Here is a 41,708-nt window from a genome sequence, read left to right on the forward strand (position 1 = left end):
CTCAGTCCCAGTGTGGCTGGTCGTCCTCTCAGACCAGCTACTGATCGTCGCCTTGGTAGGCCTTTACCCCACCAACTAGCTAATCAGCCATCGGCCAACCCTATAGCGCGAGGTCCGAAGATCCCCCGCTTTCATCCGTAGATCGTATGCGGTATTAATCCGGCTTTCGCCGGGCTATCCCCCACTACAGGACATGTTCCGATGTATTACTCACCCGTTCGCCACTCGCCACCAGGTGCAAGCACCCGTGCTGCCGTTCGACTTGCATGTGTAAGGCATGCCGCCAGCGTTCAATCTGAGCCAGGATCAAACTCTTCAGTTTAAACCTGTTACTGTTTTCGGTTCAGTTAAGAACCGGTCGCTCACTCAAAGCTGACAGGAANCAGCGCTGCGTTTTCAGCAGCAGAGAAGCGAGATTATGAACCGTGTTTCGCAGTTCGTCAACAACTTTTTAACTGCTTCGTTGCGACTGCGGGGTTCAACTTCGAGTGCTGCCAGGGCTCGTTACCACCACGCCCCAACCGCACCGCTTCCCTCTCCCGCGCCGCGTTTCCGTTAGCGCGAAAGAGGCGTGATTCTATGCACCCCGCCCCGTTCGCGCAAGGGGTTTGAAGCAACTTTTTTACAAAAGCCGTCATTCGGCCGTCCGGCCATGCCTGGGCACGAGACCGCTTATGGTGCAAAGAACGGACTAGAATGTGAGGTTCTTCGCCTCTTTCTATATACGTCTTTAATATGCGCCAGCGAATCGCCAAACGCCTCCCCCCCGATGCCGACAAACTGGTTGGTCTGTCGCTTGCGCTCTTCGCCTCGGGCAGCCGCATCGAGGATCGCTTCTGGGAAGCGAAGCTCGATGCGCTGCTTGCCAAGATTGTCCGCAACGGCAACCAGACCACGCTCGACGCAGCGCTCGACCATCTTCAGCAGAATCATCCCGATGCCTACGGCGCGCTCGCCGACATGGCCGAGACCCATAGCGAGTCGATGGTGATCGAGCACGACGGCCAGCCGTACGACGCGCTGCTGGTCGCCGTCCCGGTGCTCGCCTGGACGCGGTACATGATTCCGTCGGGCCCGCTCAAGAGCGACGTTGCCGACGCACTGCGAACGCACCTGCAGGCCCATGTCCTCGCGAACGGCACGCTCGTCGGGCTTGCGCCGTTCCTCTACAGCATCGACCAGCTGCCGCGGCACCACGTCGAAACCTACCGGCTTGCCCAGCAGCTCGCGCATTCGGCGATCACCCAGCACACGCCCAAGCTCAGCTTCGGCGACCTGCCCGAAACCTCGCCGATCCTCGCCGACCCGCGCTTCCTGCTCGCCGTCGTCGCCGCGCCCGTCGGCGCGTCGCTGTTCCGCTGGCAGGAAGAAGAAAGCGGCAGTCGGATCGAACGTGGCCAGTGCCTCGAGCAATGGACGGCCCAGGGCGGCCCGAACCTGTCGATCGCACTGCCCGGCTGCGAGTTCGAATGCCTGCTTCCGGACGCGTACTATTCGGCGTGCCGGGATGCGGACGAACGCATTCGTCCGCACACGGTGCGAACCGCCATTCGTTATCTTTTCGACACACTTGGTGTGGCACCGCAGGAGCTGCGTGCGGTGGTCGCCGGCTTCGGCGAACGCCGTATCGACGAATATCGTGTCGGCTTCACGCGGCGCGCCAGCAACGATGTGATCTACGGTGTCGTGTGGCCGCTCTACGGTCGCGAAAACGGCGACGTGTCGACCGACAGCGCGACGCTCGAAGGCGAGGCGCCGATCGAAGGGCCGCTCGAGGAAATCGTGAGCCTACTGAAGGAATGCGGCGTAACCGACGTCCGCAGGCACGCCGGCCGCTTCGAACCCGAATACTGCGACGACTGCGGCGTGCCGCTCTACGCAGATCCGCTCGGCGAAATCGTCCACGCGGAAATGCCGGAAGACGCGTCGCCCGCCCAACCGCACTTCCACTGACCGCGCGCCGCAGGCCCACCCGGCCTGCCCGCCCGAAGCCGCTTCCGGTTCCGCCGGAGCGGCTTTTTTCTTGTCCGCTATTCCGCCGCCCGAAATTTCAGACTTTTCCTAAGCCTTTCAGCCAAGCAGACATCGTGTAAGGTCTTTGTCATTATCGGACCAGCGGCATGACCAACGGCAAATCAATGACTCACCTTAGGAGGTTGAATATGCGGTTCCTGGTGCTCAATTCAGACGCCGAGCGGCGCGACGGACTGAAGGCCCTGTTGCGGCAGATCGACCGTCACGCCAGCATCAACGATGCGCCCGACGGCTTCCAGGCGCGCCGGCTGCTGCGCACCCAGCGTTTCGACCTCGTCGCGATCGACTGGCTGGACGTCGGCCGGCTCAGCGAGCTTCAGGCGCTGTGCAGCGCGTGCTCGCCGACACCCGCCGCCGTACTGGTCGACGAAGCGTCGCCGGAATCCATCCAGCGCTTCTTCAACTACGGTGTCGCGGGCGTGATCCCGCATTCCACGCGGCCGCACCTGATCGTACGCGCGCTTGAGATGGTGCTGCTGGGTGGCCACTACATCCCGCCGATCGCGCTCAGCCTGCTGCCTTCCGCGGCCGCGGTCCGCCACGATGCCCATTTCCAGACGCTTGCCGGATCGCTGCCCCGCCGCCCGCCGAGTGGCCTCTTGTCGCCGCGACAAGCGCAGATCATGCGCTTCGTCCACATGGGCAGCACGAACAAGATGATCGCCCGTACGCTCGGTATCAGCGAAGGTACCGTGAAGATCCATCTCGCCAGCATCTTCCAGCAGCTTGGCGCCGCGAACCGCGCCGCCGCGGTCGCGATCTACAACGGCTGGCTGTCGCCCCACCTCGAGGTGCTGCTGGCGAACCGCAGCCGCGCGTGCAAGCCGGCCATCGGCGAACACGGTCCGGCTCCACATCGGACGCAACGGAACGACCATCCGTACCCGTTGCCGGCCGCGAATGCCGGTACGCAAGACCTGCCGCTCGCCGCAGAGCCGCCGGCGCGGTTCCGGCGCGAACGCTAGGCCAACAGTCTCGATATTGCGACGGTCGGTATGTGCGGATTCCCACCTTTGATGCTCAACGAGTAATATGAACGCATGGGTTTTCTTTTCACACCGCTTCCGCTCTGGATTGGCATCGGTGGCTGGATCGCCGCCGCGGCCCTGCTCGCACTCGCGATCTGGAATCGCCCCTTCGTGCGCCTGCAGGACGCCACGCTCCAGCACGTGTGGCTCGCGCTCGTCACCGCGATCGCGGTCCTCTGGGCCTCGAATGCCTGGCTCGAAGACGGCATCGTCATGCATCTGCTTGGCGCAACGCTGCTCGTCACGCTGTTCGACTGGACACTCGCGCTGATCGCAATGGGCGCCGTCACGGCGGTTGCCGCGATCATCTTCGACGCGCCGTGGCAAGGCATTGGCCTGACCTATCTGATCTACGGTGCGCTGCCTGTCGCCGTGTCGGCGTTGCTGCAGCGCGCCGCACTCGCATGGCTGCCGCACAATCTCGCATCGTTCATCACCGGCCAGGGATTCCTGTCGCCGGCCATCGCGATCATCGCGGTCGCGGCTGCCGCGGCCGGTGTCCAGCTCGCGCTTGCGGATGGCGTGCCCGTCGTGATTCCGGCCGGCTATCTGCTGAACACGGCGCTGCTCGCGCTCGGCGAAGCATGGTTCACGGGCATGGCGACAGCACTCATCGCCGTCTATCGCCCCGCGTGGGTCACGACCTTCGACGTCCGGCGCTATCGCCTCGGCGGCCCGCGCGCCTGAATTCCCTTCCGATCACGGCACCATCAACACGTGCCGGCGGCCTCTTCCGCGGCGCGGGAGAATATGCCGTCTACTGCCGCACAACTTTTTTACGCTAAGATTGAACTCCTGTTCTTCATCGGGCATCTATACGTGCCCGATGTCTCATTCGCTCCTCACCAATAACCAGATGGACAGCTCACCTGCCTCGCTCCGGATTTTCCGGGCGCTCGGCAAGCTGGCAGCCTGTATCGCGGGCCTGTCGCTTGCGCTTCCGACACCGGTGTTCGCCGACCTGCTCGACCAGCGCTCCGAACTGATCAACAAATTCGTCAACGAAATGCATGCCGATCCGCTCGCCGCCGATTGTGCGGCGCACGGCAGCTTCATCGCCAGCACGTCGTCGGCCTTCGACCGTGTCGACTTCGCACCGAACGCATTCGACAGCGGCAACGCGACGATCACGCCGTGGAACGACTCGTTCGACCAGGGCAAGCAGCGCGTGAAGGTCGACAACATCGTCACGGTCGACGGACTCGGCATCCACAATGACGGCAGCGACGCGACGCCGCTGAAATTCCGTTGCGGCTATGTCGGCCAGCAGATGCTCGCGTTCAGCTGGAACGATCCCGTTCCGCCGCTGAAGCCGCGCGCCGAACGCTCCACGTCTTCGACGAAGAAGTTCAAGGGCAAGTCGCACCGAGGCAAGGCCAAGGCATCGGGCCGCACCGGCAAGAAGGCCGTCGCAACGAAAAAGTCGAGCGGCCAGAAGAAGGTCGTGAAGAAGAAAACCGCGAAGAAGTCCTGATACGACGACGCGGCAACGACAGAAAAAAAGCCGGGGCATCGCAGGATGCCCCGGCTTTTTTCTTACGACGACGGTACGCTTACGCGAACGCGTCGACGTGCACCAGGATCGCGGCCAGCATCGCCGCACCGAGCGCCGCACTGCGCTCGCTGTTCCAGCCGACCCGCTCGTCGGGCAGGTTCGCGTTGTCCTTGAACGGCATCTCGAGCGTCAGCGACAGGCAGCCGAACTGGTGGCCGATGTACTTCGACGCGAGCTTGAGCGCGTCTTCCTTGTACTTGCTCGCCGCGTAGCCATGCTCGGTCTGGAAGTCGGGGCTCGCCACCTTGAACGCGTCGATGAACGCGGTCTGCTCCTTGCCCTGCTGCTCGGTGAAGCTCGGCAGCATCTCCGAACCGGCAACGAACACGTACGGCAGATCCTCGTCGCCGTGAATGTCGAAGAACATGTCGCAGCCGATCGCGTGGATCGCGTCGCGCACGGCCAGCACTTCGGGGCTGCGCTCGGCGTCCGGCGCCATCCACTCGCGGTTCAGGTTCGCGCCTGCCGCATTGGTGCGCAGGTTGCCATGCATGCTGCCGTCCGGGTTCATGTTCGGGACGATGTGGAACGTCACGCGATCGTAGAGCTTGCGCGCGACCGGATCGCCGGCCCAGTCGCCCCATCCGGCCAGACGCTTGACGAGGCCCTCGACGAACCACTCGGCCATCGTCTCGCCGGGATGCTGGCGCGCGATGATCCACACCTTCTTCTTCGGCTCACCGTCGGTTTCCGGCGTGCCGAGCGTCAGCAGCGACATCGGGCGACCTTCGACCGTACGGCCGAGCTCGACGACGCTCGCCTGCGGCAACTGCTGGACCGCGCCGAGAAATGCCGCGTGACGTTCTTCCGAGTACGGTTCGAAATACGCGTAGTAGATGCTGTCGAACTCGGGCGTATGGTCGATGGTCATCGTCTTGCCGTCGAACGTCGTCGGCACGCGGAACCAGTCGACCCGGTCGTAGCTCGCCACCGCGTTGTAGTTGCGCCAGCCCGACGGATACGCGCATTCGGCCGCATTCTCGAACGTCATCACGCAGCGCTCGCCGCGTGCACCCGTCAAGCGGTAGTAAAACCATTGCGCGAATTCCGAGCGACTGTCGCCGCGTACGCGCAGCCGAATCGCATCGGGGCTGTCGCATGACACGACGTCGATTGCGCCTGCGTCGAAATTGCTGGTGATCGAAAGGGTCATCTGTCTCTCCTCTGTCGACCAGAGTTAGTGCTTCAGCACTTACTCTGGTCCCATGCAAAGCTGTCGACCAGAGTTAGTGCTTCAGCACTTACTCTGGTCCCATGCAAAGCAGTCGGCCGAAACCGGCGGTGTGTCGCCTGCCCGGCCTCATGCATGCGCCGGCCATCTCGTGAACGGCCGGCATGGTTACTCGCCGACTCGCCGGCGATATACGTAAGTCGAATCGTTCGACGCAGCCGCGTCGAACGCATAGCCTTCCGTCGCGAAATCCTGCAGCGCCTTCGGCTCGGTAATACGGTTCTCGACGATGAAACGCGCCATCAGGCCGCGCGCGCGCTTCGCATGGAAGCTGATGATCTTGTAGCGGCCGCCCTTCCAGTCCTCGAACACCGGCGTGATGACGGGCGCGGCCAGCAGTTTCGGCTTGACCGACTTGAAGTACTCGGTCGACGCGCAGTTGACCAGCACGCGCGCCGCGCCGCTGCGCGTCTCGAGCTGTTCGTTCAGCGCGCGCGTGATGCGGTCGCCCCAGAACGCGTACAGGTCCTTGCCGCGCGCGTTCGCGAAGCGCGTACCCATCTCGAGCCGGTACGGCTGCAGCAGGTCGAGCGGACGCAGCAGCCCGTACAGGCCCGACAGCACGCGCACGTGCTGCTGCGCATAGTCGAGATCGGCGGACGACAGCGATTTCGCGTCGAATCCTTCATATACATCGCCGTTGAACGCGAGCACGGCCTGCTTCGCATTGGCCGGCGTAAAGGTCGGCGACCAGTCCGCGTAGCGCTGGAAGTTCAGGCGCGCGAGCGGATCGGAAATATCCATCAGCGTCGCGATGTCCTGTGGCGAGAGCTTGCGCAGGCCGTCGATCAGTTCCGACGCGTCGTCGACGAATGCAGGCTTCGTGTAAGACTGGACGTGCGCAGGCGTATCGTAGTCGAGGGATTTGGCTGGAGAGAGAACGATTATCATAGAGGCTCGCTGGCACGCCGTGCCTTGCGGTCAGACGAAAACCACCGATTGTAACGAATGACCCGCTCTCTCGCCCCGCACACCGCGCACCGCGTCGTGCTCGACTCGAACGTCTGGATCGACATTCTCGTATTCGACGACCCCGCTACGCGCCCGATCCGGGCCGCGCTGGAACGCGGCACGCTTGCCGCCGTGATCGACGGCCGCTGCCTGACGGAGCTCGAGTATGTGCTCGATTATCCGCAGTTCCAGGCGCGCGCGGTCGACAAGGCCGCTGCGCTCGCGACCGTCGCCCGCCTGGCGAGCCTCGTCGAGCCGCCGCCCGTCGACGCCGACGCGCCGCCGCTACCGAAATGCAAGGACCGCGACGACCAGAAGTTTCTCGAACTCGCCCGCGCCGCGCAGGCCGAATGGCTCGTCTCGAAAGACCGTGCGCTGCTGAAGCTCGCGAAGCGCACCGCACGCGACTTTGGCTTCCGGATCGCGCAACCGGCGCCGTTCGCCGAGGCCTGCGCGCTCGACGCCGCGCCGATCGCCACGGCCACGCCTGCCTGACGCACCAGACTCCACCCGATTTCGACCGTATCGATGAACGCTCCTTCAGACATGCCCACGACGCCCGTTTTCCCCTCGCGCCTGCCGAACGTCGGCACGACGATCTTCACGGTCATGAGCGCGCTTGCCGCCGAAAAAGGCGCCGTGAACCTCGGCCAGGGATTCCCCGATTTCGATTGCGATCCGCGCATCGTCGACGCCGTCGCGGCTGCGATGCGCAACGGGCACAACCAGTATCCGCCGATGGCCGGTGTCGCGCCGTTGCGCGATGCGATCGCCGACAAGATCGCGCAGGTCTACGGCCGGCGCTACGATCCAGCCACCGAAATCACGGTGACGGCCGGCGCGACGCAGGCGCTGCTGACGGCGATCCTGTGCGCGGTGCATCCGGGCGATGAAGTGATCGTCGTCGAACCGACTTACGACAGCTACCTGCCGTCGATCGAACTCGCGGGCGGCACGCCCGTGTTCGTCACGCTGGAAGCGCCGGACTACGCGATCCCGTTCGACCGTCTCGCGGCCGCGATCACGCCGAAAACACGCATGATCCTGATCAACACGCCGCATAACCCGACGGGTACCGTGTGGCGCGAGGCGGACATGCGCAGGCTCGAGGACATCGTGCGCGGCACCAACGTGCTGATCGTGTCCGACGAGGTCTACGAGCACATGGTCTATGACGGCGCGCGCCACGAGAGCGTTGCACGCTATCCGGAACTCGCGTCGCGCAGCTTCATCGTGTCGAGCTTCGGCAAGACCTATCACGTGACGGGCTGGAAAGTCGGCTACGTCGCGGCGCCCGCAGCGCTGACCGCGGAATTCCGCAAGGTCCACCAGTTCAACGTCTTCACGGTGAACACGCCGATGCAGATCGGGCTCGCCGACTACCTGCGCGACCCGGCCCCGTACCTGACGCTCGCCGGCTTCTATCAGAAGAAGCGCGACTTCTTCCGTGCCGGCCTCGAGCGCACGCGCTTCAAGCTGCTGCCGTGCACGGGCACATACTTCCAGTGCGTCGACTACTCGGCGATCAGCGACCTGCCCGAAGCGGAATTCTCGAAATGGCTCACGTCGGAGATCGGCGTAGCCGCGATTCCGGTGTCGGCGTTCTATCACGAGCCGCACGAATCGGGCGTCGTGCGCTTCTGCTTCGCGAAGCAGGAACGCACGCTCGCGTCCGCGCTCGAGCGGCTCGCCAGCCTGTAAGTCCCGCACGGGGCGGCCGGCGCCGCCCCGCCGGAATCGCGCTTATGAGCGCACGCCGCTCGTCGCTTCGACGTAAGCCTTGCGATCGGCGGCCACGCGCTGCGCAGCCGCGCGCTCGCCGACCTTCTTCGAGTGCGCCTTCCAGTCGATGCCTGCGTCGAGCAGGAAGTCACGCCCGTACACGGCCTTCGTCGCCATCCCGATGACCGGCAGATGGATCGTTGCGGCGATGTCGGCGAGGCTGAACGACTCGCCGAGCACATAAGGTGAAAACTGCGTCATCTGCTTGAACGCATCGATCGCACGCGGCAGGCGCTTCTCGACGTGCGCCTTCATTCCGTCGCTGACCTTGCCGCCGAAAAACGCTTCCGTATAGATCTCGCGCGCCATCCATTCGAGATACAGCTCGAGCGTCTCGACCAGTTCGCGCACCTTCGCGGCCGCGAACGGCCCTGCCGGGAAAATGGCTTTCTCGGGATAACGCGCCGCCAGGTATTCGACGATCACCTGCGACTCGAACAGCGCGCCCTCTTCGGTCCTCAGGAACGGAATCTTGCCGAGCGGCGAATCGGCGAGCTGGGCCGGATCGCTGATCGGCAAACCGCACACCGACTCCTCGAACGGGATGTCGTGCTCGAGCAGGACGAACTTCACCTTGTTGTAATAGTTGGACAACGGGATACCGCACAGCTGTAGCATCGGAGTCTCCTTCCTTGCTGGAGCGCGGCCGCAACGATGCCGGCCGCATCGGGATACGTCGTGCTGAAAAGCACGTTCGTGCTAGTCTAAAGCAAGTTTTGCGTCCGTCACGACAACAATACATCCGCTGCAACAACAGCCGCGCCTGTCCGCACGACACGCGCGGCGTCGCAGCCCCGCTATCCGATGGAGACACGCTCGCATGAGTGCTGAACTGCTGGCCTCGCGTCCGCCCGAGAGCGATTCGACGCTCGTCCTCACGCTATCCAATCCCGGCGCGCGCAACGCGCTGCATCCCGACATGTACGCGGCCGGCGTCGAAGCGCTCGCCACCGCCGAGCGCGACCCCGCGATTCGCGCGGTGGTGCTGACGGGCGCCGATCGCTTCTTCTGCGCAGGCGGCAACCTGAACCGGCTGCTCGACAACCGCTCGAAGGATCCGTCCTACCAGGCCGACAGCATCGATCAGCTCGGCGCATGGGTGACGGCGATCCGCGCATCGACGAAGCCGGTGATCGCGGCGGTCGAAGGCGCCGCGGCCGGCGCCGGCTTCTCGCTCGCGCTTGCGTGCGACCTGATCGTCGCCGCACACGATGCGAAGTTCGTGATGTCGTACGCGCGCGTCGGCCTGACACCCGACGGCGGCGGTTCGTGGTTCCTCGCCCGCGCGCTGCCGCGTGCGATCGCGGCCGAGATCCTGTTCGAAGGCAAGCCGGTCGCGGCCGAACGCCTCCATGCGCTCGGCGTCGTCAACCGGCTCGCCGTGCCCGGCTCGGCACTGACCGACGCACTGGCATGGGCCGATGCCCTCGCCGGCATCTCGCCGAATGCGCTCACGCGTATCAAATCGTTGCTCGACGACGCGACGATGCAGCCGCTCGAACCGCATCTCGGCACCGAGCGTGATCATTTCGTCGCGTCGCTGCATCATGCGGACGGGCTCGAAGGCATCACCGCATTTCTCGAGAAACGCCAGCCCCGCTACAAGCGCTGATTCGCCACGTCCGCGACACGACGATGGAAGTGCCGTACCACCCGTACCTGCAATCGGCGCAACCCCGAGCCGCGCATCGGCATCGAGACGGCACCACGACGCAAGCGAATGAGCCTGCGCAACACGGTACCGACTACGCGGCATTCGAAGGCGCAGCCTCCGTCGGCGAACAGCAGCGCTTCGACGTCGAGGCGAGATCGCACCCGCTCGCCGCACCGATCGACGGGTTCGCGGGCTCGCTGATCGTCGAGCGATTCAGAGGCGAACTGGCGCGGCAATACGCACGGAAAGTGCGTTAGCGAAAGCCGCGCGCAACCTCGGCGACGGTCTCCCGCTCGCCCGCGCGTATGCCTCCGCAGGCACGTTTCCGTCGCCAGCAGCCCGTGTCGATCCATGCTCTAATGACCGCCTGCCGCGGCGCGCTGCCGGCGCCGCTTTCGCGCATGCAACCAAGGAGTTGACGATGATCGACGTCTATAGCTGGGCGACCCCGAACGGCCACAAGGTGCACATCATGCTCGAGGAAACCGGCCTCGCTTATCGTGCCCATCCGGTCGATATCGGTGCGGGCGACCAGTTCAAGCCCGAATTCCTGAAGATCAGCCCGAACAACAAGATCCCCGCGATCGTCGATCCGGACGGCCCCGGCGGCAAACCGATCTCGCTGTTCGAATCGGGCGCGATCCTGATCTACCTCGCGGAGAAAACCGGCAAGTTCCTGCCGACCGATCCGGCCGCGCGTTATGCGACGCTCGAGTGGCTGATGTTCCAGATGGGTGGTATCGGCCCGATGCTCGGGCAGGCGCACCACTTCCGCCTGTATGCGCCGGAGAAGATCGAGTACGCGGTCAACCGCTACACGAACGAAGCGAAGCGCCTCTACAACGTGATGGACAAGCGCCTCGGCGAATCCGAATATCTCGCAGGCGACGCGTACACGATCGCAGACATTGCGACGTTCCCGTGGACGCGCTCCTGGCAAAACCAGGGCATCGTGCTCGACGAGTTGCCGAACGTGAAACGCTGGCACGAGGCGATCGCCGCACGACCGGCCGTGCAGCGCGGCGTCGAAGTCCTCGCGTCGATGCGCAAGGCGCTGCAGGACGACAAGGCGCGCGAGGTGCTGTTCGGCGCGACGCAATACGCGAAGCACTGACCCGCGCGTGACGGGCGGAGCGGCATCCGTGCATGCCGCCCCGCGTTTCAGAAGTAATGCAGCGTGATGAATTCAGCTGCGCAAACCAGCAACTGCGTGTCGGGACGCTCGACCTGCATCGACACCGACCAGGTCACCTGCATGCCGCCCTGCGCGGCCTCGGCGGTTTCCTTCACCGCAAACAGCGCACGCACGCGCGCACCGACCGGCACCGGCTTCAGGAACCGCACACGGTTCAGTCCGTAGTTCACGCCCATCTTCTGCTCGAAGCGCATCGCGTCAGTCATCAACGCAGGAATCAGCGACAGCGTCAGGAACCCGTGCGCGATCGGCCCGCCGAACGGCGACTCACGCCGCGCGCGTTCGGGGTCGACGTGTATCCATTGATGATCGCCGGTCGCGTCGGCGAACCCGTCGACGCGATGCTGGTCGATCGCGATCCAGCCGCTCGCGAGCGGCTCCGCGCCGACACGTGCCTGCAGCGCCTGCGCCGATGCGATCAGCGGCAATGTCACATCGGTCATGCGTTCGTGCCTCCCGGATGGCGCAGCCCGAAGATCACCTTGCTGTGCACGCTGATCACCGTCTCGCCGCCGGCATTGACGCCGATCCACTCCGTCGACACGATGCCGCGATCGGGCTTGCTCTCCGAAACGCGCTTGTCGTGGACCTTCTGGTACATCGTGATCGTGTCGCCGGAGCGCACCGGCTTGAGCCAGCGAATCGAGTCGATGCCCGGCGAGCCCATGCTGGTCGAGTCCGGCCCGAGCTTCTTGATCAGCAGGCTCATGAACACCGAGCACGTATGCCAGCCGCTCGCGACGAGCCCGCCGAACGGCGACGACTTCGCGGCCTCCTCGTCGAGGTGGAACGGCTGCGGATCGTAGCGTTGCGCGAATGCCTTGATATCGTCGGGCTCGAACGTGTAGCGGCCCACTTCGATGGTGCTGCCGACCACCAGATCTTCGTAACTGATACCCACTTGTGTGTCTCCTTGTCTGACGCGCTCGCGCGCCGCCGTCATGCCGCGTCGGCCTGCGCGAAATCGGGCAGTGCCGCGATGCGGGCAAGATGATGATCGGTGTCGCCGAGCGTCGTCTCGATGATCGACAGCCGCTTGAACAGGTGCGCGGCGGCCACCTCGTTGGTCACGCCCATGCCGCCGTGCAACTGGACGGCCTGCTGGCCGACGAAGCGCGCGGCCGCGCCGACGCGCGCTTTCGCGGCCGACACGGCCTTGCGCCGCGCATCGGCATCGCCGCTCGCGTAGCGCACCGCCGCCAGGTAGGTCAGCGAACGCGCCTGCTCGGCATGGATCAGCATGTCGACCATCCGGTGCTGCAGCGCCTGGAAACGCGCGATCGGCACACCGAACTGCTCGCGCGTCTTCGTGTATTCGACCGTGGCGCGATTCAGTTCGTCGAGCGCGCCGACCGCTTCCGCGCACAGCAGGAACGTCGCGTAATCGGCAACCTGTTCGAGCGCGGCCGCGTCGCGTGCACCGCCCGTCAGCAGTCGTGCAGGCGTCTCGCTGAACTCGATCGTCGCGGCACGCTGGCCGTCGATGGTCCGGTAATCGACTACCTTCGTGTTCGCTGCATCCCGTTCGACGACAAAGAGGCCGATGCCGCCGCCGTCGACACGCGCAGGCACGATCCACACGTGCGCCTGTGCGCCATGCTGAACGACCGATTTGATGCCGGTCAGCCGATACGTGCCGCCCTGCTCGTGTGCGCGCGTGTCGAGCTCGAACAGGTCGTAGCGCGCATGCGGTTCGTGGAACGCAACCGCCAGGCGCTTTTGCCCCTGCGCGACCGCCTCCAGCAGCGCGGCATCCTCGCCTGCGCCGGAGCCTGCGATGCGCAGCGCCTCGACGCCGACCGCCGTTGCCCAGTACGGCTCAATCACGAGCGCGCGGCCGAGCGCCTGCATCACGACCAGCATGTCGACCGGGCCGCCGCCGAAGCCGCCCTGTGCGTCCGGCACCGGCAGTGCGGTCAGCCCCAGTTCCGCGAACGCGCTCCATTGCGTGTCCGACACGCCCGTGTCGCTGCGCACGATTGCCTGACGTGCATCGAAGCCATATTGCTCGCCGAGATAACGGTGCAGCGCGTCGGCGAACTGCTGCTGCTCATCGGTAAAGCTGAAATCCATGGTTGTCTCCGCTCCCGTTCCGTGATCACAGACCCAGAATCATCTGCGCGATGATGTTCTTCTGGATCTCGTTCGAACCGCCGTAGATCGACGTCTTCCGGTAATTGAAGTAATACGCGGCAAGCGGCGCTGCATCGTCGTCGCCCGCGATGCTGTGCTCGCGCTCGCCGTCGAGGAAGGGCACGTCGAACGGCGCGGCGAGCGGACCGATCGCATCGACCATCAACTCGGTGAGCGCCTGCTGCACTTCGGTACCCTTGATCTTCAGCATCGACGCCTCGGGGCCCGGCCCCTTGCCGCTCGTCTCGCGGCTGACCACACGCAGCACCGTCACCTCGAGCGCCATCAGTTCGACTTCGAGCGCCGCGACCTTCGCCGCGAACACGGGATCGGCAAGCAACGGCTTGCCGTTCTTGCGCTGGTTCGACGCCACGCGCTTCAGGAACGCGAGTTCGCGCTTCGACGCGCCGACGCGCGCGATGCCGGTGCGCTCATGGCCAAGCAGGTATTTCGCATAGGTCCAGCCGCGGTTCTCGTCGCCGACGAGATTCTCGACCGGCACCTTGACGTCCTCGAAGAACACCTCGTTGACCTCGTGGTCCTCGTCGAGCATGACGATCGGGCGCACCGTAATGCCGGGTGTCTTCATGTCGATCAGCAGGAACGAGATACCCTCCTGCTTCTTCGCGTCCGGATCGGTGCGCACGAGGCAGAACATCATGTCGGCGTACTGGCCGAGCGTCGTCCAGGTCTTCTGGCCATTGACGACGTAGTGGTCGCCTTGGCGTTCGGCGCGCGTGCGCAGCGACGCGAGGTCGGACCCGGAACCCGGCTCCGAGTAGCCCTGGCACCACCAGTCCGAGCCGTCGAGAATGCGTGGCAGATAGTGACGCTTCTGCGCTTCGCTGCCGTATTTCATCAGTACCGGTGCGACCATCGACACGCCGAACGGCAGCACGGTCGGCGCACCGATCCGCGCACACTCCTCATCCCAGATGTGTCGCTGCGTCGCGTCCCAGCCCGGGCCGCCGTATTCGACCGGCCAGGCAGGCGCGGACCAGCCGCGCTGGCCGAGAATCCGGTGCCAGCTCGCGAAATCCTCGCGGTCGAGTCGTTTGTGATCGAGTACCTTGGCGCGCAGTGCATGAGGCAGGTTGGCCTCGAGCCAGGCACGAACGTCGACGCGGAACGCGTCGTCGGCGGGGGAATAATCCAGATCCATGCGCAGTGTCTCCTGTCGACCGGAGTTAGCGCTTTAGCGGTTACTCCGGTCCCATGCAGACGCTCGCCACGGCCGTCCAGCCGGGCAAGGATCCACTGCGTACGTCATTGCAGCGGTTCTTTCAGCGCGGCGGGAATCGGCAGCGGCATCACGTCGATGCCTTCTTCGACCAAGGATTGCGCATCTTCCGGCGTCGTGACGCCACGGATGCTGCGTGCCGGCGCCTCGTTGTAATGGATGCGCCGCGCTTCCTCGGCGAAGCGCTCGCCCACGTTCTCGGTCTTCTCCAGCACCTCGCGCAGCGCGCGCATCACCTGCGCCTGCAGCGCACGCGGATCGGCCGGCTGTGCCTGCGTCGCGCCCGACAGGTTCAGGCGCGGCGCCGACGGCAGACGGTTGACCTCTGTCGTCCCGCACACCGGACATTCGACCAGCTTGCGGGACAACTGCGCTTCGAATTCATCGGCGGAAGCGAACCAGCCTTCGAACCGATGACCGTGCGGGCACTGTAAATCGAGGACCTTCATGCTGAATCAGGGCGTGTGGCGAGTGTAGCGCAAAAACAGGTTTTGTGAACGATCGTGCTAAATCCCGATCGCGCGACGCGGAAGCGCCGCGTCACCGGATTGTAACGCGGCGCCCCACCCGCCGCTGACGCTGCGCTCAGGGCGTCAGGACCGGGCCGAGCGGCCAGGTGCCGGACAGCACCTTGTCGAGCCACATCGTGCCGATGATCGTCTTCACGTCGGAGATCTGCCCGGTGCGCACCCATTCCTGCAGGTCGGCTTGCGTCGCGGTGAAGGTCTCGAGGAATTCGCCTTCGTCGAGCTTGCGCTCGCCCGCGGTCAGCCCGCGCGCAAGGTACAGGTCGATGAATTCGGTCGAATAGGAAATGATCGGGTGAATGCGGGCCAGGAACACGTATTCGCGTGCCGTGTAACCCGTTTCCTCGCGCAGTTCGCGCACCGCGCACGCGAGCGCGCCTTCGTTCGGGTCGAGCTTGCCGGCCGGAAATTCGGCCATCACCTTGCCGATCGGGTAGCGAAACTGGCTTTCCATCAGCACGCGGCCGTCGTCGAACAGCGGGATCACCATCACCGCGCCCGGGTGCTGCACGTATTCGCGCAGGGCCTTTTTGCCGTCCGGCAGGCGGACGGTGTCGCGCTTCAGCTTGAGGAACGCGCCGTCGAAGATCGCCTCGCTCTCGAGGCAGGTTTCGGTCAGTGCGGCGTCGTGATTGGGTAGTTCGGCCATCGGCGGCTCCAAGATTGAGCGCGACGGCCGGAGCCGTCAGCGTCGTTTGACGAGATACTGGAACGTGAAGCCGGGAAACGCGAACACGATGAAAAGACTGAACGTGATCGCGTAAAACTGCCAGCCCTGTTCGAAGCGGTTGCCGGCGCGCGACTCGAGCCAGAAGCCGAGCGCACCGACGACGAAATACAGCACGATCAGCTCGCCGATCCGCACCCACGCACTCTTCTTCGCCGCGCCGAACGGCACGACGGCGAAGAGGCGTTGGTTCAGGAACGGCACGTTGGCGCACACGAGCGCCAACAGCACGATAAACCAGCCGGCTGCCGACATTACAGCGGCAGCGTGTGACGGATTGCCTGCAGGCAGGCCGTCAGCAGCGGGCTCGGGATCAGGCCGAGCACGACGACCGCAAGGCCGTTCAGCACGAGGATCGTGCGCTTGCAGAAATCGCCCGAGATCGGCGTCGAATCCTGCGGCGCATCGAAGTACATCAGCTTCACGATACGCAGGTAGTAGAACGCGCCGAACAGCGACGTGATCACGGCCAGCACGGCCAGCCACGTGAGACCCGCGTTGACGGTCGCCTCGAGCACGGCGAGCTTCGCGTAGAAGCCGACGGTCGGCGGGATGCCTGCCAGCGAGAACATCATGACCATCATCACGAACGCGAACACCGGGCTGCGCTTGTTGAGGCCCTTGAAGTCGTCGATCGTTTCGGCTTCGAAATCGCGGCGCGCGAGCAGCATCACCACGCCGAACGAGCCGAGCGTCGTGATCAGGTAGACGATCGCGTAGAACATCGCCGAGCTGTATGCGTTCGCCGGTGCCGCCGCGTCGCCCTTCACGATGCCCGCGAGCAGGCCGAGCAGCACGAAGCCCATGTTCGAGATCGCCGAATACGCGAGCATCCGCTTGATGTTGCGCTGGACGATACCCGTGATGTTACCGACGATCAGCGACAGCGCGGCGAGGATCACGAGCGCGGTCTGCCAGTTCTGTGCGAGCGGCAGCAGGCCCATCACCAGGAAGCGCAGGCCCCACGCGAACGCGGCAACCTTCGGGCCGCCGCCGACGAACAGCGTCATCGCGGTCGGTGCGCCCTGATAGACGTCCGGCACCCACATGTGGAACGGCACGGCGCCGAGCTTGAACGCGATACCGGCGACGATAAAGATCACGCCGAACATCAGCACGGCTGCGTCGGTGTTGCCGCCGACCGCCTTGTACACCTCGCCCAGCTCGAGCGAGCCGGTCGCGCCGTAGAGCATCGAGATGCCGTACAGCACGAAGCCCGACGCAAGCGCGCCCAGCACGTAGTACTTCATCGCGGCTTCGCTCGACTGCGCGGCGTCGCGGCGCAGCGCGATGACCGCGTACAGCGACAGCGACATCAGTTCGAGACCGAGGTACAGCGTCAGGAAGTTGTTGCCCGACACCATGACCAGCTGCCCGAGCAGCGAGAACATGCCGAGCAGGAACACGTCGCCGCGGAACATGTCGCGATCTTCGAGGTACTTGCGCGAATAAACGAGCGAGACCGCAAAACCGAACGACACGACCGCCTTCATCATGCTCGCGAACGAGTCGACGACGATCATCTTCGAGAAGAAGTAGTACTGCTGCGGGTCGAGCGCCTGCACGGCGAACCACACGCCGGCGACGACCGACGATACGACCGCGATCAGATAGGTCAGGCGGCGGCCTGAGGCACCGGTAAAGGTGTCGTTCAGCCATGCGACGACGATGGCAGCCATCACCAGCGCGTCAGGCAACAGGACATTCATAGGAGCGTTCATGATCTTGAGTTCCTCCGCTCGCGATTACTGCGCCAGCGGCAGCTTGGACTGCGCGACATGGGAGAGGAGGTTTTCCACGGAAACGTGCATCACGTCGGTGAAAGGCTTCGGATACAGGCCCATCAGCAGCGTGAACGCGGCAAGCACGGCCAGCATCACGAATTCGCGACGGCCGATATCCTTCAGCTTGGCGACGTGATCGTTCGCGACCGCGCCGAAGTACACGCGCTTGTACATCCACAGCGTGTAGGCCGCGCCGAGGATCAGCGTGAACGCCGCGCCGAAGGCGATCCAGAAGTTGTACTGGACGGCCGCGAGAATCACCATGAACTCGCCGACGAAACCCGACGTACCCGGCAGGCCGCAGTTAGCCATCGAGAACAGCATCGCGAACGCCGCGAACTTCGGCATCACGTTGACGACGCCGCCGTAGTCGGCGATCTGGCGCGAGTGCACGCGGTCGTACAGCACGCCGATGCAAAGGAACATCGCGCCCGACACGAAGCCGTGCGAGATCATCTGGATGATCGCGCCTTCGACGCCGAGCTGGTTGAAGATGAAGAAGCCGAGCGTGACGAAGCCCATGTGCGCGATCGACGAATACGCGACCAGCTTCTTCATGTCGGCCTGCACCATCGCGACGAGGCCGATGTAGATCACCGCGATCAGCGACAGCGTGATCACGACGGGGGCCAGGAAGTGGCTCGCGTCAGGCGTGATCGGCAGCGAGAAGCGCAGGAAACCGTACGCGCCGAGCTTCAGCATGATCGCGGCCAGCACGACCGAGCCGCCCGTCGGCGCTTCCACGTGCGCGTCCGGCAGCCAGGTGTGCACCGGCCACATCGGCACCTTCACCGCGAACGCAAGGAAGAACGCTATAAACAGCAGGATCTGCGGCGTCATCGCGATCTTCGCGTTCTGCCACGTCGCCAGGTCGAACGAGTGCGTTTCCGTGTACAGGTAGATCAGCGCGACCAGCATCAGCAGCGAGCCGGCCAGCGTGTACAGGAAGAACTTGAATGCCGCATACACGCGGTTCGGGCCGCCCCACACGCCGATGATGATGTACATCGGGATCAGGGTCGCCTCGAAGAACACGTAGAACAGCAGGCCATCGGCCGCCGAGAACACGCCGATCATGATCCCGGACAGGATCAGGAAGGCCGCGAGGTACTGCGCGACGTTCTCGGTGATCACTTCCCACGCGGAGATCACGACGATCACCGTGATCAGCGCAGTCAGCACGACGAACCACATCGAGATGCCGTCGACCCCGAGGTGATACGAGATGTCGAAGCGTTCGATCCAGGTCGACTTCTCGACGAACTGCAGCGCGGCCGTGCTCGAATCGAAGCCCGTGATCAGCGGAATCGTGACCGCGAGGCCGAGCAGCGAACCGATCAGCGCGACCCAGCGGGCCGTCCCCGGATTTTTGTCGTTACCCACCGCAAGCACGAGGAGGCCGAAAACGATCGGCAGCCAGATCGCGGTACTCAGAATCGGAAAAGCGTGCATTAAGTTGTCCCCCCGCCTTATTTGCCGCCGAGCGTTACAAACAGGGTCAGGAGCCCCAGCATGCCGATGATCATGGCGAACGCGTAGTGATAGATGTAACCGGATTGGAGGAAGCGGATCACGCTGGCGAACCAGCCGATGAACCGCGCGCTGCCGTTGACGAGGCCGTCGATCACCACGACGTCACCCTCCTTCCACAGGCCGCGGCCGATCGCCACCGAACCGCGGGCGAACACCACCTCGTTGATCTTGTCCATGTAGTACTTGTTGTCGAGCAGCGTGTAGATCGGGCCGAACGCGCGGCGGATCGACGCCGGCAGCTCCGGACGCTTCAGGTACAGGAACCATGCGACGACGACACCGGCGAGCGCGAGCCAGACCGGCAGGCCCGACACCGAGTGCAGGCCCATGCCCACCCAGCCGTGGAACTCCTCGGCCATCTCGGCCAGTGCCGGATGGTTTTCGCCGATGAAGATCACCTTGTCGAACGCCACGCCGTGCGCGAAGAAGTCGCCGAACAGCATCGGGCCGACCGCGATCGCACCGATGATCACCGACGGGATCGCCAGCAGGACGAGCGGCACCCACACGACCCACGGGGTCTCGTGCGGTTCGTGCGCGTGGTCGTCATGACCGTGGCCATGGCCGTGGTCGTCGTGGCCATGCGCGGCCGCCATGCCCATCGGCGATTCCGGATGCTTCGGCTTGCGGAAACGCTCTTCGCCGTGGAACACCAGGAAGTACATGCGGAACGAGTACAGCGCCGTGACGAACACGCTCGCGACGACCGCGAAGTACGCGAAGCCCGAACCCGGCAGGTGCGACAGCTTCACCGCGTCGATGATCGAGTCCTTCGAGTAGAAGCCCGAGAAGAACGGCGTACCGATCAGCGCGAGCGAGCCGACGAGCGACGTGATCCACGTGATCGGCATGTACTTGCGCAGGCCGCCCATGTTGCGGATGTCCTGGTCGTGGTGCATGCCCATGATCACCGAGCCCGCGCCGAGGAACAGCAGCGCCTTGAAGAACGCGTGCGTCATCAGGTGGAACAACGCGACCGGGTAAGCGGACACGCCGAGCGCGACGGTCATGTAGCCGAGCTGCGACAGCGTCGAATACGCGACCACCCGCTTGATGTCGTTCTGGATGATGCCGAGGAAGCCCATGAACAGCGCCGTGATCGCGCCGATCACCATGATGAACGACAGCGCGGTGTCCGACAGCTCGAACAGCGGCGACATGCGCGCCACCATGAAGATGCCGGCCGTCACCATCGTCGCCGCGTGAATCAGCGCCGAGATCGGGGTCGGGCCTTCCATCGAGTCCGGCAGCCACACGTGCAGCGGGAACTGAGCCGATTTACCCATCGCGCCGATGAACAGGCAGATACAGGCGGCGGTCAGCAGGCCCCAGTCGGTGCCCGGGAAGTGCAGGCTCGCGAGCTCTGCGCGCCTCGCGAATACTTCGCCGTAGTTCATCGAGCCGGCGAACGCGAGCAGCAGGCCGATGCCGAGCAAGAAGCCGAAGTCGCCCACGCGGTTCACGAGGAACGCCTTCATGTTCGCGTAGATCGCGCTCTCACGCGTGAAGTAGAAGCCGATCAGCAGGTACGACACCAGACCCACCGCTTCCCAGCCGAAGAACAGCTGCAGGAAGTTGTTGCTCATCACGAGCATCAGCATCGAGAACGTGAACAGCGAGATGTACGAGAAGAAGCGCTGGTAGCCGTCTTCTTCCGCCATGTAGCCGATCGTGTAGATGTGCACCATCAGCGAGACGAAGGTCACGACGACCATCATCATCGCGGTCAGCGAATCGACGAGGAAGCCGACTTCGAGCTTCAGCGAGCCGACGTTCATCCATTCGTAGACGGTCGCGTTGAAGCTCGCGCCGCCCATCACGTCGAGGAAGACTTTCGCCGACAGGAGGAACGCGATCATCACGCCGAGGATCGTGATCCGGTGTGCGCCCTTGCGCCCGACTGCGTTCCCGAACAGCCCCGCAATCAGCGAGCCGGCCAGCGGAGCGAGCGGAATCGCCAGCAGCAGGTTTTCATTGAGTGTCGTTGACATAACAGCGTAGCCTGAGATTAACCTTTGAGCTGATCGAGATCCTCGACATTGATCGTGTCGAGCTTGCGGAACAGGGTCACCAGAATCGCGAGACCGATCGCGGCTTCCGCTGCGGCGACAGTCAGCACGAAGAACACGAAGATCTGGCCGTGTATATCGCCGAGATAGTGCGAGAACGCGACGAAGTTGGTGTTCACCGCCAGCAGCATCAGTTCGATCGCCATCAGGATGATGATGATGTTGCGGCGGTTCAGGAAGATCCCGACGATGCTGATCGCGAACAGAATCGCGCCGAGCACGAGGTAATGAGCAAGAGTCAACATGGTTTTCTTTTCTCCGCTTAGCCGTTGTTGCCCGAACCGGCTTCGCTCTGCGCCGCTTCCGGCTCCGGCTTCTCGGCGTCCATCTTCACGAGGCGCACGCGGTCGTCGCGGCGCACCTTGACCTGATCCGACACACGCTGGCGCTTGCTGTCCTTGCCCTTGCGCTCGGTCAGCCCGATCGCGGCAATGATCGCGACCAGCAGCACGAGGCCGGCGATTTCAAACGCGAAGATGTAGTCGGTGTAGATCACCTTGCCGATCAGTCGCGTGTTCGACCAGTTGGCCATTTCGCCCGTCGCCATCGCGTGCACGGTGTGCGTGTCGCCGTAGCCGCGCCACAGGATCAGCGCGGTCTCGATCACGATGATCGCGCCGACCACGGTCGCCATCGGCACGAAGCGCTTGAAGTCGCGACGCAGGTAGTCGATGTTGATGTCCAGCATCATCACGACGAACAGGAACAGCACCATCACGGCGCCCACGTACACCAGCACCAGCAGGATCGCGAGGAACTCCGCTTCCAGCAGCATCCAGATCGCGGCGGCGTTGAAGAACGCCAGCACAAGGAAAAGCGCAGACGCCACCGGGTTGCGCGAAGTGATCACCTTCAGCCCTGATACCACCAGGAGCAGCGCGAAGATGTAGAACAGTACGGTCGTGAATTCCATGATTACCGGTTCATCGTTAGGCCATAGTCAGGCGCGGCTTGCGGGACGCCCGCACCCGTCGCGGCGGCTGGCCCGTGCTTCGGGCCGGCACTGCAAACACAATCAACGATACGGCGCGTCGGCAGCCTTTGCCGCAGCGATGTCCTTCTCGTAGCGATCGCCCACCGCGAGCAGCATTTCCTTCGTGAAATACAGGTCGCCGCGCTTTTCGCCGTGGTACTCGAGAATCTGCGTCTCGACGATCGAATCGACCGGGCAGCTCTCTTCGCAGAAACCGCAGAAGATGCACTTCGTCAGGTCGATGTCGTAGCGCGTCGTGCGGCGCGTGTTGTCCGCGCGCGTTTCCGATTCGATCGTGATCGCCATGGCGGGGCACACGGCCTCGCACAGCTTGCACGCGATGCAGCGCTCTTCACCGTTCTCGTAGCGGCGCAGCGCGTGCAGCCCGCGGAAGCGCGGCGAGATCGGCGTCTTCTCTTCCGGGAACTGCACGGTGACCTTGCGCTTGAACGTGTAACGACCGGTCAGCGCGAGCCCTTTCAGCAGCTCGGTCAGGAAGAAGGTCTTAAAGAAGTGTTGGATAGCCGTCATGATTTCGTCCGATCTTTACTTCACCCAGATGTTGAGCGGCGACATCATCCAGAAGCCGACCACGATCACCCAGATCACCGTGACGGGCAGGAACACCTTCCAGCCCAGGCGCATGATCTGGTCGTAACGGTAACGCGGGAACGTCGCACGGACCCAGATGAACACCGACAGCAGTGCGAAGACCTTCAGCACCAGCCAGAAGATGCCCGGAATGAACGACAGGAACTCGAACGGTGCATCCCAGCCGCCGAGGAACAGCGTCGCAGCCAGCGCCGAGATCACGATCATGTTGATGTACTCGGCGAGGAAGAACAGCGCGAACGCCATGCCCGAGTAATCGATCATGTGACCCGCGACGATCTCCGACTCCCCTTCCACCACGTCGAACGGGTGACGGTTCGTTTCGGCGATGCCCGAGATGAAGTAGACGACGAACGCCGGCAGCAGCGGCAGCCAGTTCCACGACAGGAAGTTCACGCCGTGGCCCGCGAAGAAGCCGTGCTGCTGCGAACCGACGATTTCCGACAGGTTCAGGCTGCCGGCCGTCATCAGCACCAGCACCAGCGCGAAGCCCATCGAGATTTCGTACGAAACCATCTGCGCCGCGGCGCGCATCGCGCCGAGGAACGCGTACTTCGAGTTCGATGCCCAGCCCGCGAGAATCACCGCGTACACGCCGATCGACGAGATCGCCATCGCGTACAGCAGGCCCGCGTTCACGTTCGCGAGGACAGCTTCGGCCTGGAACGGGATCACGGCCCACACCGCGAACGCCGGCACGACGGTCATGACCGGCGCGATCAGGTACAGCCACCGGCTGGCCGCGCTCGGCTGAATGACTTCCTTCAGCAGCAGCTTCAGCACGTCGGCGATCGGCTGCAGCAGGCCGCCGGGGCCGACACGGTTCGGACCGAGACGCACGTGCATCCAGCCGATCAGCTTGCGTTCCCACAGAATCAGGTACGCGACGCACAGCAGGATGACGACGGAGACGACGAGGATGCGCACGATTGCCCACACCGTCGGCCACGCGAAGCCGAGAAGCTGGGATCCGCCCGCGTTGATCGTATCGAACAAGCTCATTTACGCCTTCTCCACCACCAGTTCACCGGACAGGCTGCCGAGCGCTGCGCCGGCAGGCGTTGCCGCCGACACGCGAACGACCGTCTCCGCAAGATTCGCGTCGCGCACGGCCGGCAACTGCACCGCACGCTCGCCCTGGCGCACGCGCACGGCGTCGCCTTCCTTCAAGCCCAGCTTGTCGAACAACGCGGCCGGCAGGGCCGCGGCATTCGCTGCCTTCGCGGCGACCGTCAGGTGCAATGCACCTGCGCGGCGCACGAGCGCGTCGGCGTGATAGATCGGCACATCGGCGAGGCGCTCGAAGCCGCCGTTCGCGGCATTCGCCGCGACGCGCGCCGGTGCGACCGACGTCTGGTTCGACAGACGGCCGGCAACCCCTGCGTCGCCGAGCGCCGCGAGACGCACTTCTTCCGCCGTCTCGTATTCGAAGTTCGGCAGGCCGAGCAGGCTGCCGAGCACGCGCAGCACCTTCCAGGCCGGACGCGTGTCGCCGAGCGGGCGCACGACGCCGTTGAAGCTCTGCACGGTGCCTTCCGCGTTGACGAACGTGCCGGCCGTTTCCGTGAACGGCGCAACCGGCAGCAGCACGTCGGCGTAGTCGAGGCCGTGCTTGAACGGCGACATCACGACGACCATTTCCGCCTGGTTCAGCGCGGCAAGCGCCTGCGCCGGATCGGCCGTATCGAATTCCGGTTCGACGTTCAGCAGCACGTAGCCCTTGCGCGGCTGCGCGAACGCTTCGCGTGCATTCAGGCCGCCGTCGCCCGGCAGCGCGCCGACGACGTGCGCACCGACCGTGTTCGCCGCTTCCGTCAGGAAGCCGAACGTGGCGCCGGTGTTGTCGGCGATCCACTGCGCGACAGCGTGCAGCTTCGCGAATTCCGGATGGCGGACCGCGACGTTGCCGAGCAGCACCGCGCGGCGTTCGCCGTTCGCGAGCGCTTGAGCGACCGTCTGTGCAGCCGGCGATGCCGTGACGCCCGCGAGCGTGTCGGGCAGCGCGACGCCGCGCAGTTGCGCGACGGCCGCGGCGATGCCGGCCAGTTCGTCGAGCCATGCCGACGGCGCGGCGACGATGCGCTGCGCGGTCGGGATCAGTGCGTCGTCACCGGTCGCGTGCAGGAAGTGCAGCTTCGCGCCGTTCTTCGCGGCCTGGCGCAGGCGGGCGGCGAACAGCGGGTGGTCGCGGCGCAGGAACGAACCGATAACGAGCGCGGCGTCCACGTTCGACAGGTCGGCGATCGGCATGCCGAGCCACGGTGCACCCTGGACCGGTGCCGAGAAATCCTGCTGGCGCAGACGGAAATCGACGTTCGGCGTCTTCAGTTCGTTGGCGAGCTGCTTCACGAGGAACAGCTCTTCAGCGGTGCTGTGCGCGCTCGCGAGCATCGCCAGCGCGTTCGCGCCGTGATCCGCGGCGATGCCCTTCAGGCCCTTCGCGACGTATTCGAGCGCGGTCTGCCAGTCGGTCTCGATCCACTGGCCGCCCTGCTTCAGCATCGGCTTCGTCAGGCGCTCTTCGCTGTTGAGGCCTTCATACGAGAAGCGGTCCTTGTCCGAGATCCAGCATTCGTTGATGGCTTCGTTCTCGAACGGCAGCACGCGCATCACGCGGTTGTTCTTCACCTGCACGACGAGGTTCGCGCCGACGGAATCGTGCGGGCTCACCGACTTGCGGCGCGACAGTTCCCAGGTACGGGCGCTGTAGCGGAACGGCTTGCTGGTCAACGCGCCGACCGGGCACAGGTCGATCATGTTGCCCGACATCTCGGAGTCGACCGTCTTGCCGACGAACGTCGTGATTTCCGAGTGCTCGCCGCGGCCCAGCATGCCGAACTCCATCACGCCGGCGATTTCCTGGCCGAAGCGGACGCAGCGCGTGCAGTGGATGCAGCGCGACATTTCTTCCATCGAGATCAGCGGGCCCACGTTCTTGTGGAACACCACGCGCTTTTCTTCCGCGTAGCGCGACGACGACTTGCCGTAGCCGACCGCCAGATCCTGCAGCTGGCATTCGCCGCCCTGATCGCAGATCGGGCAATCGAGCGGGTGATTGATGAGGAGGAATTCCATCACCGACTGCTGCGCCTTCACAGCCTTGTCGGACTGCGTGTGGACGATCATGCCGGCCGACACGGGGGTCGCGCAGGCAGGCACGGCCTTCGGCATCTTCTCGACTTCGACGAGACACATCCGGCAGTTGGCCGCAACCGACAGTTTCTTGTGATAGCAGAAGTGAGGAATGTACGTATCCGCCTTGTGCGCAGCCTGGATCACCATGCTGCCTTCGGGCACCTCGACCTTCTTGCCGTCTATTTCAAGTTCAACCATGATGGTGAATGGTCCTTAACCTATTTCCGCTCGTTCGCGCGTTCGCCCGACCGTGCGCTCAAATTCCGCAACCGGGTGTTTCGCTTCAGGCTGCCGCAGCCACATGCGGCGCGTGGCCGCCGACCATGCAGTGCTTGTGCTCGACGTGGTACGCGAATTCGTCCCAGTAGTGCTTGAGCATCCCGCGCACCGGCATCGCCGCCGCATCGCCGAGCGCACAGATCGTGCGGCCCATGATGTTCTCGGCAACCGAGTTCAGCAGGTCCAGATCTTCCTGACGGCCTTCGCCGTGCTCGATACGGTTCACGACGCGATACAGCCAGCCGGTGCCTTCACGGCACGGCGTGCACTGGCCGCACGATTCCTCGTAGTAGAAGTACGACAGGCGCAGCAGCGAGCGCACCATGCAGCGCGTCTCGTCCATCACGATCACCGCGCCGGAACCGAGCATCGAGCCCGCCTTCGCGATCGCGTCGTAATCGAGATCGGTCTGCATCATGATGTCGCCCGGGATCACCGGTGCCGACGAACCGCCCGGAATCACGGCCTTGATCTTCTTGCCGCCGCGCATCCCGCCGGCGAGCTCCATCAGCGTCGCGAACGGCGTGCCGAGCGGCACTTCATAGTTGCCCGGACGCTCGACGTCGCCCGACACCGAGAAAATCTTCGTGCCGCCGTTGTTCGGCTTGCCGATCTCGAGGTAATTCTGCGGCCCGATGGACAGCAGGAACGGCACCGCGGCAAACGTCTCGGTGTTGTTGATCGTGGTCGGCTTGCCGTACACGCCGAAGCTCGCCGGGAACGGCGGCTTGAAGCGCGGCTGGCCCTTCTTGCCCTCGAGCGACTCGAGCAGTGCCGTTTCCTCGCCGCAGATGTACGCGCCGTAACCATGGTGCGCGTGCAGCTGGAACGAGAATTCCGAGCCCATGATGTTGTCGCCGAGGAACCCCGCTGCGCGCGCTTCATCGAGCGCGGCCTCGAAGCGTCGATACACTTCGAAGATTTCGCCGTGGATGTAGTTGTAGCCAACGGTGATGCCCATCGCGTATGCGCCGATGGCCATGCCTTCGATCAGCGCGTGCGGGTTCCAGCGCAGGATGTCGCGATCCTTGAACGTGCCCGGCTCGCCTTCGTCCGAGTTGCAGACGAGGTACTTCTGCCCCGGGAACTGGCGCGGCATGAAGCTCCACTTCAGGCCGGTCGGGAAGCCCGCACCGCCACGGCCACGCAGGCCCGACGCCTTCACGTCGGCGATCACCTGCTCGGGCGTGATCTTTTCTTCGAGAATGCGGCGCAGCTGCTTGTAGCCGCCGCGCGCAACGTAGTCTTCGAGATGCCAGTTCTCGCCGTTCAGACCAGCGAGGATCAGCGGTTTGATGTGACGGTCGTGGAGGGACGTCATTTCGAGAGCTCCTCAAGCAGCTGGTCGATCTTCTCGCGGCTCATGAAGCTGCACATTCTGTGATTGTTCACCAGCAGCACCGGCGCATCGCCGCACGAGCCCATGCATTCGCCTTCCTTCAGCGTGAACTTGCCGTCGGGCGTGGTCTCGCCGAAGCTGATGCCCAGCTTCTGTTTCAGGTAGTCGGCAGTCGCTTCCGCGCCGCCGTCCGGACCCAGCTGGCACGGCAGGTTCGTGCAAAGCGTGATCTTGTGCTTGCCGACCGGGTTGAGCTCGTACATCGTGTAGAACGTCGCGACTTCCTGCACGGCAACGGCCGGCATGCCGAGATAGTCCGCAACGAACTGCATCAGTTCGGGCGACAGCCAGCCATGCTCTTCCTGAGCAACGGCCAACGCCGACATCACGGCGGACTGTTTCTGATCGGCGGGATACTTCGTCAACGCTCGATCGATTTCTTTCAGGCCTTCAGCTGAGATCATTTTCAGACACGACTCTTTCAATTCCTACCGAACGAACAACCTGCCGCACACTGGGGTGCATGGACGGCAGACCTGGCGCTCACTCTGTTGACAGCTTGCGAAGCCGCACCGGTTCAGCGCGCATCGCGTGTGACTTACTGCTCGCCGCCCGCTCGTGCGGGCGGCGCAACCATTAGCGATCGATCTCGCCGAACACGATGTCCTGCGTACCGATGATCGTGACGGCGTCGGCGATCATGTGACCGCGCGCCATTTCGTCGAGCGACGCCAGGTGAGCGAAACCCGGTGCGCGAATCTTGAGGCGATACGGCTTGTTGGCACCATCCGACACGAGGTAGATGCCGAACTCACCCTTCGGATGCTCGANCGCGCGCCATTTCGTCGAGCGACGCCAGGTGAGCGAAACCCGGTGCGCGAATCTTGAGGCGATACGGCTTGTTGGCACCATCCGACACGAGGTAGATGCCGAACTCACCCTTCGGATGCTCGACCGCCGCGTACGCTTCGCCTTCCGGCACATGGAAACCTTCGGTGAAGAGCTTGAAGTGGTGAATCAAGTCTTCCATGTTGGTCTTCATGCCGACGCGCGACGGCGGTGCAACCTTGTGATTGTCCGTCATCACCGGGCCCTGATTCTTTCGGAGCCACTCAATACACTGTTTCGCGATGCGGATCGACTGGCGCATTTCCTCGACGCGGACCAGATAGCGGTCGTAGCAATCGCCGTTCACGCCGACCGGCACGTCGAAATCCATGCGATCGTACACTTCGTACGGCTGCTTCTTGCGCAGATCCCACGCGATGCCCGAGCCGCGCAGCATCGGGCCCGTCAGGCCCATCTGCAGCGCGCGTTCCGGGCTGACCACGCCGATCCCGACCAGACGCTGTTTCCAGATCCGGTTGTCGGTCAGCAGCGTTTCGTATTCGTCGACGCACTTCGGGAAGCGCGTGAAGAAGTCGTCGATGAAGTCGAGCACCGAGCCGCTACGCGATTCGTTCATCTTCGCGAGCGCCTTCTCGTTGCGAATCTTCGACGCCTTGTATTGCGGCATCGCGTCAGGCAGATCGCGGTAGACGCCGCCCGGACGGTAGTACGCCGCGTGCATCCGGGCGCCGGACACCGCTTCGTACACGTCCATCAGGTCTTCGCGTTCGCGGAAAGCGTACAGGAACACGGCCATCGCGCCGACGTCGAGTGCGTGTGCGCCGATCCACATCAGGTGGTTCAGCACGCGCGTGATCTCGTCGAACAGCACGCGGATGTACTGCGCGCGCTCCGGCACGTCGATGCCGAGCAGCTTTTCGATCGCGAGCACATAGCCGTGCTCGTTGACCATCATCGACACGTAGTCGAGACGGTCCATGTACGGCACGGACTGGATGAAGGTCTTGGATTCCGCGAGCTTTTCGGTCGCGCGGTGCAGCAGGCCGATGTGCGGATCGGCGCGCTGGATGACTTCGCCGTCGAGCTCGAGCACCAGGCGCAGCACGCCGTGCGCTGCCGGGTGCTGCGGGCCGAAGTTGAGCGTGTAGTTCTTGATTTCTGCCATGACGCCCCCTTAATGTTTCAGACCGCCATAGCGATCCTCGCGGATCACGCGCGGCGTGATTTCGCGCGGCTCGATCGTCACCGGCTGGTACACGACCCGCTTCTCTTCCGGGTCGTAACGCATTTCGACGTAACCCGACACCGGGAAGTCCTTGCGGAACGGGTGACCGATGAAGCCGTAGTCGGTGAGGATGCGGCGCAGGTCGGGGTGGCCTTCGAACACGATGCCGTACAGGTCGAACGCTTCGCGCTCGTACCAGTTCGCGGAGGTCCAGATGTCGACCAGCGATGCCACGATCGGCAGGTCGTCGTCCGGCGCGAATGCACGCAGGCGCAGGCGCCAGTTGTTCGTGACCGACAGCAGGTGCGACACGGCCGCGAAGCGCGGGCCGTCGTAGGCGCCGTCGCCGAAGGTCTGGTAGTCGACGCCGCAGAGGTCGATCAGCTGCTCGAAACGGAGCTTCGGATCGTCGCGAAGCGTCTTTGCGACTTCGAGGTAATCGCTCGCCTTCACGACGAGCGTCAGTTCACCGATCGCTTCGGTGAGGCTCACCACGCGCGCGCCGAGCGCGGCTTCGAGGTTTGCCTTGAGAGTCTCGATTTTGCTTGCCATATTGAGGGGACGCTCGGGGCTTTATTGACGGGCGATGGTATTGGTGCGGCGGATCTTCGCCTGAAGCTGGATCACGCCGTAGACCAGCGCCTCGGCCGTGGGCGGGCAGCCCGGCACGTAGACGTCGACCGGCACGATCCGGTCGCAGCCGCGGACCACCGAATACGAGTAGTGGTAGTAGCCGCCGCCATTCGCGCACGACCCCATCGAGATCACCCAGCGCGGCTCGGCCATCTGGTCGTACACGCGGCGCAGTGCGGGTGCCATCTTGTTGCAGAGCGTGCCGGCAACGATCATCACGTCCGATTGACGCGGGCTCGGACGAAACACGACGCCGAACCGGTCCAGATCGTAACGGGCCGCGCCCGCATGCATCATCTCGACGGCGCAACACGCGAGCCCGAACGTCATCGGCCACAGCGAGCCGGTACGCGTCCAGTTGATCAGCTTGTCAGCCGTCGTGGTGACAAACCCTTCCTTCAAGACCCCTTCGATACTCATTTGCTTTCCACTCCAGACGAGCGACCGAGCGTGGCCGCTCATGCAAACCGGCGATTAACCCATCACTCCCAATCGAGCCCGCCTTTCTTCCAGATATAGGCAAAGCCCAGCAGGAATTCGAGCAGAAAAATCATCATTGCGATGAAACCCGGCCAGCCGATGTCCCGGAGCGCGACGCCCCACGGGAACAGGAATGCGGTTTCGAGATCGAAGATGATGAACAGGATGGCGACGAGGTAATACCGAACGTCGAATTTCATCCGGGCGTCTTCAAAGGCTTCGAAGCCGCACTCGTACGGTGCGTTCTTCTCGACGTCCGGCTTGTTGGGACCAAGGAGCTTGCCGATGCTGACCAGCGCTATACCTAAACCAGTGCCCACGAGGAGGAACAACAAGACGGGGTAATAGGCTGCGAGGTTCAAGGCAATCCTCTATCGGTTAGTTCTGAGCGTCCGGAGAATACCACTATCCGGCGGAAGGAATCATTTCGGAGTGCATGCGATCGCAAGACAACCGCAAGCACACCCCAGAAATGAAAAATGCCAGCCACTAGAAGCGGCTGGCATTGAGTAACTTTGGTGCCGACGGCGAGACTCGAACTCGCACAGCTTTCGCCACTACCCCCTCAAGATAGCGTGTCTACCAATTTCACCACGTCGGCACTGCATGCAACTCGGGTTATGCTGCTCGTTTCCCGCGAATCGCTTCAAGAATTAAATTCTAACCCGACTTCCAGAATTGTTCAACGCACAACCGCAAAATTTTTGACTTTTTATTTCGGGACGTCCTGGCCCGGCGCGCTTGCAGCCGAACCCGCTGCAGCGGACGCCGCGACAGCCGGTGCCGATGCGGCGGACACCGGTGCCGGAGCGGTCGCCGCCGCGCCCAGCACGCCTGCCGACGGCGTCGACTTGTACGAACCGAGGTACGTCAGCGCGAGCGTCGCGATAAAAAAGATCGTCGCGAGGATACCCGTCGTGCGCGACAGGAAGTTCGCCGAGCCCGTCGCACCGAACAGGCTGCCCGACGCGCCGCTGCCGAATGCAGCACCCATGTCGGCACCCTTGCCGTGCTGCAGCAGCACGAGACCAATCACACCAAGTGCAGACAGTACCTGCACCACAATAATCAGCGTTTTGAATAACAGCATCACACCCACCCGATTGGATCGGGCGACCGGATCGACCGGCCGCCGTCATGGTTCAATTCGATCTCGGACCGCTCAACGCGCGGCCCGACAGATCGCCAGGAAATCTTCCGCCTTCAGCGACGCGCCGCCGATCAGGCCGCCGTCGATGTCCGGCTGCGCGAACAGCTCTTCCGCGTTGTCCGGCTTCACGCTGCCGCCGTACAGCACGGACACGTCCGCCGCACCCTTCGCCGCGAGACGCGCACGCAGGAACGCGTGCACGTCCTGCGCCTGCGCCGACGTCGCGCTCTTGCCCGTGCCGATCGCCCAGACCGGCTCGTACGCGACGACGATGCGCACCGCCTCGTCAGCCGTCAGCACGGCCAGCACCGCGTCGAGCTGCGCACCGACGACCTGCTCGGTCGCGCCCGACTCGCGCTCGTCGAGCGTCTCGCCGACGCACACAACGGGCGTGAGGCCGGCCGCGAGCGCGCGCTGCGTCTTCGCCGCGACCGTCTCGCTGCTTTCGCCGTGATACGCGCGACGCTCCGAATGGCCGACGATCGCATAGCGTGCGCCGAACTCGGCGACCATCGCGGCCGCCACTTCGCCGGTGAACGCGCCCTGCTCGTGCGCGGACACGTCCTGCGCGCCGAATGCGACACGACCGCCGCCAAGCTGCGCCTGAACCTGCGCGAGATACGGGAACGGCACGCACACGCCGACCGACGTTTCGGCCGCCACGGCGTCCGCGCCCTGCACCACTTCGTTCAGCAACGCCTGGTTGCCGGCCAGACGGCCGTGCATCTTCCAGTTGCCGATCACCCGCTTCGTTCTCTGTTTCGACATCGTGTCTGTCTCGTCACCGCTGTGTCATTAACGCGCCGGAAACCGGCGGTCAGGTTTGATCTGGCGAAGCAAACCGGCGATTTTACTGCGCGCGGCTTGAACCGGTCAAACCGCGCATGTCAAGCCCGGCCGCACGGGCGTCAGGCGTTCGTACCCCAATCGAGCACGATCTTGCCGGTGTGCTCGCTGCTTTCCATCAGCGCATGCGCCTGCGCGGCTTCCGCGGCCGGCAGCACACGGTAGATCACCGGCTTGATGCGGCCGTCGGCAATCAGCGGCCACACGCGCGCCTGCAGCTGCGCGGCGATGCGCGCCTTGAACTCGACCGGACGCGGCCGCAGCGTCGAACCCGTCACCGTCAGCCGGCGACGCAGGATCTCGCTCAGGTTCACGTCGGCCTTCGCCCCGCCGAGCAGCGCGATCAGCACGAGACGGCCGCCGTCCGCGAGCGCGGACAGCTCGCGCGGCACGTACGAGCCCGCCACCATGTCCAGGATCACGTCGACGCCGCGATCGTGCGTCAGCGACTTCACGACCTCGACGAAGTCTTCGGTCTTGTAGTTGATCGCGCGTTCGGCGCCGAGCGCCTCGCACGCACGGCACTTGTCGGCGGTGCCGGCCGTCGCGAACACGCGAAAGCCGAGCGCATGCGCGATCTGGATCGCCGTGACGCCGATGCCGCTCGAGCCGCCCTGCACGAGCAGCGTCTCATGCTCGCCACCCTCGCCCGCGCCAAGCTGCGCACGGTCGAACACGTTGCTCCACACGGTGAAGAACGTTTCGGGCAGCGACGCGGCCTCGATGTCGGTCAGCCCGCCGGGCACCGGCAGGCATTGCAGCAGCGGCGCGACCGCATATTCGGCATACCCACCGCCCGCGAGCAACGCGCACACGCGATCGCCAAGCTTCAGGCCGAACGGATTCAGCGCGGCATCGGACAAGTCGCCGCCGACGATTTCGCCCGCGACCTCGAGGCCCGGCAGATCCGACGCGCCCGGCGGCGGTGCATACGCCCCCTTGCGCTGAAAGACGTCAGGCCGATTCACGCCGGAAGCCGCCACCTTGATCAGCACCTCGCCGCGCTTCGGTTCGGGGCGCGGACGCTCCGCAAGCTTCAGCACGTCGGGGGCGCCGAATTCGGTGATTTCGATGGCTTTCATGGTGATGGTCGCTCCAGGATCGGAATCGGATGGCGCGCCCGTGCGCGCGGCACAGGCGCCTCGCCGGCGCTGCTGCGCCGCACAACGATGCTACAGAAAAAACGGCCGGCGCGCTTTCGCACTGCCGGCCGTTGGTCCGCCTGCCCGCTTACTGCTGCGGCGGCGTATCCGACTGCGACGCCGCCGCTGCTTCATTCAGCAGCGCCTTGGCCGACAGACGCACGCGACCCTTTTCGTCCGTCTGGATGACCTTGACCTTGACCTGCTGGCCTTCCTTCAGGTAGTCGTTGATGTCCTTCACACGCTCGTTGACGATTTCCGAGATGTGCAGCAGGCCATCCTTGCCCGGCAGCAGGTTCACGATCGCGCCGAAATCGAGCAGCTTCAGCACCGTGCCTTCGTACACCTGGCCGACTTCGATCTCGGCCGTGATGTTCTCGATGCGCTTCTTCGCTTCGGCCATGCCGTCGCTGTTCGTGCTCGCGATCGTCACGACGCCGTCGTCCGAAATGTCGATGGTCGTGCCCGTTTCTTCCGTCAGCGCGCGGATCACCGAACCGCCCTTGCCGATCACGTCGCGGATCTTTTCCGGGTTGATCTTGATCGTGATCATGCGCGGCGCGAATTCCGACAGCTGCGTGTTCGCACCCGAGACCGCCGACGTCATCTTGCCGAGGATGTGCATGCGGCCTTCCTTCGCCTGCGCGAGCGCGACCTGCATGATTTCCTTCGTGATGCCCTGGATCTTGATGTCCATCTGCAGCGCCGTCACGCCTTGTTCCGTGCCGGCCACCTTGAAGTCCATGTCGCCGAGGTGATCTTCGTCGCCGAGGATGTCGGTCAGCACCGCGAACTTGTTGCCTTCGAGGATCAGGCCCATCGCGATACCCGCGACGTGCGCCTTCATCGGCACGCCGGCGTCCATCAGCGCCAGGCAGCCGCCGCACACCGATGCCATCGACGACGAACCGTTCGATTCGGTGATTTCCGACACGACGCGGATCGAGTAGCCGAATTCGTCGGCGCTCGGCAGGCACTTGACCAGCGCGCGCTTCGCGAGGCGGCCGTGGCCGATTTCGCGACGCTTCGGCGAGCCGACTCGGCCCGTTTCGCCGGTCGCGAACGGGGGCATGTTGTAGTGGAGCATGAAGCGCTCGCGGTATTCGCCTTCGAGCGCGTCGATGATCTGCTCGTCACCCTTCGTGCCGAGCGTCGCGACGACCAGCGCCTGCGTCTCGCCGCGCGTGAACAGCGCCGAGCCGTGGGTACGCGGCAGCACGCCGGTGCGGATCTCGATCGGGCGCACGGTGCGCGTGTCGCGGCCGTCGATGCGCGGCTCGCCGTTCAGGATCTGCGAACGGACGATCTTGGCTTCGATGTCGAACAGGACGTTGCCGACGGTGGCCTTGTCGGCCGCTGCCGTACCGGCCGCCTGCGCGTCTTCCTCGAGCTTCGCCGAGGTCGCCGAGTAGACTTCCTTCAGCTTCGTCGAACGGGCTTGCTTGTCGCGGAGCTGGTAAGCAGCGAGCAGGTCGTTCTGCGCCAGTTCGGTCACGCGCGCGATCAGCGCTTCGTTCTTCGGCGCCGGCTGCCAGTCCCACTCGGGCTTGCCGCCTTCGCGCACCAGTTCGTGGATCGCGTCGATCGCCACTTGCATCTGCTCGTGGCCGAACACCACCGCGCCCAGCATCACTTCTTCCGACAGTTGATCGGCTTCCGATTCGACCATCAGCACCGCGCGTTCCGTACCTGCGACGACGAGATCGAGGCTCGATGCCTTGATCTGGTCACGCGTCGGGTTCAGCACGTAGGCGTTGTCGATGTACGCGACGCGCGCGGCACCGACCGGGCCGTTGAACGGCAGGCCCGACACGGCGAGCGCGGCCGATGCGCCGATCAGCGCAGGGATGTCCGCCGGGACTTCCGGGTTCACGGACAGCACGTGGATCACGACCTGGACTTCGTTGTAGAAGCCTTCCGGGAACAGCGGGCGCAGCGGACGGTCGATCAGGCGCGACGTCAGCGTCTCGTGCTCCGACGGACGGCCTTCGCGGCGGAAGAAGCCGCCCGGGATCTTGCCGGCCGAGTAGGTCTTCTCGAGGTAGTCGACGGTCAGCGGGAAGAAATCCTGACCCGGCTTCGCCGACTTCGCGCCGACGACGGTTGCCAGCACGACGGTGTCTTCGACGTCGACGATCACCGCACCGCTCGCCTGGCGAGCGACTTCACCGGTTTCGAGGCGCACCTTGTGCTGGCCCCACTGGAATTCCTTCACGACCTTGTTGAACATGGACATGGTTGCTCCTTTGAATGCATTTCTATCATTCACCGCATCGGCCCTGCCGTGCGGCGGCGTCGCGACCGAATCACCCGGAGCAAGGTGTGTTTCTTATGCCATTCCAGCGCGGCGCTCATGCAGCGGCGCGCTGGAATGACACAAATCCCGACTCCGGTATCGGCCGTCCCGGCAGCCCGGCACGAATGGCCGGACAGCCTGCGGTGCGCGTGACGCTACGCACCGCGCAAAAACAAAATGCCTGTATCAGCGGACTGACACAGGCATCTTGCTGGCGGCAATCGCCTCGATTACTTACGCAGACCCAGCTTCTCGATCAGCGCGCGGTAACGGTCGGCATCCTTGCCCTTGAGGTAGTCGAGCAGCTTGCGGCGGCGGCTAACCATGCGCAGCAGGCCGCGGCGGCTGTGGTGATCCTTCGCGTGGGTCTTGAAGTGACCCGTCAGTTCGACGATACGTGCGGTCAGCAGTGCGACCTGGACTTCGGGCGAACCCGTGTCGTTGGTACCGCGGGCGAACTGAGCAACGACTTCCGACTTCTTGATATCTGCAACAGACATTTGATTTCCTTTCTAACTGAACAGGCGGACACGGAAGAATGGCCGTGCCGTGACTTACAACCGGCGGGCATTGTAGCACAACTCCACGCCTTTCTTACCGCCCCCTGTCACGGGCGCGTCATCGAGCAGGTCGACGGCATCTCCGTGCGTTGCGCCGGCACCGCGAGCACCGTCCGGAAGCCGTAGCCGGAACCCTCGTTGTCGAAGCGCACGCCCGGCGTGCCGGCCTTGTCCATCTGCATTACGTAAAGGGGCTGGATCAGTTGATGATCCTGCGCGCGCATCCGCGACGCGTGGAAGCCGTCGTCGAACGACAGGCCCTCGAGAGCACGCGCGACCGCGACGGGGTCGGCCGACCCCGCGCGGTTCATCGCGGCGGCCAGCATCTCGATCATCAGGCTCATGCGCCGCACCGGATAGTCGTCCTGCGCGGCCGGGAAACGGGTCCGGAACGCGCGGTAGAACGCGTCGGATTTCGCGCCGCCCGCGTTCGGGTGCCAGTCCGCGACGGCCACGACTCGCCCGACCCCGGCGTCGCCGAGTGCCGCCGGTGCGCCGAGGCTGTTGCCGTAGAACGTATAGAACTTCGCATTCAGCCCCTGCTCGCGCGCCGCCTTCACGAGCAGCGTGAGGTCGTTGCCCCAGTTGCCGGTCACGACGGCATCGGCGCCGCTCGCGCGGATCTTCGCGACGTACGGCGAGAAATCCTTGATCCGGCCTATCGGGTGGAATTCGTCGCCGGCGATCGTCACGTCGGGGCGCCGTGCGGCGAGCGCCTGCCGCGCGAGCGTGCTCACGTCGTGGCCGAAGCTGTAGTCCTGGTTCAGCAGATAGACCTTGCGCAGCGCGCGGTCGCTCGCCATCACGTCCGCGAGCGCGGCCATCCGCATGCCTGCGTGCGCGTCGAAGCGGAAATGCCAGAAACTGCAGCGCGCGCCGGTCAGCGCCGGATCGTCGGCCGAATAGTTGAGGAACAGCATCCGGTTGTCCGGATCGCGCGCGTTCAGCTTGTCGAGCGCCGCGACGAGTGCGGCCGCGACAGCCGAGCTGTTGCCCTGTGTGACGAAACCGATATGGCGGTCCGCGGCCGCGCGCAACTGCACAAGTGCCTCCTCCGGGCTGCCTTTGCTGTCGAGCACGACCAGCTCGAGCGGATGCGCGCCGTCGCGCAGCTTCACGCCGCCCGCCGCGTTGACCTGCTCGACACCGAAGCGCAGGTTGCGCTCGACCGCCGTGCCCGCGTTCGCGAACGGGCCCGACATCCCTTCGATCAGTGCGATCCGCACCGGCTCGCCCGCGGCAAACGCGGACGACACCAGCATCCAGCCCGCGCTCAACGCGAGCGCACACCGCTTCCATCCCTGCATCGGCTACCTGCCCTTCAATCTGCCCGAGAAGCGCGGATCATAGGCCCGCGCCCCTGTCGCCCGCAAGCATCGCAGCGCCAGCGATCCGCACCGATTTTTTTCGCACGACGCGCCGTCGCGCGCCGTCCGTGATAAAACGGGATGTGTTTCCGTGTTCTGGAGAATCCCCATGGGCATTCGCATTCCCGCGCGCCTGCCGGTGCTGTTGGCCGGTGCCGCCGCGCTGCTGGCCGGTTGCGCGCAACCGTGGCAGCAATACCAGGCCGGCCAGGACGAGTCGGCGATCGTCGCGCGCATGGGCCCGCCACGCGAGATCTACGACCTGCCCGGCGGCGGCAAACGCCTGATGTGGCCGACCCAGCCGATGGGCGAGGTCACGGTCGCGGCCGACGTCGACGCCGCTCACAAGATCGTCAACGTGCGCCAGGTGCTGCAACCGAACGAGTTCTATCGCGCGGAGATCGGCAAGTGGACGAAGACCGATGTCCTCGTCAATTTCGGACGCCCCGTCGAGACATCCTACTTCCCGCTGATGAAGCGCGAGGTGTGGACGTACCGGTATCTCGAGGACAACGTCTGGTACATGATGTACAGCTTCTATTTCGATCCGCAGGGCATTCTGCGCATCACGCAGAAAACGCCGGACCCGCTGCACGATCCCGATCGCCGCAACATGTTCTGATCGATTACGCATTGACGCGCAATTTTCACCATGGCCATTCACGAATTATTGCGTGAATGGCCATTTCCTTTTTTCCGCCATCTAATTAATTCAGAAAATGCGACGGAAATCTTTTCCGATCGATGACATTCCGATGGCAATACGCTGAAATCCCCGTCATGCGGGCCTTCGCGCGGAAACAGGCATGCGCCATGCATGTCATGCGTTGGGTTGGTGCAGGCGATGCACTACGTCCAGTCAATTTGAAACAATTTGTTTCAGGACACCCGGAACGCTAGGGCATACCCCTAATATCAGTCGAAATTCAACCTTTCAATTTAGAAAGCATCATATTGCGCCAATTCGGCCGATATTCATTTGCCTTTATCAAAAAGGAGTCCTCATGAATCGCCCCAAGAGCATGCTGGTCGCCAACATCGCGTGGGCCCGCGAGACGCGCGAACACACGCCCGGCTTTTTCGACGCGCTCGCGCGCGGCCAGAATCCGCGCGTGCTGTGGATCGGCTGCTCGGACAGCCGCGTGCCGGCCGAAACCATCACGCATTGCGCACCCGGCGAGCTGTTCGTCCATCGCAACATCGCGAACCTGTTCCATCCCGACGACGACAATTCCGCCAGCGTGCTCGAGTACGCGGTGCGCGTGCTTCAGGTCGACCACGTGATCGTGTGCGGGCACTACGGCTGCGGCGGCGTGCGCGCGTCGCTGCTGCCGCCGCCATCCGACCTGCCGCACGTCGCGCGCCGCATCGCACCGCTCTGCGCGCTCGCGCGGCGCCATCGCGACACGCTCGACGGGCTCGACGACACGGTCGCCGCCGACCGCCTCGCCGAACTGAACGTGCTCGAACAGGTGCGGCTGCTGCGCGCGTCGCCGATCGTGCGGGGCCGTGAACGGCCGCCGCTCGTGCACGGCTGGATCTTTTCGCTCACCGACGGCCGCCTGCTGGAGCTCGATTCCGGCTACGCGACGCCGCTTGCCAACGTCGAACCCGTGCCGGCCGCGACGGCCGCCGCGCTCGGCTGACGCGTACCCCGCTGCCCCCTAAGCCAATGAAATCACCCCAACCATGAAACTGAACGAGCGCCTGTCCACCCTGCCGCGCGACATCGTCGCCGGCATCGTCGTTTTTCTCGTTGCGCTGCCGCTGTGTCTCGGCATCGCCAACGCATCCGGTGTCGAACCGTTCGCCGGGCTCGTGTCCGGCATTGTCGGCGGCATCGTCGTCGCGCTGCTGAGCGGCTCGTCGCTGTCCGTCAGCGGACCGGCCGCCGGGCTCGTCGTGATCGTCGTCGAAGGGATCGCGCAGCTCGGCAGCTTCTCCGCGTTCCTGCTCGCGGTGCTGCTGTCCGGCGTGCTGCAGTTCGGGTTCGGCATGCTGCGTGCCGGCCGCTTCGCCGCCTACGTGCCGTCGCCCGTCATCAAGGGCATGCTCGCCGCGATCGGCCTGCTGCTGATCGTGAAGCAGATTCCGTTTGCGTTCGGCATCGGCGGCTCGGCTGCGCAATCGTTTGCTTCGTGGCCGGGCCTGCCGGTCGCGTGGGCGGCCACGGCCATCGCGCTCGCCTCGCTCGCGCTGCTGATCGCGTGGGACACGCCCGCACTGCGCCGCTTCGCGCTAGTGCGTTCGGTGCCCGCGCCACTCGCGGTCGTCGTCCTGGGCATCGGCGCCACGCTCGTGCTGGGCGTCGTCGCGCCGTCGGTCGCGCCGGGCGCCGCCCATCGCGTGACGCTGCCCGAGCTCGGCTCGTTCGCGGCGTTCGCGGCCTCGCTCAAGCACGCGGAGCTCGGCCCGAACTTCGCGCAGCTCGTCAATCCGGACGTGTGGCGCGTCGCGATCACGCTCGCGGTCGTTGCCAGCCTCGAAACGCTGCTGAGCCTCGAAGCGGTCGAACAGATCGACCCGAAGCGCCGGCCGACGCAGCCCGACCGCGAGCTGAAGGCACAGGGCGTCGGCAATCTCGTCGCGGGTGCGTTCGGCGGCCTGCCGATCACGTCGGTGATCGTGCGCAGCTCGGTGAACGTCAACGCGGGCGCGCAAAGCCGGATGTCGGCAATCGTCCACGGGATGCTGCTGCTCGCGAGCGTGTTCGCGCTCACCGGCCTGATCAACCTGATCCCGCTCGCGAGCCTTGCCGCGATCCTGATCCACACCGGCTTCAAGCTCGCGAAACCGGCGCTGTTCCGCTCGGTGATGAAGCAGGGGCCGGCCGCGTTCGTGCCGTTCGCCGCGACGATCGCCGGCGTACTCGCGGTCGACCTGCTGTTCGGCATCGCGTTCGGCCTCGCCTGCAGCGTGCTGGCGGTCGCCGTCGCGAACCTGAAAAGCCCTGTCACGCTCGCGCAGCACGACGACCACTTCCTGCTGTCGTTCCGCAAGGACGTCTCGTTTCTCGGCAAGGTGCAGGTCAAGCATCACCTGCGGCACATTCCGGACCGGGCGGCGGTGATCATCGACGCGACACGCGCCGACTACATCGATCACGACGTGCTCGAACTGCTCGACGCGTTCGTCGCCGATGCGCCGCGGCGCGGGATCACGGTCGAGTTCCGCCGACGCAGCCCGGCGCCCCGCCCGGCCAGCCGCCGCTGGATGTTCCGCGCGCCGGCCGCCGAATGAGCGGCGCATGAAAAAACGCCCCGGCGTGAACTGACCCCACGAAGTTGGACAGTTAAAGGCTAGGCGCCGAGGGGCTGAGTCCTGTATTGCACGGGACTCAGCCCTTTCAGTTTGAGCTTGATACGTTCGTGGTTGTAGT

General features: G+C 64.4%; 42 protein-coding genes, 1 tRNA gene, 1 rRNA gene and 2 pseudogenes. 12 read left to right on the forward strand and 34 right to left on the reverse strand.

Features of this window, described 5'->3' with window-relative positions; all coding sequences use genetic code 11:
- Nucleotides 1-322, reverse strand: a 16S ribosomal RNA gene (locus ACTRWB_RS37355); the annotation flags it as partial.
- Between the two features lie 413 nt (nt 323-735).
- Here ACTRWB_RS37355 and ACTRWB_RS37360 point away from each other — a divergent pair.
- From ACTRWB_RS37360 to ACTRWB_RS37375, 4 genes are all read left to right on the forward strand, one after another.
- Nucleotides 736-1,953 (forward strand): DUF2863 family protein, encoded by a 1,218-nt coding sequence (locus ACTRWB_RS37360; protein ID WP_193098748.1) that lies wholly within the window; start codon nt 736-738, stop codon nt 1,951-1,953.
- Between the two features lie 209 nt (nt 1,954-2,162).
- On the forward strand, nt 2,163-2,999 hold the full coding sequence (locus ACTRWB_RS37365) for a LuxR C-terminal-related transcriptional regulator (protein ID WP_129514688.1): 837 nt from the start codon (nt 2,163-2,165) through the stop codon (nt 2,997-2,999).
- Between the two features lie 75 nt (nt 3,000-3,074).
- On the forward strand, nt 3,075-3,749 hold the full coding sequence (locus ACTRWB_RS37370) for an energy-coupling factor ABC transporter permease (RefSeq protein WP_048249400.1): 675 nt from the start codon (nt 3,075-3,077) through the stop codon (nt 3,747-3,749).
- Nucleotides 3,750-3,888: 139 nt separating this feature from the next.
- Nucleotides 3,889-4,536 carry a BspC domain-containing protein gene (locus tag ACTRWB_RS37375; RefSeq protein WP_129512586.1) on the forward strand — a complete coding sequence of 216 codons (648 nt, stop codon included), beginning with the start codon at nt 3,889-3,891 and terminating at the stop codon, nt 4,534-4,536.
- A gap of 79 nt (nt 4,537-4,615) precedes the next feature.
- Here the strand turns inward: ACTRWB_RS37375 and ACTRWB_RS37380 are convergent, their stop codons facing one another.
- Nucleotides 4,616-5,770, reverse strand: coding sequence for a M14 family metallopeptidase (locus ACTRWB_RS37380; protein ID WP_446904871.1), 1,155 nt, complete (start codon nt 5,768-5,770; stop codon nt 4,616-4,618).
- A 186-nt stretch (nt 5,771-5,956) separates the two neighbouring features.
- Nucleotides 5,957-6,739, reverse strand: a complete 783-nt coding sequence (gene yaaA, locus ACTRWB_RS37385) for a peroxide stress protein YaaA (RefSeq protein WP_048249394.1) — start codon at nt 6,737-6,739, stop codon at nt 5,957-5,959.
- 57 nt (nt 6,740-6,796) lie between these two features.
- On the opposite strand from yaaA, the gene ACTRWB_RS37390 reads away from it, so the two are divergent.
- Both ACTRWB_RS37390 and ACTRWB_RS37395 read left to right on the forward strand, forming a co-directional pair.
- A complete protein-coding gene (locus ACTRWB_RS37390; protein WP_048249392.1) occupies nt 6,797-7,294 on the forward strand; it encodes a putative toxin-antitoxin system toxin component, PIN family in 498 nt (165 codons plus the stop codon).
- Between the two features lie 33 nt (nt 7,295-7,327).
- Nucleotides 7,328-8,500: a pyridoxal phosphate-dependent aminotransferase gene (locus tag ACTRWB_RS37395; RefSeq protein ID WP_446904872.1), complete on the forward strand. Its 1,173-nt coding sequence runs from the start codon at nt 7,328-7,330 to the stop codon at nt 8,498-8,500.
- A gap of 42 nt (nt 8,501-8,542) precedes the next feature.
- On the opposite strand, the gene ACTRWB_RS37400 is transcribed toward ACTRWB_RS37395, so the two are convergent.
- Nucleotides 8,543-9,199 (reverse strand): glutathione S-transferase family protein, encoded by a 657-nt coding sequence (locus tag ACTRWB_RS37400; protein ID WP_048249387.1) that lies wholly within the window; start codon nt 9,197-9,199, stop codon nt 8,543-8,545.
- Nucleotides 9,200-9,401: 202 nt separating this feature from the next.
- Here ACTRWB_RS37400 and ACTRWB_RS37405 point away from each other — a divergent pair, with 202 nt between their 5' ends.
- The 3 genes from ACTRWB_RS37405 (at nt 9,402) to ACTRWB_RS37415 (ending at nt 11,349) form a co-directional block, all read left to right on the forward strand.
- Nucleotides 9,402-10,193 (forward strand): oxepin-CoA hydrolase, alternative type, encoded by a 792-nt coding sequence (locus tag ACTRWB_RS37405; protein ID WP_129512591.1) that lies wholly within the window; start codon nt 9,402-9,404, stop codon nt 10,191-10,193.
- Between the two features lie 23 nt (nt 10,194-10,216).
- A complete protein-coding gene (locus tag ACTRWB_RS37410) occupies nt 10,217-10,492 on the forward strand; it encodes a hypothetical protein (RefSeq protein ID WP_446904873.1) in 276 nt (91 codons plus the stop codon).
- Between the two features lie 164 nt (nt 10,493-10,656).
- Nucleotides 10,657-11,349: a glutathione binding-like protein gene (locus ACTRWB_RS37415; RefSeq protein ID WP_129512592.1), complete on the forward strand. Its 693-nt coding sequence runs from the start codon at nt 10,657-10,659 to the stop codon at nt 11,347-11,349.
- A gap of 47 nt (nt 11,350-11,396) precedes the next feature.
- Here ACTRWB_RS37415 and ACTRWB_RS37420 read toward each other — a convergent pair whose 3' ends face one another.
- From ACTRWB_RS37420 to ACTRWB_RS37560, 29 genes and pseudogenes are all read right to left on the reverse strand, one after another.
- Nucleotides 11,397-11,873, reverse strand: a complete 477-nt coding sequence (locus tag ACTRWB_RS37420) for a MaoC family dehydratase (RefSeq protein ID WP_446904874.1) — start codon at nt 11,871-11,873, stop codon at nt 11,397-11,399.
- Entirely contained in the window at nt 11,870-12,331 is a 462-nt protein-coding gene (locus tag ACTRWB_RS37425; protein WP_129512594.1) for a MaoC family dehydratase, read from the reverse strand. The genes ACTRWB_RS37420 and ACTRWB_RS37425 overlap by 4 nt, the downstream gene beginning before the upstream one ends.
- Nucleotides 12,332-12,369: 38 nt before the next feature.
- Nucleotides 12,370-13,503, reverse strand: coding sequence for an acyl-CoA dehydrogenase family protein (locus ACTRWB_RS37430; protein WP_446904875.1), 1,134 nt, complete (start codon nt 13,501-13,503; stop codon nt 12,370-12,372).
- Nucleotides 13,504-13,528: 25 nt separating this feature from the next.
- A complete protein-coding gene (locus tag ACTRWB_RS37435) occupies nt 13,529-14,725 on the reverse strand; it encodes an acyl-CoA dehydrogenase family protein (protein ID WP_446904876.1) in 1,197 nt (398 codons plus the stop codon).
- 104 nt (nt 14,726-14,829) lie between these two features.
- Nucleotides 14,830-15,252: a DUF1178 family protein gene (locus ACTRWB_RS37440; RefSeq protein ID WP_006478278.1), complete on the reverse strand. Its 423-nt coding sequence runs from the start codon at nt 15,250-15,252 to the stop codon at nt 14,830-14,832.
- A 136-nt stretch (nt 15,253-15,388) separates the two neighbouring features.
- Nucleotides 15,389-15,979, reverse strand: coding sequence for an NUDIX domain-containing protein (locus tag ACTRWB_RS37445; protein WP_048249375.1), 591 nt, complete (start codon nt 15,977-15,979; stop codon nt 15,389-15,391).
- A 36-nt stretch (nt 15,980-16,015) separates the two neighbouring features.
- Nucleotides 16,016-16,312 carry a DUF2818 family protein gene (locus ACTRWB_RS37450; RefSeq protein WP_129512599.1) on the reverse strand — a complete coding sequence of 99 codons (297 nt, stop codon included), beginning with the start codon at nt 16,310-16,312 and terminating at the stop codon, nt 16,016-16,018.
- Nucleotides 16,312-17,766, reverse strand: coding sequence for an NADH-quinone oxidoreductase subunit NuoN (gene nuoN, locus ACTRWB_RS37455; RefSeq protein ID WP_193099487.1), 1,455 nt, complete (start codon nt 17,764-17,766; stop codon nt 16,312-16,314). Before nuoN ends, ACTRWB_RS37450 begins: the two co-directional genes overlap by 1 nt.
- A 36-nt stretch (nt 17,767-17,802) precedes the next feature.
- Nucleotides 17,803-19,293 carry an NADH-quinone oxidoreductase subunit M gene (locus tag ACTRWB_RS37460; protein WP_129512601.1) on the reverse strand — a complete coding sequence of 497 codons (1,491 nt, stop codon included), beginning with the start codon at nt 19,291-19,293 and terminating at the stop codon, nt 17,803-17,805.
- A 17-nt stretch (nt 19,294-19,310) separates the two neighbouring features.
- Nucleotides 19,311-21,365 carry an NADH-quinone oxidoreductase subunit L gene (nuoL, locus tag ACTRWB_RS37465; protein WP_446904877.1) on the reverse strand — a complete coding sequence of 685 codons (2,055 nt, stop codon included), beginning with the start codon at nt 21,363-21,365 and terminating at the stop codon, nt 19,311-19,313.
- Nucleotides 21,366-21,382: 17 nt separating this feature from the next.
- Nucleotides 21,383-21,688 (reverse strand): NADH-quinone oxidoreductase subunit NuoK, encoded by a 306-nt coding sequence (gene nuoK, locus ACTRWB_RS37470; RefSeq protein WP_048249367.1) that lies wholly within the window; start codon nt 21,686-21,688, stop codon nt 21,383-21,385.
- A gap of 17 nt (nt 21,689-21,705) precedes the next feature.
- Complete coding sequence (locus tag ACTRWB_RS37475; RefSeq protein ID WP_048249365.1) at nt 21,706-22,356, reverse strand: NADH-quinone oxidoreductase subunit J; 651 nt, start codon at nt 22,354-22,356, stop codon at nt 21,706-21,708.
- A gap of 102 nt (nt 22,357-22,458) precedes the next feature.
- Nucleotides 22,459-22,947, reverse strand: coding sequence for an NADH-quinone oxidoreductase subunit NuoI (gene nuoI / locus ACTRWB_RS37480; protein WP_014896508.1), 489 nt, complete (start codon nt 22,945-22,947; stop codon nt 22,459-22,461).
- A 15-nt stretch (nt 22,948-22,962) separates the two neighbouring features.
- Nucleotides 22,963-24,030, reverse strand: a complete 1,068-nt coding sequence (gene nuoH, locus ACTRWB_RS37485; RefSeq protein ID WP_129512604.1) for an NADH-quinone oxidoreductase subunit NuoH — start codon at nt 24,028-24,030, stop codon at nt 22,963-22,965.
- A complete protein-coding gene (gene nuoG, locus ACTRWB_RS37490) occupies nt 24,031-26,361 on the reverse strand; it encodes an NADH-quinone oxidoreductase subunit NuoG (RefSeq protein WP_446904878.1) in 2,331 nt (776 codons plus the stop codon).
- Between the two features lie 85 nt (nt 26,362-26,446).
- Entirely contained in the window at nt 26,447-27,763 is a 1,317-nt protein-coding gene (gene nuoF / locus ACTRWB_RS37495) for an NADH-quinone oxidoreductase subunit NuoF (protein WP_048249360.1), read from the reverse strand.
- Complete coding sequence (nuoE, locus tag ACTRWB_RS37500; RefSeq protein ID WP_129512606.1) at nt 27,760-28,245, reverse strand: NADH-quinone oxidoreductase subunit NuoE; 486 nt, start codon at nt 28,243-28,245, stop codon at nt 27,760-27,762. The genes nuoF and nuoE overlap by 4 nt, the downstream gene beginning before the upstream one ends.
- Nucleotides 28,246-28,417: 172 nt before the next feature.
- Nucleotides 28,418-28,621, reverse strand: a pseudogene (locus tag ACTRWB_RS37505) (NADH-quinone oxidoreductase subunit D-related protein); the annotation flags it as partial.
- Nucleotides 28,614-29,795: pseudogene (locus ACTRWB_RS37510) on the reverse strand (NADH-quinone oxidoreductase subunit D); the annotation flags it as partial. The pseudogenes ACTRWB_RS37505 and ACTRWB_RS37510, both read right to left, overlap by 8 nt.
- A 9-nt stretch (nt 29,796-29,804) precedes the next feature.
- Nucleotides 29,805-30,407 (reverse strand): NADH-quinone oxidoreductase subunit C, encoded by a 603-nt coding sequence (locus tag ACTRWB_RS37515; RefSeq protein ID WP_006478264.1) that lies wholly within the window; start codon nt 30,405-30,407, stop codon nt 29,805-29,807.
- A gap of 21 nt (nt 30,408-30,428) precedes the next feature.
- Nucleotides 30,429-30,908 (reverse strand): NuoB/complex I 20 kDa subunit family protein, encoded by a 480-nt coding sequence (locus ACTRWB_RS37520; protein WP_006398799.1) that lies wholly within the window; start codon nt 30,906-30,908, stop codon nt 30,429-30,431.
- Nucleotides 30,909-30,970: 62 nt separating this feature from the next.
- The gene (locus ACTRWB_RS37525) at nt 30,971-31,330 is read right to left on the reverse strand and encodes an NADH-quinone oxidoreductase subunit A (protein WP_006398798.1); all 360 of its coding nucleotides are present in this window, start codon (nt 31,328-31,330) and stop codon (nt 30,971-30,973) included.
- Nucleotides 31,331-31,484: 154 nt separating this feature from the next.
- Nucleotides 31,485-31,569: transfer RNA gene (locus ACTRWB_RS37530), tRNA-Leu, on the reverse strand.
- A gap of 111 nt (nt 31,570-31,680) precedes the next feature.
- On the reverse strand, nt 31,681-32,058 hold the full coding sequence (gene secG, locus ACTRWB_RS37535; RefSeq protein ID WP_048249357.1) for a preprotein translocase subunit SecG: 378 nt from the start codon (nt 32,056-32,058) through the stop codon (nt 31,681-31,683).
- 72 nt (nt 32,059-32,130) lie between these two features.
- Nucleotides 32,131-32,886, reverse strand: coding sequence for a triose-phosphate isomerase (gene tpiA, locus ACTRWB_RS37540; RefSeq protein ID WP_419684644.1), 756 nt, complete (start codon nt 32,884-32,886; stop codon nt 32,131-32,133).
- A 140-nt stretch (nt 32,887-33,026) separates the two neighbouring features.
- A complete protein-coding gene (locus ACTRWB_RS37545; protein WP_048249353.1) occupies nt 33,027-34,046 on the reverse strand; it encodes an NAD(P)H-quinone oxidoreductase in 1,020 nt (339 codons plus the stop codon).
- Between the two features lie 148 nt (nt 34,047-34,194).
- Nucleotides 34,195-36,342, reverse strand: a complete 2,148-nt coding sequence (gene pnp, locus ACTRWB_RS37550; RefSeq protein WP_343493706.1) for a polyribonucleotide nucleotidyltransferase — start codon at nt 36,340-36,342, stop codon at nt 34,195-34,197.
- A 290-nt stretch (nt 36,343-36,632) separates the two neighbouring features.
- Nucleotides 36,633-36,902 carry a 30S ribosomal protein S15 gene (gene rpsO / locus ACTRWB_RS37555; protein ID WP_006398792.1) on the reverse strand — a complete coding sequence of 90 codons (270 nt, stop codon included), beginning with the start codon at nt 36,900-36,902 and terminating at the stop codon, nt 36,633-36,635.
- A gap of 107 nt (nt 36,903-37,009) precedes the next feature.
- On the reverse strand, nt 37,010-38,269 hold the full coding sequence (locus ACTRWB_RS37560) for a branched-chain amino acid ABC transporter substrate-binding protein (protein ID WP_446904879.1): 1,260 nt from the start codon (nt 38,267-38,269) through the stop codon (nt 37,010-37,012).
- Between the two features lie 169 nt (nt 38,270-38,438).
- On the opposite strand from ACTRWB_RS37560, the gene ACTRWB_RS37565 reads away from it, so the two are divergent.
- The 3 genes from ACTRWB_RS37565 (at nt 38,439) to ACTRWB_RS37575 (ending at nt 41,569) form a co-directional block, all read left to right on the forward strand.
- Complete coding sequence (locus ACTRWB_RS37565) at nt 38,439-38,951, forward strand: hypothetical protein (RefSeq protein WP_343493704.1); 513 nt, start codon at nt 38,439-38,441, stop codon at nt 38,949-38,951.
- A 382-nt stretch (nt 38,952-39,333) separates the two neighbouring features.
- On the forward strand, nt 39,334-39,975 hold the full coding sequence (locus ACTRWB_RS37570) for a carbonic anhydrase (protein WP_446904880.1): 642 nt from the start codon (nt 39,334-39,336) through the stop codon (nt 39,973-39,975).
- 43 nt (nt 39,976-40,018) lie between these two features.
- Nucleotides 40,019-41,569 carry a SulP family inorganic anion transporter gene (locus ACTRWB_RS37575; protein WP_446904881.1) on the forward strand — a complete coding sequence of 517 codons (1,551 nt, stop codon included), beginning with the start codon at nt 40,019-40,021 and terminating at the stop codon, nt 41,567-41,569.
- 59 nt (nt 41,570-41,628) lie between these two features.
- Here the strand turns inward: ACTRWB_RS37575 and ACTRWB_RS37580 are convergent.
- On the reverse strand, nt 41,629-41,708 hold an 80-nt coding region (locus ACTRWB_RS37580), incomplete at its 5' end, for an IS3 family transposase (protein ID WP_275905657.1).

The sequence above is a fragment of the Burkholderia sp. YIM B11467 genome, assembly GCF_052952715.1.

Excerpts from the sequence above, each read along its gene's own strand:
- ACTRWB_RS37360 (WP_193098748.1), top strand. The coding sequence starts at position 736 with ATGCGCCAGCGAATCGCCAAACGCCTCCCCCCCGATGCCGACAAACTG.
- ACTRWB_RS37365 (WP_129514688.1), top strand. The coding sequence starts at position 2,163 with ATGCGGTTCCTGGTGCTCAATTCAGACGCCGAGCGGCGCGACGGACTG.
- ACTRWB_RS37370 (WP_048249400.1), top strand. The coding sequence starts at position 3,075 with ATGGGTTTTCTTTTCACACCGCTTCCGCTCTGGATTGGCATCGGTGGC.
- ACTRWB_RS37375 (WP_129512586.1), top strand. The coding sequence starts at position 3,889 with ATGTCTCATTCGCTCCTCACCAATAACCAGATGGACAGCTCACCTGCC.
- ACTRWB_RS37380 (WP_446904871.1), bottom strand. The coding sequence starts at position 5,770 with ATGACCCTTTCGATCACCAGCAATTTCGACGCAGGCGCAATCGACGTC.
- yaaA (WP_048249394.1), bottom strand. The coding sequence starts at position 6,739 with ATGATAATCGTTCTCTCTCCAGCCAAATCCCTCGACTACGATACGCCT.
- ACTRWB_RS37390 (WP_048249392.1), top strand. The coding sequence starts at position 6,797 with ATGACCCGCTCTCTCGCCCCGCACACCGCGCACCGCGTCGTGCTCGAC.
- ACTRWB_RS37395 (WP_446904872.1), top strand. The coding sequence starts at position 7,328 with ATGAACGCTCCTTCAGACATGCCCACGACGCCCGTTTTCCCCTCGCGC.
- ACTRWB_RS37400 (WP_048249387.1), bottom strand. The coding sequence starts at position 9,199 with ATGCTACAGCTGTGCGGTATCCCGTTGTCCAACTATTACAACAAGGTG.
- ACTRWB_RS37405 (WP_129512591.1), top strand. The coding sequence starts at position 9,402 with ATGAGTGCTGAACTGCTGGCCTCGCGTCCGCCCGAGAGCGATTCGACG.
- ACTRWB_RS37410 (WP_446904873.1), top strand. The coding sequence starts at position 10,217 with ATGGAAGTGCCGTACCACCCGTACCTGCAATCGGCGCAACCCCGAGCC.
- ACTRWB_RS37415 (WP_129512592.1), top strand. The coding sequence starts at position 10,657 with ATGATCGACGTCTATAGCTGGGCGACCCCGAACGGCCACAAGGTGCAC.
- ACTRWB_RS37420 (WP_446904874.1), bottom strand. The coding sequence starts at position 11,873 with ATGACCGATGTGACATTGCCGCTGATCGCATCGGCGCAGGCGCTGCAG.
- ACTRWB_RS37430 (WP_446904875.1), bottom strand. The coding sequence starts at position 13,503 with ATGGATTTCAGCTTTACCGATGAGCAGCAGCAGTTCGCCGACGCGCTG.
- ACTRWB_RS37435 (WP_446904876.1), bottom strand. The coding sequence starts at position 14,725 with ATGGATCTGGATTATTCCCCCGCCGACGACGCGTTCCGCGTCGACGTT.
- ACTRWB_RS37440 (WP_006478278.1), bottom strand. The coding sequence starts at position 15,252 with ATGAAGGTCCTCGATTTACAGTGCCCGCACGGTCATCGGTTCGAAGGC.
- ACTRWB_RS37445 (WP_048249375.1), bottom strand. The coding sequence starts at position 15,979 with ATGGCCGAACTACCCAATCACGACGCCGCACTGACCGAAACCTGCCTC.
- ACTRWB_RS37450 (WP_129512599.1), bottom strand. The coding sequence starts at position 16,312 with ATGTCGGCAGCCGGCTGGTTTATCGTGCTGTTGGCGCTCGTGTGCGCC.
- nuoN (WP_193099487.1), bottom strand. The coding sequence starts at position 17,766 with ATGAATGTCCTGTTGCCTGACGCGCTGGTGATGGCTGCCATCGTCGTC.
- ACTRWB_RS37460 (WP_129512601.1), bottom strand. The coding sequence starts at position 19,293 with ATGCACGCTTTTCCGATTCTGAGTACCGCGATCTGGCTGCCGATCGTT.
- nuoL (WP_446904877.1), bottom strand. The coding sequence starts at position 21,365 with ATGTCAACGACACTCAATGAAAACCTGCTGCTGGCGATTCCGCTCGCT.
- nuoK (WP_048249367.1), bottom strand. The coding sequence starts at position 21,688 with ATGTTGACTCTTGCTCATTACCTCGTGCTCGGCGCGATTCTGTTCGCG.
- ACTRWB_RS37475 (WP_048249365.1), bottom strand. The coding sequence starts at position 22,356 with ATGGAATTCACGACCGTACTGTTCTACATCTTCGCGCTGCTCCTGGTG.
- nuoI (WP_014896508.1), bottom strand. The coding sequence starts at position 22,947 with ATGACGGCTATCCAACACTTCTTTAAGACCTTCTTCCTGACCGAGCTG.
- nuoH (WP_129512604.1), bottom strand. The coding sequence starts at position 24,030 with ATGAGCTTGTTCGATACGATCAACGCGGGCGGATCCCAGCTTCTCGGC.
- nuoG (WP_446904878.1), bottom strand. The coding sequence starts at position 26,361 with ATGGTTGAACTTGAAATAGACGGCAAGAAGGTCGAGGTGCCCGAAGGC.
- nuoF (WP_048249360.1), bottom strand. The coding sequence starts at position 27,763 with ATGACGTCCCTCCACGACCGTCACATCAAACCGCTGATCCTCGCTGGT.
- nuoE (WP_129512606.1), bottom strand. The coding sequence starts at position 28,245 with ATGATCTCAGCTGAAGGCCTGAAAGAAATCGATCGAGCGTTGACGAAG.
- ACTRWB_RS37515 (WP_006478264.1), bottom strand. The coding sequence starts at position 30,407 with ATGGCAAGCAAAATCGAGACTCTCAAGGCAAACCTCGAAGCCGCGCTC.
- ACTRWB_RS37520 (WP_006398799.1), bottom strand. The coding sequence starts at position 30,908 with ATGAGTATCGAAGGGGTCTTGAAGGAAGGGTTTGTCACCACGACGGCT.
- secG (WP_048249357.1), bottom strand. The coding sequence starts at position 32,058 with ATGCTGTTATTCAAAACGCTGATTATTGTGGTGCAGGTACTGTCTGCA.
- tpiA (WP_419684644.1), bottom strand. The coding sequence starts at position 32,886 with ATGTCGAAACAGAGAACGAAGCGGGTGATCGGCAACTGGAAGATGCAC.
- ACTRWB_RS37545 (WP_048249353.1), bottom strand. The coding sequence starts at position 34,046 with ATGAAAGCCATCGAAATCACCGAATTCGGCGCCCCCGACGTGCTGAAG.
- pnp (WP_343493706.1), bottom strand. The coding sequence starts at position 36,342 with ATGTCCATGTTCAACAAGGTCGTGAAGGAATTCCAGTGGGGCCAGCAC.
- rpsO (WP_006398792.1), bottom strand. The coding sequence starts at position 36,902 with ATGTCTGTTGCAGATATCAAGAAGTCGGAAGTCGTTGCTCAGTTCGCC.
- ACTRWB_RS37560 (WP_446904879.1), bottom strand. The coding sequence starts at position 38,269 with ATGCAGGGATGGAAGCGGTGTGCGCTCGCGTTGAGCGCGGGCTGGATG.
- ACTRWB_RS37565 (WP_343493704.1), top strand. The coding sequence starts at position 38,439 with ATGGGCATTCGCATTCCCGCGCGCCTGCCGGTGCTGTTGGCCGGTGCC.
- ACTRWB_RS37570 (WP_446904880.1), top strand. The coding sequence starts at position 39,334 with ATGAATCGCCCCAAGAGCATGCTGGTCGCCAACATCGCGTGGGCCCGC.
- ACTRWB_RS37575 (WP_446904881.1), top strand. The coding sequence starts at position 40,019 with ATGAAACTGAACGAGCGCCTGTCCACCCTGCCGCGCGACATCGTCGCC.